General features: G+C 60.0%; 52 protein-coding genes and 5 tRNA genes (1 of these 57 running past the window's edge). 13 read left to right on the top strand and 44 right to left on the bottom strand.

From position 1 onward, the window contains the following. The 9 genes from EDD78_RS12125 to EDD78_RS12085 all read right to left on the bottom strand — a co-directional run. Positions 1–349, bottom strand: the 5' end (the start) of a protein-coding gene (locus EDD78_RS12125; RefSeq protein WP_079697986.1) for an amidohydrolase family protein. It extends 686 nt beyond the left edge of the window; the window shows 349 of its 1,035 coding nt (coding positions 1–349); the start codon lies at positions 347–349; its stop codon lies off the left edge, out of view. Between the two features lie 113 nt (positions 350–462). Next, positions 463–1,797, bottom strand: a complete 1,335-nt coding sequence (locus tag EDD78_RS12120) for a hypothetical protein (protein ID WP_132085110.1) — start codon at positions 1,795–1,797, stop codon at positions 463–465. Between the two features lie 308 nt (positions 1,798–2,105). Beyond that, complete coding sequence (locus tag EDD78_RS12115) at positions 2,106–3,308, bottom strand: MalY/PatB family protein (protein ID WP_132085109.1); 1,203 nt, start codon at positions 3,306–3,308, stop codon at positions 2,106–2,108. 14 nt (positions 3,309–3,322) lie between these two features. After that, complete coding sequence (locus tag EDD78_RS12110) at positions 3,323–4,591, bottom strand: family 4 glycosyl hydrolase (RefSeq protein WP_132085108.1); 1,269 nt, start codon at positions 4,589–4,591, stop codon at positions 3,323–3,325. Positions 4,592–4,598: 7 nt separating this feature from the next. Then, positions 4,599–6,167 carry an FGGY-family carbohydrate kinase gene (locus tag EDD78_RS12105; RefSeq protein WP_132085107.1) on the bottom strand — a complete coding sequence of 523 codons (1,569 nt, stop codon included), beginning with the start codon at positions 6,165–6,167 and terminating at the stop codon, positions 4,599–4,601. A gap of 12 nt (positions 6,168–6,179) precedes the next feature. Further along, positions 6,180–7,031, bottom strand: coding sequence for a carbohydrate ABC transporter permease (locus tag EDD78_RS12100; protein WP_242942089.1), 852 nt, complete (start codon positions 7,029–7,031; stop codon positions 6,180–6,182). Further along, positions 7,028–7,903: a carbohydrate ABC transporter permease gene (locus tag EDD78_RS12095; RefSeq protein WP_079697991.1), complete on the bottom strand. Its 876-nt coding sequence runs from the start codon at positions 7,901–7,903 to the stop codon at positions 7,028–7,030. Before EDD78_RS12095 ends, EDD78_RS12100 begins: the two co-directional genes overlap by 4 nt. 93 nt (positions 7,904–7,996) lie before the next feature. Continuing rightward, entirely contained in the window at positions 7,997–9,325 is a 1,329-nt protein-coding gene (locus EDD78_RS12090) for an extracellular solute-binding protein (protein ID WP_132085106.1), read from the bottom strand. Positions 9,326–9,362: 37 nt separating this feature from the next. Next, positions 9,363–10,691, bottom strand: coding sequence for an extracellular solute-binding protein (locus EDD78_RS12085; protein ID WP_132085105.1), 1,329 nt, complete (start codon positions 10,689–10,691; stop codon positions 9,363–9,365). A 241-nt stretch (positions 10,692–10,932) separates the two neighbouring features. Between EDD78_RS12085 and EDD78_RS12080 the strand changes: the two genes are divergently transcribed. Further along, positions 10,933–11,646, top strand: a complete 714-nt coding sequence (locus EDD78_RS12080; protein ID WP_165873217.1) for a GntR family transcriptional regulator — start codon at positions 10,933–10,935, stop codon at positions 11,644–11,646. 78 nt (positions 11,647–11,724) lie between these two features. Here EDD78_RS12080 and EDD78_RS12075 read toward each other — a convergent pair whose 3' ends face one another. From EDD78_RS12075 to EDD78_RS12040, 8 genes are all read right to left on the bottom strand, one after another. After that, positions 11,725–12,867: a Gfo/Idh/MocA family protein gene (locus EDD78_RS12075; protein WP_132085103.1), complete on the bottom strand. Its 1,143-nt coding sequence runs from the start codon at positions 12,865–12,867 to the stop codon at positions 11,725–11,727. 16 nt (positions 12,868–12,883) lie between these two features. Then, positions 12,884–13,654: an amidohydrolase family protein gene (locus EDD78_RS12070; protein WP_132085102.1), complete on the bottom strand. Its 771-nt coding sequence runs from the start codon at positions 13,652–13,654 to the stop codon at positions 12,884–12,886. Positions 13,655–13,710: 56 nt separating this feature from the next. Further along, complete coding sequence (locus tag EDD78_RS12065) at positions 13,711–14,940, bottom strand: ROK family protein (RefSeq protein ID WP_165873216.1); 1,230 nt, start codon at positions 14,938–14,940, stop codon at positions 13,711–13,713. 107 nt (positions 14,941–15,047) lie between these two features. Further along, on the bottom strand, positions 15,048–16,355 hold the full coding sequence (locus tag EDD78_RS12060; protein WP_132085100.1) for an amidohydrolase family protein: 1,308 nt from the start codon (positions 16,353–16,355) through the stop codon (positions 15,048–15,050). Positions 16,356–16,358: 3 nt separating this feature from the next. Beyond that, on the bottom strand, positions 16,359–17,243 hold the full coding sequence (locus EDD78_RS12055; protein WP_132085099.1) for an ABC transporter permease: 885 nt from the start codon (positions 17,241–17,243) through the stop codon (positions 16,359–16,361). Continuing rightward, positions 17,221–17,991 carry an ABC transporter ATP-binding protein gene (locus tag EDD78_RS12050; protein ID WP_079698000.1) on the bottom strand — a complete coding sequence of 257 codons (771 nt, stop codon included), beginning with the start codon at positions 17,989–17,991 and terminating at the stop codon, positions 17,221–17,223. Before EDD78_RS12050 ends, EDD78_RS12055 begins: the two co-directional genes overlap by 23 nt. Then, positions 17,988–18,812: an ABC transporter permease gene (locus EDD78_RS12045; protein WP_132085098.1), complete on the bottom strand. Its 825-nt coding sequence runs from the start codon at positions 18,810–18,812 to the stop codon at positions 17,988–17,990. Before EDD78_RS12045 ends, EDD78_RS12050 begins: the two co-directional genes overlap by 4 nt. Before the next feature lie 22 nt (positions 18,813–18,834). Continuing rightward, positions 18,835–20,211: a type 2 periplasmic-binding domain-containing protein gene (locus tag EDD78_RS12040; protein WP_079698002.1), complete on the bottom strand. Its 1,377-nt coding sequence runs from the start codon at positions 20,209–20,211 to the stop codon at positions 18,835–18,837. A gap of 209 nt (positions 20,212–20,420) precedes the next feature. Between EDD78_RS12040 and EDD78_RS12035 the strand changes: the two genes are divergently transcribed. Continuing rightward, positions 20,421–23,249 (top strand): ATP-binding protein, encoded by a 2,829-nt coding sequence (locus EDD78_RS12035; protein WP_132085097.1) that lies wholly within the window; start codon positions 20,421–20,423, stop codon positions 23,247–23,249. A 62-nt stretch (positions 23,250–23,311) separates the two neighbouring features. On the opposite strand, the gene EDD78_RS12030 is transcribed toward EDD78_RS12035, so the two are convergent. The 10 genes from EDD78_RS12030 to EDD78_RS11990 all read right to left on the bottom strand — a co-directional run bounded on the left by EDD78_RS12030 (position 23,312) and on the right by EDD78_RS11990 (position 31,595). Next, positions 23,312–23,827 carry a ferritin-like domain-containing protein gene (locus EDD78_RS12030; protein ID WP_132085096.1) on the bottom strand — a complete coding sequence of 172 codons (516 nt, stop codon included), beginning with the start codon at positions 23,825–23,827 and terminating at the stop codon, positions 23,312–23,314. Between the two features lie 102 nt (positions 23,828–23,929). Further along, the gene (locus EDD78_RS12025; protein ID WP_079698005.1) at positions 23,930–24,808 is read right to left on the bottom strand and encodes a hypothetical protein; all 879 of its coding nucleotides are present in this window, start codon (positions 24,806–24,808) and stop codon (positions 23,930–23,932) included. Between the two features lie 80 nt (positions 24,809–24,888). After that, positions 24,889–25,926 (bottom strand): sensor histidine kinase, encoded by a 1,038-nt coding sequence (locus EDD78_RS12020; protein ID WP_286170880.1) that lies wholly within the window; start codon positions 25,924–25,926, stop codon positions 24,889–24,891. Continuing rightward, positions 25,923–26,183, bottom strand: a complete 261-nt coding sequence (locus EDD78_RS14220; RefSeq protein WP_286170879.1) for a hypothetical protein — start codon at positions 26,181–26,183, stop codon at positions 25,923–25,925. Before EDD78_RS14220 ends, EDD78_RS12020 begins: the two co-directional genes overlap by 4 nt. Continuing rightward, complete coding sequence (locus EDD78_RS12015; protein WP_117508101.1) at positions 26,180–26,833, bottom strand: response regulator transcription factor; 654 nt, start codon at positions 26,831–26,833, stop codon at positions 26,180–26,182. The genes EDD78_RS14220 and EDD78_RS12015 overlap by 4 nt, the downstream gene beginning before the upstream one ends. A gap of 103 nt (positions 26,834–26,936) precedes the next feature. After that, the gene (locus EDD78_RS12010; protein ID WP_132085095.1) at positions 26,937–27,782 is read right to left on the bottom strand and encodes a M15 family metallopeptidase; all 846 of its coding nucleotides are present in this window, start codon (positions 27,780–27,782) and stop codon (positions 26,937–26,939) included. An 84-nt stretch (positions 27,783–27,866) separates the two neighbouring features. After that, positions 27,867–28,604: a hypothetical protein gene (locus EDD78_RS12005; protein WP_132085094.1), complete on the bottom strand. Its 738-nt coding sequence runs from the start codon at positions 28,602–28,604 to the stop codon at positions 27,867–27,869. Then, positions 28,601–29,998: a sensor histidine kinase gene (locus EDD78_RS12000; RefSeq protein WP_132085093.1), complete on the bottom strand. Its 1,398-nt coding sequence runs from the start codon at positions 29,996–29,998 to the stop codon at positions 28,601–28,603. Before EDD78_RS12000 ends, EDD78_RS12005 begins: the two co-directional genes overlap by 4 nt. Before the next feature lies 1 nt (position 29,999). Further along, a complete protein-coding gene (locus EDD78_RS11995) occupies positions 30,000–30,653 on the bottom strand; it encodes a response regulator transcription factor (protein ID WP_079698011.1) in 654 nt (217 codons plus the stop codon). Positions 30,654–30,713: 60 nt separating this feature from the next. Next, positions 30,714–31,595: a LysR family transcriptional regulator gene (locus EDD78_RS11990; protein WP_132085092.1), complete on the bottom strand. Its 882-nt coding sequence runs from the start codon at positions 31,593–31,595 to the stop codon at positions 30,714–30,716. A 170-nt stretch (positions 31,596–31,765) separates the two neighbouring features. Here EDD78_RS11990 and EDD78_RS11985 point away from each other — a divergent pair, with 170 nt between their 5' ends. The 4 genes from EDD78_RS11985 to EDD78_RS14215 are packed head-to-tail and all read left to right on the top strand — an operon-like array spanning position 31,766 to position 35,334. Then, complete coding sequence (locus EDD78_RS11985; protein ID WP_132085091.1) at positions 31,766–32,362, top strand: DapH/DapD/GlmU-related protein; 597 nt, start codon at positions 31,766–31,768, stop codon at positions 32,360–32,362. Between the two features lie 39 nt (positions 32,363–32,401). Then, positions 32,402–33,568 (top strand): iron-containing alcohol dehydrogenase, encoded by a 1,167-nt coding sequence (locus EDD78_RS11980; protein ID WP_132085090.1) that lies wholly within the window; start codon positions 32,402–32,404, stop codon positions 33,566–33,568. Positions 33,569–33,589: 21 nt separating this feature from the next. Beyond that, positions 33,590–34,129, top strand: coding sequence for a flavodoxin family protein (locus EDD78_RS11975; protein WP_132085089.1), 540 nt, complete (start codon positions 33,590–33,592; stop codon positions 34,127–34,129). A gap of 14 nt (positions 34,130–34,143) precedes the next feature. Next, a complete protein-coding gene (locus EDD78_RS14215) occupies positions 34,144–35,334 on the top strand; it encodes a cyclophilin-like fold protein (RefSeq protein ID WP_350308590.1) in 1,191 nt (396 codons plus the stop codon). Here EDD78_RS14215 and EDD78_RS11960 read toward each other — a convergent pair. Continuing rightward, positions 35,297–35,372, bottom strand: a tRNA-Ala gene (locus EDD78_RS11960). The genes EDD78_RS14215 and EDD78_RS11960 overlap by 38 nt on opposite strands. Positions 35,373–35,707: 335 nt before the next feature. On the opposite strand from EDD78_RS11960, the gene EDD78_RS11950 reads away from it, so the two are divergent. The 4 genes from EDD78_RS11950 (at position 35,708) to EDD78_RS11935 (ending at position 39,753) form a co-directional block, all read left to right on the top strand. Next, a complete protein-coding gene (locus EDD78_RS11950; RefSeq protein WP_132085087.1) occupies positions 35,708–36,562 on the top strand; it encodes a hypothetical protein in 855 nt (284 codons plus the stop codon). A 267-nt stretch (positions 36,563–36,829) separates the two neighbouring features. Continuing rightward, on the top strand, positions 36,830–37,306 hold the full coding sequence (gene greA / locus EDD78_RS11945; RefSeq protein WP_132085086.1) for a transcription elongation factor GreA: 477 nt from the start codon (positions 36,830–36,832) through the stop codon (positions 37,304–37,306). A gap of 138 nt (positions 37,307–37,444) precedes the next feature. Next, positions 37,445–38,959, top strand: a complete 1,515-nt coding sequence (lysS, locus tag EDD78_RS11940; protein WP_132085085.1) for a lysine--tRNA ligase — start codon at positions 37,445–37,447, stop codon at positions 38,957–38,959. A gap of 122 nt (positions 38,960–39,081) precedes the next feature. Beyond that, positions 39,082–39,753, top strand: a complete 672-nt coding sequence (locus EDD78_RS11935) for a hypothetical protein (protein WP_132085084.1) — start codon at positions 39,082–39,084, stop codon at positions 39,751–39,753. 53 nt (positions 39,754–39,806) lie between these two features. Here EDD78_RS11935 and EDD78_RS11930 read toward each other — a convergent pair whose 3' ends face one another. The 16 genes from EDD78_RS11930 to EDD78_RS11855 all read right to left on the bottom strand — a co-directional run bounded on the left by EDD78_RS11930 (position 39,807) and on the right by EDD78_RS11855 (position 51,431). After that, positions 39,807–40,448, bottom strand: a complete 642-nt coding sequence (locus EDD78_RS11930; RefSeq protein WP_079698023.1) for a lactate utilization protein — start codon at positions 40,446–40,448, stop codon at positions 39,807–39,809. 352 nt (positions 40,449–40,800) lie between these two features. Then, positions 40,801–40,876 (bottom strand) — tRNA-Gly (locus EDD78_RS11925). A gap of 27 nt (positions 40,877–40,903) precedes the next feature. After that, positions 40,904–40,979, bottom strand: a tRNA-Phe gene (locus EDD78_RS11920). Between the two features lie 157 nt (positions 40,980–41,136). Continuing rightward, positions 41,137–41,213: transfer RNA gene (locus EDD78_RS11915), tRNA-Asp, on the bottom strand. 52 nt (positions 41,214–41,265) lie between these two features. After that, positions 41,266–41,341, bottom strand: a tRNA-Val gene (locus EDD78_RS11910). A 112-nt stretch (positions 41,342–41,453) separates the two neighbouring features. Beyond that, positions 41,454–42,326, bottom strand: a complete 873-nt coding sequence (locus EDD78_RS11905) for a prephenate dehydrogenase (RefSeq protein ID WP_165873215.1) — start codon at positions 42,324–42,326, stop codon at positions 41,454–41,456. 94 nt (positions 42,327–42,420) lie between these two features. Next, complete coding sequence (locus EDD78_RS11900; RefSeq protein WP_132085082.1) at positions 42,421–43,083, bottom strand: DUF4867 family protein; 663 nt, start codon at positions 43,081–43,083, stop codon at positions 42,421–42,423. Between the two features lie 201 nt (positions 43,084–43,284). Continuing rightward, positions 43,285–44,181 (bottom strand): sugar phosphate isomerase/epimerase family protein, encoded by an 897-nt coding sequence (locus EDD78_RS11895; RefSeq protein WP_132085081.1) that lies wholly within the window; start codon positions 44,179–44,181, stop codon positions 43,285–43,287. A 9-nt stretch (positions 44,182–44,190) separates the two neighbouring features. Next, a complete protein-coding gene (locus EDD78_RS11890) occupies positions 44,191–45,021 on the bottom strand; it encodes a sugar phosphate isomerase/epimerase family protein (RefSeq protein WP_132085080.1) in 831 nt (276 codons plus the stop codon). A gap of 26 nt (positions 45,022–45,047) precedes the next feature. Continuing rightward, a complete protein-coding gene (gene frlD, locus EDD78_RS11885; RefSeq protein WP_132085079.1) occupies positions 45,048–45,830 on the bottom strand; it encodes a fructoselysine 6-kinase in 783 nt (260 codons plus the stop codon). 80 nt (positions 45,831–45,910) lie between these two features. After that, the gene (locus EDD78_RS11880) at positions 45,911–46,342 is read right to left on the bottom strand and encodes a secondary thiamine-phosphate synthase enzyme YjbQ (protein WP_079698029.1); all 432 of its coding nucleotides are present in this window, start codon (positions 46,340–46,342) and stop codon (positions 45,911–45,913) included. Positions 46,343–46,347: 5 nt separating this feature from the next. Next, positions 46,348–47,199 carry an amidohydrolase family protein gene (locus tag EDD78_RS11875; protein WP_132085078.1) on the bottom strand — a complete coding sequence of 284 codons (852 nt, stop codon included), beginning with the start codon at positions 47,197–47,199 and terminating at the stop codon, positions 46,348–46,350. Between the two features lie 38 nt (positions 47,200–47,237). Next, the gene (locus EDD78_RS11870) at positions 47,238–48,068 is read right to left on the bottom strand and encodes a TIM barrel protein (protein ID WP_079698031.1); all 831 of its coding nucleotides are present in this window, start codon (positions 48,066–48,068) and stop codon (positions 47,238–47,240) included. Between the two features lie 31 nt (positions 48,069–48,099). Then, entirely contained in the window at positions 48,100–48,948 is an 849-nt protein-coding gene (locus EDD78_RS11865; protein WP_079698032.1) for a carbohydrate ABC transporter permease, read from the bottom strand. A 1-nt stretch (position 48,949) separates the two neighbouring features. After that, positions 48,950–49,849: a carbohydrate ABC transporter permease gene (locus EDD78_RS11860; protein WP_286170878.1), complete on the bottom strand. Its 900-nt coding sequence runs from the start codon at positions 49,847–49,849 to the stop codon at positions 48,950–48,952. Between the two features lie 262 nt (positions 49,850–50,111). Further along, a complete protein-coding gene (locus EDD78_RS11855) occupies positions 50,112–51,431 on the bottom strand; it encodes an ABC transporter substrate-binding protein (protein ID WP_132085077.1) in 1,320 nt (439 codons plus the stop codon). Between the two features lie 378 nt (positions 51,432–51,809). Here EDD78_RS11855 and EDD78_RS11850 point away from each other — a divergent pair, with 378 nt between their 5' ends. The 3 genes from EDD78_RS11850 (at position 51,810) to EDD78_RS11840 (ending at position 57,560) form a co-directional block, all read left to right on the top strand. Continuing rightward, positions 51,810–53,777 (top strand): MATE family efflux transporter, encoded by a 1,968-nt coding sequence (locus EDD78_RS11850; RefSeq protein WP_132085076.1) that lies wholly within the window; start codon positions 51,810–51,812, stop codon positions 53,775–53,777. 263 nt (positions 53,778–54,040) lie between these two features. After that, positions 54,041–55,906: a sensor histidine kinase gene (locus EDD78_RS11845; protein WP_165873214.1), complete on the top strand. Its 1,866-nt coding sequence runs from the start codon at positions 54,041–54,043 to the stop codon at positions 55,904–55,906. A gap of 85 nt (positions 55,907–55,991) precedes the next feature. Further along, the gene (locus tag EDD78_RS11840; protein ID WP_079698036.1) at positions 55,992–57,560 is read left to right on the top strand and encodes a response regulator; all 1,569 of its coding nucleotides are present in this window, start codon (positions 55,992–55,994) and stop codon (positions 57,558–57,560) included. Positions 57,561–57,671 lie beyond the last annotated feature (111 nt).

The following is a 57,671-nucleotide window of genomic DNA, read 5'->3' as shown; positions in this document are numbered from 1 at the left end:
AAACGCCGTAGCGCAGACTGCTTTTGACATAGTCTCCGAAGTCCGGCTCGTCGAGCCGGGAGACGTCGACGTTGCCGAAATTGAGGAAAAAGTCCTCCTGGCCCGCGATCTTTCGCTTCATCTTGTCCAGCTCGTCAAAGTCGAAGCCGTCCAGATTGACCACCGCCTGGATCCCCTTTTCGCGCAGGGAAGTCACCGCCGCCGCCGTGTCATACAGCTCGGTGTAGCCGTCCCCCATCATCAGCTTCCCCCAGTGCGTGTGGCAGTCGTAGACCGGGAAGGCGGGCTTCTCCACATAGGTCTCCTTTAGGACCAGCTCACTCCTCGGTTGGTATTCCTTCAGCAACATTTTCTTCCACCCCTTTGTTTGTTATAACATTTCACCCATATATTACCCCCGCGCCATCAAAATTGCAAGCAAAAATTTAAGGTCCCCGAAGGCTTCGGGGACCTGCAAACATATCACGAATCGAGCGGGTGGTCGAAGACGCGCAGCACCGGGGCCTGGACCGTTTCGGTGCCGCCGGCGCTGGTGCGGCGGGTCACCTCGCCCATCCGCCAGACCGAATCGAAATCCCAGGCGGAGAAGGTGCCCGGCGCCGAAAAGCCGGACAGCGCCAGGTTGGTCCCGTGCACGGTCGGCCAGGTGCTCACCGAGAAGCTGGCGGCGGTGGGGACGGTATGATCATAGGCGTAGCTCCACAGGCCGTCGCGGCTGGCGGCGCTGCCCACGATACTGCCGATGTTGTAGCTGTCCGACAGGGAGGAGGTGCCGTCATGCACCTGGTCCATCAGCCCGCTGCAGCGCTTGGGGGAATACAGGCTCCCCGCAAAGAAGCAGTCCTTCATAAGGACCCGCCCGGTCACCAGCCCGACCACGCCGCCGGCATAATTGGTGTAGCCCTCCGGGACTGTGAGGGCCGCCGCGCTGTAGCAGCGCTCGATCTCAACGACGCTGTCCATCATGCCCGGGGAGCTGACCAGGGAGCCGATATACACCTCCTTGCTCACCACCGTGCAGCTCGCATCCATCCCGAGGTTATAGAGCTTCATATCCCGGCCCACGAAGAGCGAGGTGGTGTAGCCGTCGTAGTCGGGGAGGCTGTAAACCGGTCCCAGCGGCGCGCTGACGACATGCAGGTTTTTTAAGATATGCCCGCCCCCGTCATAGGTGCCGATAAACCCGCCGTACGCCACGGCATGGTTGGCGCTGAGCGCCGCGTTGGGCCAGATGGGCGCAAAATCCCCCCAGCCCGCAAAATCGAGGTCGGCGATCTGCCGGTAGCAGCGTTCGTTGTGCACCCGCACATGATTGAGCTGGTCGGGCGTGGCCACCCGGAAGGGGCTGCCCCCGCTGCCGTCCCCCGCGTAGAAGGCCCCCTTTGTCCCGACCGCGCACCCGCAGGTGGGCCGGGTGGTGAAGGTCTTGGTAAACGAAGCCTCCCGGTCCAGCCCCGTGCGCTGTTCCTCCACATGGGCGGCCACCGTCAGCGTCCAGCTGCTCGGCGCGACCGGGTCGTAGCGCAGCGGCAGGTGGACGGTGGACGTGCCCGCGGGCTCGATGGTCACGTCCGCCGTCACCTCCGGCTCCCCGTATGCCGTCTCGCCGGGATAGACGGTGAAGGTGTATTCCCGCGTGCGCGGCGAGCGGGTAAAGGGGACGTCGATCCCGTAAGCGCAGCTGTAGCCGTCCCGCACCTGCACACTCACCCCCTCCTCCTGCGCGGCCCCCGCGCCGGAAGCCAGCAGCAGGGTGAGCGCGGCGGCGAGCATGGCTATTTTCCATTTTTTCTTCATCTCGTCTCCCCCAAATAAGAAAGACCAGCAGAATAGTCTGCTTGCGGCCGCCCGCCCCGGGGGAGCAGAAAAAAAGCCGTCCCTTTTCCTTGCAAAATTCGCCAGAACAGGATATAATTAGGACAAAGGCGGGAATTTTGTTCGCAGTGCTCGAACCGCCCGCGAAAACAGAACAAAAAGACGACCGTTAGCAGACTATGCTAACGGTCTTTCTTTTCCCGGCTCCGCCCGCCGCCGGGCACATAGCCTCCCGGGAAAATGCCGCGCCCCGCCGCAGCTTTTGCTGCGGCGGGGCGCGGCACATATTGTCAGGAGGAACTTATAAGCAGCGATCCCTCATTGAGCGCCCCGGCCATCCGCTCGAGGCACCCGGCGAGGACGCAGCGCGGACAGGCGGCGTTGATCCGCTCGAAGCCGCTCCCCTCCTTTCCGAAGATGTCCCCCTCGTCGAGCACCACCCCGGCGCGGCGGACCATCAGCTCGCGCAGGCGCTTGCTGTCGGCGCAGTAGGCGCGCAGGTCGACCCAGATGAGATAAGTGCCCTGGGCTTTTACCATCACCGCTTTCGGCAGGCGCTTTTCGAGGTACTCCCGCGCAAAGCGGATGTTGTCGTCGATGTATTCGTTGACCGTGTCCAGCCAGTCCTCGCACCGGTTATAAGCGGCGGCCATCGCGGCGAACCCCAGCGGGTTGTCGGTCGAGATGGCAAAGCGCGCTTCGGCCTGCCGCCGCCAGACCTCCTGGAAGGCGGCGCCGGGGATGATGATGTTGGAAACCTGCAGCCCGGCGAGGTTGAAGGACTTGGTCGGCGCGGTGCAGACGACGATATGATCGGCATATTCGGGACAGACCTTGAGGATCGGATGGTGCCGCTCCTCGCGGCGCACCAGGTCGCAGTGGATTTCGTCGGCGAGGATCCACCTGCCGTACCGGCTGCAAAGGCGCACCACCTCCCGCAGCTCCTCCTCGCTCCAGACCCGGCCGACCGGATTGTGCGGGCTGCAGAGGATCATCCCCTTGGTGCCGGGATCGGCGAGCTTTCGCTCGAGGTCCCCGAAGTCCATTTCATAGGCCCCGCCGCGGTAGCGCAGGGGGTTGTTGACCACCCGCCGCCCGCCGCCGAGGATGATGTTGGTGAAGGGATAGTACACCGGGCGCTGGATCAAAACCCCGTCCCCGGGGGCTGTCAGCGCGTCGATGAAATAAGCCATCGCCGGGATGACGGCGGGGGAAAAGAAGATATGAGCGGGGTCGATCTCCCAGCCGAACCGGCGGCGAAACCAGCCGGTGACCGCCCCCTTACACGCCGGGGTGTCGTACTCGGTGTAACCGAATATTTTCTGCTCGATCCGCTCATGGAGCGCGTCCAGGATGGGCTGCGCGCAGGGGAAATCCATGTCCGCCACCCAGAGCGGCAGCGCGCCCTCGGGCGCATCGGGCGGAAGGTGCTCCCATTTGATACACTGGGTGCCGGAGCGGTCATACACCCGGTCGAGATCGGATTTTTTCATTTCCACGCCTCCGCTCAGTGAAACTCGGGCAGATAGGGGGCGTTGTGCGAGAGGATGTCCTCAAGCAGCGGCTGCGCGATCCGGTAGTCGCCGATCAGCGGATGGATCATCATGCAGCGCAGCAGCCGCGTGCGGCTGCGCTCCTTGGCCGCGGCGATCAGCTCGGTTTCAAACGCCTTCATCGTGCTGATCAGCGGGGCCGCCGCCGCGGGCAGCCTGCCGCAGGCGATCGGGCGCACCATATTCTTTCCGACGACGCAGGGCGCCTCGACAAAGCCCTTATAGGGCAGCTCGGGGATGGCGCCCCGGTTTTCAGTGACCAGGTAATGGGTCCGCCGGTCCCCCGTGTGCAGCGAGCGGATCGCCTCGACCACCGTGCGGGAATAGCCGTAGCCGCCCCGCCTCGTCAGCGCCTCGGGCACAAAGTCGGCCGTCTTGTATTCCGCCAGCAGCTCGCCGTTGATCTCCTTGACCAGCTGGGAACGCACTTGAGCAGCCTGCTGCTCCTTGCCGATCAGCTCGCGTTCGAGGAAATAATACTGGAAGTACTGGTTGGGCAAAAACCCGAGCTCCCGGCAAAGCTCCGCCGGGAAGGGGGTGCGGTCACTCTCATAGTCCTGCATATCGCGGAGTATCTCGGGCAGGATTTCCTTCCCGCGCAGCTGGAAGGAGTCCACCACCGTCAGGTGGTTGAGCCCCCGCCAGGTCATGAAGTAGTCGTCCTCGTCGCCGAAGTGAAACTTCTCCTTCAAAAAGCCGATCAGCCGTGTCGAGGCGTTGCACACCCCGATCACCTTTTTGACCCCGCACCCGGCGAGCGCCTGGGCCACCAGCTCGGCGGGATTGGCAAAGTTGAGCACCCAGGCCTGCGGCGCTTTGTCCACGATCAGCCTTGCCAGCTTCTCCGCCTCGTAATAGGTGCGCAGGAAGGTGGCGATCCCGCAGACCGACACCGTTTCCACAAAGGGGATCTTATATTTCTTCCCGAGCAGTTCGTCGTCTATCCGCATGTCCTCCCCCCCGATCCGAAACTGGATCAGGATGTAGTCGCACCCCTCGAGTGCCTGCTCGTAGCTGTCCACATAGGAGATGCTGATCGGGGCGCCGCTCTTTTTGGCGATCCGCTCGCAGAGCCCGCACACCACCTCCTGTCGGCCCTGGTCGACGTCCATAAAGCGGATGTTCACCCTGCCGAAGGCGCCGATGTCCTTGGCGATCAGGTCCACAAGCTCGGGGGAAAAGATGCTCCCTCCCCCGATGACCCCGAAGTTTACCGTTTTCATAACGCTGTCACCTCTCGTATCGTTGATTGATTTGCAGCCTCTTTTTGTCAAACTCGTTCATAGTCCTCTCCAGCGGGAGGTAAACCTCCCGGTAAACTTCCCCGAAATAGGCGCTGCGCCGCGGGTCCGGCAGGACCTCCTGCCGTATGGCCCCTTCGCAGGCCTGCGCCGCCTCACGGTGGCCGGCAAAAACCTTGCAGCCCACCCCGCCCAGCAGCGCCGCGCCCGTCGCCGAGGCTTCGGGCAGCGCGGGGATGATGAGCCTGCTACCCAAAATGTCCGCCTTGACCTGCAGCCAGGTGGGGTCCTTGCTGCCCCCGCCCACCATCACCACGGCGTCCTGCGCCGAAAAATCCCCCTTGAGGACATGCGCCATCTTCTTGGTCTGAAAGGCCATCCCCTCGACGGTGGCCAGCAGCAGCGCGGACGCATCGGTATCCTTGGAAAGCCCCGCGTACATCCCGAGGCTGTCGCGGTCCACCCATGGGAAATAGGTGCCGAACACCCGGGGCAGGAAGAGCTCGGTGCTGCGAAAGTCCGCGCCATAGCGCCCCGCAAGGCGGGAAAAATAGTCGTCCCAGCCGAGTGCGAAGCCGAACTGTTCGTCGGCCACGACCCTGTTTTTCAGCCACTCGGTCTGTACGGCGCCCAGCGTCTCGATCATGCTGCTGTGCTCGCCGGGCATCACATGCCGGTCACAGATGTGGCGGCACTCCTCCATCGGCTCCGGCAGCTCCCCGCGCTGAAAAAAGGCGAGCATGTCGATGGTGCCGGTGATCGAGAAGAGGTTCCCCTCCACCAGGGGGTGGCAGGCGAAGGCGGCGCACTCGTAGTCGTGCCCGCCGGTGCACACCAGCACCCCGTCGGGCAGGCAGGCTTCCTCGAGCGCCGTCTGGCAGACCGGGCCGATGGGGGTGCCGCTCTCCAGCGGCGTGCCCAGCTGCTCCTCTAGAAGGCCGGTGCGCATGAGGAAGCGGGAAAGCCACCCCCGCTCGCCCCAGTCCCACATGCCGCAGGAGAGCGCGGTGCTGTAGTTGCGGGTGATCTCCCCGCTCAGGCGGTAGGCGATGTAATCGTCCACCGAGACGACGTGCGCGATCCTGTGCCCCTGCTCCCTCTGGCAGAAGGCACTGATGTGGAAGCCGGAATTGTTCTCCTCCAGCGGGTAGCCGGTGCGCGCGCAGAACTCCTGGTTGGTAAAGCATCCGGCGTAGTAAGCGGCCTCGCGCGCGAGCTCCCCGGGGGAGACCGAAAAGTCGATCTGCTCCCCCTTCTCGTCCAGCAGCAACACGGTGCACCCGCAGCTGCTCACCGCGATGGAGCGCAGGCGGCAGCCCTGCGGCAGCTCCTTCATTGCCCGCGCGATCGTCTGCGCCGTGATGAACCAGAGCTTCTCCCCGTCGAAGCGGCGCTGGGGGCCGGTGTCCGGCGTTTTGCCGTCGGTGCCCAGATACGCGGGCAGGGTCGAGGATTTCTGTAAGCAGACCTTGCGCCCGCGCGCGTCGCAGACGAGCACCTTGACGCTGGTCCCGCCGATGTCCACCCCGGCCAGGACCTCGGTCATTGTACCGTTCATGCCATCCGCCCCCTATCCCTTGGTCGCGCCGCCGACGATCCCGGTGATCAGGAACTTGCGGAAGACGATCGCCACGATCGAAGGCGGGATCAGTGCGAGGATGCCCCCCGCGTTCATCAGCCCGTAGTCCACCGTGATCTTGGTCACGAATTCGGAGGCGACCACCGCGATCGGCTTGGTCGCATGGGAGGGCGCCAGGATCAGCGGGATCTGGAACTGGTTCCAGGTCGTCAGAAAGACGATCAGGGAGGCGGCGAAGATGATCGGGTAGGAGATGGGCAGGATGATCCGGACCATCGTCCCGAAGCGGGAGCATCCGTCGACATAGGCGGCCTCCTCCAGCTCCCGCGGCAGGGTGTCGAAGTAGCTGATCAGCAGCCAGACGGTCAGCGGCAAAAAGGAGGTGATATAGACCAGCACCAGCCCGAAGAGATTGTCCAGCAGCTGCAGCGAGACGAACAGCCGGTACAGCGGGATGATGGTCGCAAAGACCGGGATGGCCATGGTGAACAGCAGGATGTCGCGGATCAGCTTGACGCCCTTAAACTTGATCCTCGCCAGCGGATATGCGAACGAGACGGCGAAGGGAATCCCCAGCAGCAGCGACAAAAAGGCCGCCTTGATGGAATTGACGAGTCCCTTGCGGAAGAGCAGGCCCTGCTGGTCCGAGTCGGCGATCAGCTTTATGTAGTTTTGGAAGGTCGGGTTCTTGGGAAAGAAATTGGTGGAGTTGGCGAGCATCTCGGACTGGGGGGTTATACTCATGATGAACGACCAGAGGATCGGCCCCAGCGAAAAGGCGACGAAGCAGATGATCGCCAGGGTGTAGACCACCCGGAAGGCAGGCGATTTCTTACGGCTCACAGGTAACTCACCTCCCGGTAGACGTTGCGGATATAGATAAGCCCCAATATCCCGGCCAGGATCATGATGATATAGGTCAGCGCGCTGCCCACCCCGTAATCTAAGAAGCTGAAGGTGCGCAGGTAGGCGTCAATCATCAGGTTTTTGCTCATATCCCCATATCCGGACAGCGAGACGATCTCGTCAAAGACATTGATCGCGTTGATCGAGGTCGAGGTCAGCACGATCCCGAAGCTCGGCACCAGCAGCGGCAGGGTGATGTGCTTAAAGGTCTGCCAGGTGCCGCTGCCGTCGATCACGGCGGATTCGTAGATCTGCCGCGGGATGGCCTGTAATGACGAGAGCGTCACCACCGCGCAGAAGGGGATGTTCCGCCAGGCGACCACCAGCGAGGCGATCAGCATGATGGACCACCGGCTGTTGAGCCACTGCACCGGCTGTTCCACCAAATCCAGGCGCAGCAGCAACCTGTTCAGGAAGCCGAAGCTCGGGTGGAAGATCCAGCGCCACATCACGCCGTTGACGATGGGCGGCAGCGCCCAGGGGATGATGGCGATGGCGGTGAGCACGCCGTTGAGCTTGCTGTCGACGTTGAGCAGCAGCGCGATCGCCAGCCCCACCACGGCGGTGAGGACCACGACCACCACCAGGATGACCATGGAGTTTTGCAGCGAGTACCAAAACGAGGAGTCGCTCAGAATCTTCTGGTAGTTTTGCAGCCCGACGAACCGATTGTCCTGCGGAGCGGTCAGCTTCATATGCTGCAGGCTGTAGTAGAAGGTGACGATGATCGGGTAGAACACCAGCGCGATCATCAGCACCGAGCCCGGTATGAGCATGGCGTATGGTAAAACGTTTCGTTTCTTCTTCATCATAGTCCCCCTCTTCCTGTGAAAAACGCGGGCCCCGAACCGAGCCGCCGGCAGCGGCCCCGCCTGGGGCCGCTGCCGGAAGGCCGAAAATTGTTACTGGCGGAGCTCCTCCACCCGACTGGCGATGTTCTCGTAGGCCTGCTCGGGGGTCAGGGCCCCCTGCACCATCTGGTTGACGCTGTTGTAGATGGTGTTGCTCATCTCGGGATACCACTCCGGGATGCCGCCCGGGAAGGGGGCGGAAATGTAGTCCGACTGCTCGATGAGCACGTCGCCGCCCTCGATGGTGCCGTTGTCAATGAGCTGCTGGAGCGCGACGGTGCGCGTCGGGATGTTGCCCTTTTCCCCGTACATCTTGACTTGGATGTCGGGGGAGGTGTACCAGTCGATGAACTTGCGCGCGGCCTCCTTGTTCTCGCTGTACTTGGGGATGCCCACCCCTTCCGGCAGGGCGAAGGTCGCGGTCTTAATGGTTCCGTTTCCGGGCACCAGGGTCGCGGCGGCCTTGCCGACCACCTGGGATTCCTCGGGGTTGTTGATCAGCCCGATGAAGTAGGTCGGGCCCACCATGAAGCTGGCGGCTCCCGCGGTCAGCTTGCCGTAGACCTCGATGTCCTTCATGTTCTGGCTGGCCGGATCGATCAGCTTCTCCTCGTTGACCAGGGAATTTAAGAAGGTCAAAGCGCCCAGGACGTTGTCCTTGTTGACGGAGAAGTCGTCATTAAAGAAATCGCCGTACTTCGAGAGGGTCATCCACAGAAGGCTGGTCGTGGCGGCCTCGGTGGCGGAGAGGGTGAAGGAAAGCGGATACTCGCAGATCCCCGCCTCCTTGATCTTCTTACAGGCAGCGATCGTCTCGTCCCAGTTTTGCGGCGCGGCGTCCACGCCGGCCTGTGAGAAATGCTCGGTGTTGTAATAGGCCAGGCGGAAGTCGTTGGCATAGGGCAGGGCCAGCACCTCGTCACCGTAGATGAAGGACTGTACGGTGGGCATGCCATCCTTCTCCTCCTGGGGCATCTCGATCGGTTCCATCCAGCCGGTCGCGCCGAACTCGCCCACCCAGGACCAGTCCACCTCGACCACGTCGGCCGGCGCGGTCTGCCCGACCGCGGCGATGGAAATCTTGTTGCGGATGTCGTCCCAGCCGACGATGTTCATCACGACCTTGATCCCGCTCTCGGCCGTGAAGCTGTCCAGAAGCTCCTGCGAAGGCTCGGCCCACGGAGGCACCATGACGGTGATCTCGCCGCCCGCGGCACTCTCAGCCGGGGCCTCTTCCTCGGGGGCGGCCTGGCTATCGGCCGGGGCCGAGGACGGCGACGCCTGTGCGGAAGATGTGCTCTCGGCGGGCTTGCTGCCGCAACCGGCAAAGGCAGAGGCCATCACCGACAGACAGCAAATCAGACTCAATATGCGTTTCATACTCATTCCCTCCTGTCAATTGGTCATACTCGTTTTCCTATCCGCGAAGCTCGTTCACCTTATCCTCGATGCCCGCAAGGGCCTGCTCGGGAGTGATCGAGCCTTGCACCATTTGGTTGACGTTGTTGTACACGGCGTTGCTCATCTCGGAATACCACTCGGGGATGCCGCCCGGGAAGGGGGAGCTGATGTAGGTGGTCTGCTCGATCACCGTCTCGCCGTCCTTGAGCGTACCCTCCTCCATCATCTTTTCCAGCGCCACGTTGGAGGTCGGGATGTTGCCCTGCTCGCCGTAGAGCTTGATCTGGGTCTCAGGGGAAGTGTACCAGTCGATGAACTTTTTGCCCGCTTCCTTGTTGACGGCATACTTCGGGATCCCCAGCCCCTCGGGGAGCGCGAAGGTTGCGCTGCGCACCGCTTCGCTGCCGGGCACCAGGATCGGGTCGGTCTTATCCACCACCTGGGACTGCTCGGGATCGTCCAGGCGCTCGTTGTAGGCGATGGCCGCCACCATGAAGCTGGAGGAGTTCGCCATCATCTTGCCGTCCACCTCGGTGTCCTTCATGTTGAGGCTCGCCGGGTCGACCAGCTTGTCGACATTGACCAGGCCGTTGACAAAGTTTAACGTATTCAGCACGTTGTCGTGGTTCACCGACATGTCGTCGTTGAAGAAGGGCCCGTATTTCGCGTTGGTCAGCCAGAGCATGGTGTTGGTGGTCGGTTCGGTCGCCGAAAGGATAAGGGAGAGCGGGTACTCGCAGATCCCGGCCTCCTTGACCTTCTTGACGTCCTCGATCACCTCGTCCCAGGTGGCGGGGGGCTCGGTGACACCGGCGGCCTCGAAGTGCTCCTTGTTGTAGAAGGCGATCCGAAAGTCGTTCGAGTAAGGGACGGCCAGCACCTGGTCGTCATAGATAAAGGAGGAGATCGGCGGCATGGATTCCTGCACCGCGGCGTCCACGTCCAGCGGCTCCATCCAGCCCGCGGCGCCGAACTCGCCCACCCAGGACCAGTCCACCTCGACCACGTCGGCCACCGCGGCCTGCCCGACCGAGGCGATGGAAATCTTGTTGCGGATGTCGTCCCAGCCGACGACGTTGAGGATCACCTTGATCCCGCTCTCGTCGGTGAACTCCTGCAGCAGCTCGGGGCTCGGCTCGGCCCAGGGCGGCAGCATGACGGTGATCTCCCCGCCCGCGGCGGTCTCGCTCTCCGGTTCGGGCGCTTGCCCGGACGCCGCGGGAGGCGCGCTCGCAGGCTCGCTTTCGGCCGGCGCGCCCTGGCTCTGGCCGCAGCCTGAGAACGCGCCGATCGCGACCGCCAGGCAGCAAAGCGCCGCCAACGTCTTCTTCATATGCCTCTTCATGATAAACCTCCTTAATTTTTAATTTGCTCCATTGGTACATACCAATATTAACATTATACTATATTTATGTCAATTATTATTTAAAATTTATATATAATATTGAAAAAGATTCGTACCAATAATGACAAGATACGTAAAATATGGTAGAATAAAGAAACTGCATCGAACCGGGGAACGGCCTTTTCCACAGCGGCATTTTGACGCGGACGCCCCGGTAGCATTTCCCGAGAAAGGAATGGTCATGAGCATGGAGGAAAACGGTTATCGCTACAGTGAGCTGTTGAGCCGTTTGAGGGAAAAGATCCAGTCCGGCGAATGGGAGGAAGGGCGAAAGCTGCCCACCGAACGGGAGCTTTCCGAGGAATATGGGGTCAGCCGCGCCACGGTGCGCAAGGCGCTGGACATCCTTGAGCAGCGCGGCCAGGTTTACCGCAAGCAGGGCAAGGGGACCTTCGTCAAAAACAAGCCCTTCGACCACAAGCTCTCCAAGTCCTACAGCCTGCGCGAGGAGCTGAGAAGGCGGGGCATCCGCTGCACGGTGAAAATCTTGGAGTTCTCCCTGATCTATCCCGACTCGGAGGTGTGCAGCCGCCTGAACGTGACCAAGGAGCGGCGCGTCATCCGCCTGCGCCGCCTCTTCTACGCCGATATGGTCCCCTTCGCGCTGGACACCACCTATCTCCCCCACGACCTCTTTTCCGAGGCGACCCCCGAGCAGATCGATCAAAACGGGCTGTACAACACCTTTGCCAGGATGGGGTTGTCCATCTCCCGGGCGGTGGAAACCATCCGCGGGGCCCGGCTGCGCGAGGACGAGGCGAGGCTGCTGCACATCGAGCCGGACGTCACCGTCATGCAGAAGTCCCGCGTCGCCTATGACGGCGCGCGGGCGATCGAGTTCAGCGACGGCGTGGTGCGCAGCGACTTTTTCTCCTATACCGTCGAGCTGCGGTAGGGACGGGCGGCAAAAAGGCTCCCGGTCTGAAACGATCGTTTCAGACCGGGAGCCTTTTTGCCGTTTAGGCAAGCGTTATCAAGGCAGCTCGACCCATCTGTGCTCACGGGCGCTGAGCGCCGCGCTCTCGCATAGCTGCAGCAGTCTCAGCCCGTCTTCCAATCCGGCGTAGCAGCCCGCGGCGTTTGCGTCTTTGGTAAGAGATCCGTAAAAGTCCAGGAAGCCCTGCTTAAAGGTGTCCGCGAACCCTTCGGCGTGGCCGCCGGGGTAGCCGGTAACCCGGCGCGCAGGTTCCTCGAGCAGCTCCGGAGCCTTTTCGATCTCCTGATTGTAGCCGTCCCGCCGGCCCCACCAGAGCCGGTTGCCGCAATCACTGTCCCAGCAAAGGGAGCTCTCACTGCCGGCGACCGAAAGCAGGAGCTGGTTCTTGCGCCCGGCAAAGGCCTGGCTGAGCATACAGCTGCCCACCAGCCCGCTTTCAAAGCGAAACATCAGCAAGGCGCAATCCTCAGTGCCGACCGGCACCTCCTGCCATTCCCGTGCCGCCCCGTTTGCGGCGCAAAAGGTCTCCGACCCATGCAGCGGCTTTTTGCGCTGCCGGTGGAAGGTGGAAAACTCGGCCATCACCGCCGTAATTTTCTGTCCACTCACGAATTGGCAAAGGTCCATCCAGTGCGAACCGATGTCCGCCACCGCCCGTGTCTCGCCGGGAAAGTCGGTTTCCAGCCTCCAGCTGTAGTCGGTGTCGTAGAGCAGCCAGTCCTGCAAATAGGAGCCATGGACCGAAAAAAGCCGTCCCAGCTTTCCCTGCGAAATCAGTGAGCGCATCTGCATGATTTGTGGGTTATAGCGAAAACTGAGGTTCAGCCCGCAGCGCAGCCCCCGCTCTTCTGCCAGCTCACAGAGCCGGCGCGCCTGGTCGGACGACGAGCACAGCGGCTTCTCACAAAGCACATGGATCCCCTTCTCCAGCGCGAAGCGGGCGAGCTCATAGTGCGAGCGGTTGGGCGTACAGATATGCAGCACGTCCGGGCGCTCCCGCTCGATCATCTCCAGGGCGTCGTCATACCCGCGCGGAGCCCCGCATTTTTCCGCCTTTTGGGCGGCTCCGGCCGGATCGGCAACCGCGATCAGCTCGGCCGCCCCGGTGCGGTGCAGCGCCTCGGCATGCACCGCGCCGACAAACCCCATTCCCGCAATGCAGGCCTTTAATTTTTTCATTGCATCCACTCCCTTCTCACAGTCCAAAGTACCTTACGGCGTTTTGCGAGAGAATGAGCGACTTCTGCGCCATGGGCAGGTCGAGCCTCAGAATATCCTGTGGGAAGACGCCCTCCCCGGCATACATCACCCGCTCGGGGCCGAGAAAACGGACCGCGTGCTCGATCCAACCGGGCATATCGAGCGGTGGATAATGCCGCATGCAGTAGTCTGGCAGCCAGGCGGTCTCCATGATCATGCTCCCGAACCGCTCGGCCATGGTCAAAAACTCGTAGTAATAGTTCCCGCCCAGATGGGAGACGATCAGCTTGAGGGCGGGGAAGTCCTCCATCACCCTGCCGTATTGTACCGGGAAGCCGGTATGGCGGTAGCTGCCCTTGCGATGGCAGGAGGCATCCTCATCCATACAGACCCAACCCATGTGCGGCAGTACCGGGAGCCCCAATTCGACAGCAGTTTCATAGAAGGGATAGATCGCCCTATCATCCACATCGAAGTGCTCGAAGTAGGGATAGAGCTTCACCCCCTTGACAATTCCCTCCTTCACCCATGCCCGCAGCTTTGTGAGGGAATCCTTCATCCGGTTAAAATCCAGGTAGGCGATCCCAAAATAGGTGCCGGGATGCGCGCGCACCTGCCGGCACATCCCTTCATTCTCCTTCTCATTCATGCAGATCAGGGAAATCTTATCAATTCTCTGCTCCTTTAGATAAAGTTCCAGGGGTGCGTTGTTATAATAGGGCACGCCCTGCAGCGACCAATAATGGCAGTGGGTATCTACAATCATTGCGCGCTCCTCCTGCCGCCAGAGGCGGCTGTCGGCAAGCCGTGCGTCTCCCTTCTTTAGCCGCTCACCGCCAGATGGTTTCCCTCAGCCGACGGCGCATACCGCTTAAAGAAGGTCTCATACCCGCGCAAGGCCCCGCCCAAAGCCGCGGCATTGGGCACATCCTGGGCATAGCACAGCTCAAAGGAATATTTTTTTTCATACAGATAGTTTTGCACGCAGCGCTTTCGGACCATATCCAAAAAGAGGCCGCCCACTTCGGGTGCATAGACGTTCATGCGGGCCAGAAGGCCCCCCACCACATACAGCGGGATATCCAACAGGTTGATGGCGCAGGAGAGCCCATACGCCCAGAAGTCCGAAAGCTCCTCCAGGATATCCATGGCCGCCGGGTTGCCCTCCTGGGCGCGCTCGGCGAGGATGCAAATCTGCCGTTCACCGTCCTGCTCCCCCTCGCCGCCGGAAAGCAAACCTTCCTCCCGCATACGCCGCAGCAGCATGGCGGTATCGGCATATTCCTCCAGCCTATGCTCGCTGCGGCACAGCGGGCTGCCCACGCTGAGAAAGCCGAAATGCCCGGCGTTTCCCGAGGCGCCGCTGTACAACTCCCCCTTAAGGCATACCCCCGCGCCCACACCGGTGCGCAGCGCGACATAGACGAAATCGCGCACATTCTGACCGGCGAGCCGCTCGCGCTCGACGTTGGCCATGTAGAGGATGACGTTCTCGATCTCGGTCTCGCAGTCAAATTCCTGCGCGAGCCGCTCGCAGATCGGGACATTATTCCAGTTCGGGCAGTTGTGCATGGCCACCGAGAGCCCGCGCTGCTTGTCGATGCTCCCCGGGTTCCCCACGCTGATCGAGCGCAGCTTGGCAAGAGGTGCGCGTGCCTCCTCCATCGCCTGGCGGATCGCCGACACCAGCAGCTTAAGCACCTCATCCGCATGAAAGCTTTGCGGAAATTGGATGGAGCGCGAGAACACCGTCTCACGACACATATTGAGGATCAGCAGCCGCACCACGGGAGGCTCGAAATCCACCCCGACAAAATAACCGCTGTCTGAACGCAGCCGCCACAGCACCGGCTTGCGCCCGGTGACCGACTGGGCAAACCCGTCGGTCTCCACCATGCCCTCACGTTCGAGCTGGGAGACGATGGTATCCACCGTGGGGCGGCTCAACCCGGTCGACGCGGCGATCGAGGGAATACTCAGCTTCCCGCTGGTCTTGAGGGAATTTACGATCAGATATTCATTATAAAGCTTATCCAGTCTCTTCGTCTGCAAGGATGTTGCCTCCGCTCTTATGCTTTTATAAGAACAATGTAACATATACCAGAAAAGTTCACAACCACATTGTTCCAGAAAAACATCCTTATTTTTCCTGCACGCCGCTAAATATGATAAAGTTTTTTCGCATTCTCGCGCAGGATCATCCGCGCAATCTGCTCCCCCTCGCCGCGGCTGATAAATCCTTCCCCCACCTTATCGGCCAGGACCTGCGCAAGAACGCGCCGGGCCGTGAGGAAGGTGCCGTAAGTCTCCTCGACCACCGCGCAGTCCGCCCCCCAGGTAAACTTGTCCCAGGGGACGAGCTCCAGCCAGTCACCCAGCAGCCTGCGCGTACCGCTCGGTCCGGGGAAGCCGGTCAGAAGCCAGGCCAGGTCCAGATAGACATGGCTGGCGTATTTGGCGGTCATCACGAACTGCTGGTAGTAAGCCCCCCCGCAGTGGAGGACGACGATGTCCGTCCCGGGATGGGATTCGATCAGGTCGATCAGCAGCAGGGGATTGCTCTGGTCGGTCGGCGCGGGGGAGCCGGTATGGATCTGCACCGGCAGACCATACTCCCCGGCCAGAGAGAGGATCAGGTGCATGGTATAATCCTGGAAGCGGGTGATGTCCTCGCCGCTTATGCTCTTCATCGCCCAGCCGTTGTGGGAGACGCACTCGAACGCCTTTCTGGCATCGTTGCGGGTGACATTTTTGTAGTTCATAAACCGCTTGTAGGCCTGCATGTCCTTGATGGCCACCACGCCCTGCTGCTTGGCCGTTTTGACAGCGTGGCGGAGCAGCTCCTCGAAGTCTGCGAAGCTCTCAGCCCTCCTGCCGTACTGCTGCTCCAATTTTTGCAGCACGCCAGAGTCGAAGCCGGAGAGGAAATCCCCGAGATTGTGCAGCGGCAGGAAGTATTCGCGTTCAACCTGTCTCGGGTCCGCCCGCCCGACCACGAGGGTCTTTTCAATATGCGCCTTTTGGCGCAGCACATGGTCGTACCAATCCTCGCGCTGGTTCGACGCCTGCATGCGCTGCGAAAAGATGGTCCACTGCTCCTCGCTTTCGGGAATCGCAAAATCCAACCCGAACAGGTCGCGGCAGCCCTCCATGAACATACGAAAGTGGGGCGAGGCCTTTCCCCGCCAGATGACCGGCGCGAGCTTTTCCCAAAGCTGGGCGGGCGAAGCCTCGCAGCTGTCCCGGTGATTGCCCAGCGCATCCCCGAAATCGAACTGGGTAGTGCGCCACCTCTCGTCCGGCAGATAGCTCAAAAAGCCGCTGTTGTTGTTGGCGAGCAGCACATCGTAGAGGTAGGACTCCTTCTGTGCGCGGCGGCGCGCCTGTTCGGGCGCCATGGTGTGGTCGTGGGTGTTGATGATCTCGATTTCGTCGATATATTCCTCAAAATAGGTTCTTTCATCCACCGCTTATCCCTTCTTTCCATTTGTCGTCTGCGCGCTAGATTCCATCTGCGGCTGCCATCGCGTGAGGTAGGCGCACAAACGATAGAGCACCTTCAAGGTGAGCAGCGTATAGATCACATACAAAAACAAAACGATCAGGATGATCCCGGTGTCCAGGCGCTGCCTGGCCAGCACGATGATCCGCCCCAAGCCATTCTGCGAGGAGATGAACTCCGAGGCCATCGACAGCGCCCATGCCTGCCCGACGATCATCTTCATACAACCGCTCAGCTCGGGGATGATCCCCGGCAGAGCGACGCTCCAATAAAACCGAGCCTTGCCAGCGCCCAGCGTACTGGAAAACTTGTGGTAGACCGGCGGGAGGTTTTCGATGGCGTTGACCGTATTGATGTAGACCGCCACAAAAATGCCGAAGGCGATAAACAGGATATAACCCGCCTCCGAATCGCCGAACCAAGCGAGAAAGAGGGTGATCAGCGCCATTTGCGGCACGATGCTCACAATCCGCGATGGGATGCTGGTGAAGGCGTGGTAATACCGGTTCGCCTTATACAGGATCCCACAGAATATTCCCAGCGACACCCCGATCAGGAAGCCTGCCGCGATCCGCAGGAAGGTACGCGCGGTGTGGTAGGCAATTACGCTCAGCGAGACGAACGCCGAGGGGGCAACCCCGTAATTTCCCGTCCCCAACCCTCCCATCCCGTAAAAGGCCGAAAGGTTTAAAAAGGAGCGCGTCAGGACGGAATAGAGGGAGGGAAAGAGGTAGGAGCCGTTTTCATAGCTTTTGGCAAAGTGGGCCGCTAAACCCTCCCAGCAAAGGACAATCAAAAAAACGCTCATCAGCTCGAACAGCAGCTTTTCCCTATTGCGCTTTCTGGCTTTCATTCCAATAGGCCCCCTTTATGTACTCCTTGGCCTCGATAAATTTCGGGTCGGAGCGCAGTTCGTCACGGCGCGGACGCGGGAAGGGATTCTGGTATTCCAGCGCGATCTTATGCCGGTTGAGCACAATGATCCGGTCGGAGAGCAGCACCGCCTCCTCCACATCGTGGGAGATGAAGACGGTCGTCTTTTTCTCCTTGGTCCACAGGTCCATCAAATCCATTTGTAATCGGCATTTGGTTGGATAATCCAGCGCTGAAAACGGCTCGTCCATCAGCAGCACTTCAGGGTTGTTCGCGTAGACCGTGGCGATGGTCAGACGTTTTTTCATCCCGCCCGACAGCTCCTTGGGATAGGCGTCGGCAAAGTCCTGCAGCCCAACCATCTCAAGATACTTCTGCGCGATCTTTTTGCGCTCCTGGCGTGGCATTCCCCGCACCTCGAGGCCGTATTCTACATTCTTTTCCACCCTGCGCCAAGGGAAGAGCGCCGTCTCCTGAAAGACCACCCCCCGCTGAGCTGAGGGACCTTTGACCACCTCCCCGTCCATGAGGATTTCCCCTGATGTGGGCTCCTCGAAGCCGGCTATACAGGAGAGCAGCGTCGTTTTCCCACAGCCGGAGGGGCCGATGACGAGCAAAAACTCGTTGTCGCGGATGGTCAGGTTTATGTCCTCCAGCACCGGTACCGCCCTTCCCGACTCAGTTTGGAAGGTTTTAGAGAGGTTTTGCAGCACGATCTTATCCTTCATCTCTTCACCGCCTCGCTTTTCACTTTTTCCTGCCACCTGGTCGCACGCCCCCAGAACAGGCCAAGCAGCAGATCGGTGACCCCTGCCAGGATGATCACCCAGACCACCCCGATCAACACCAAATCCAGCGCATTCATCAGCTTGGTATGATAAAACACCTTACCCAGCCCGTGCTCTGAGCCCATCATCTCGATGATCACCTGATAGCCCCAGGCCCAGATGATCCCGACCCGAAAGGCGCCCAGCAGCTCGGGCAGGATGCACGGCAGGATCACGTCCCGCTGCACCCGTGTGCGGGAGGCGCCCAGCGTCAGGGCATAACGTTGGTAGATGGGCGGGACGTTTCCAATGGCGTTCATCGTGTTGACGACAATGGTCAGAAAGGAGTAGAGCACGATCACCGCCAGCTGCACCGCCACGCTTCTGCCCAGAAGCATGAACAGGATGGGCACGAAGGCGATGGGCGGCACGGTTCGCAAAACATCGATGGGCAGGTGGAGGAAATACCGCAGCCTTTTGTGCATCTTCATCAGCATCCCCGCCAGCACCCCCAGCAGGCTGCCCAGGGTGTACCCTGCCGTCACCTTTAAGAAGGTCGCCGCCACATGGGGCCAGAAGCCGTGATCGCCGGCGCCCGCCATATTGAGCTTCTCCGAGGAAAAGAGCGTGGTAAACAGGCCCTTTAACACTGTGATCTCATTGGGCAGCCGGTAGCTGCCCAGCCACAGGGACATCAGATGCCACACTGCCAGCAGGACCGGGATCGAGAGAACCTTGAGAAGATCGCACAGTTGAAAGCGGGATCTGCCCTTCGTTTTCACCTTTGACTTCCCCCTTCACCGCCTAAATCTTGGAATAGTCCGCCCACTGTATGGCCGCCTCGGAAAAATTCTTCGCATCCAGGTAATCGTAGTTTTCATGATAATACCGGGCCTTCTCCAGCAGTTCCTTCGCCGTTTCCAGCGCCTCGCTCTCGCTCCCCTGCGCGATGGCCGCATCGGCCTGCGTAAAGTTCAGTTCGGCCTCTTCTTTTAGTTCGAGCATTTTGGCGTAGACCTCGTCGGCGATACAGATGTCATCCACCGACAGTTCACCCTGCTGGATATATCCCTTCTCGACCCAGTCCTGGATATAGGCCCCGATCGAATACTCGAAGTAGAGCGGGGATTCCTTATTGTAGAACCAATCGTACTGATCCTCGAAGGAAAAATAAGGAGTCAGCACGCTGTAGGCGCTTTCCATATCCGCTTCGGTATTCTGGCTGCCGCTGATCGAGTTCATGAAGGGCAGATGGATCGCAATCGCCTCCTGGCGGCTTTCGTTGATGAAGCGCGCCTCCCTGAAGACAACGCTGGAGAAACGCAGGATGGTGTCATAGTTTTCCTCGATATAGCTGTCGTAGGTGGTCCAGCCCACCTGGAAAACCGAGCGCAACTCGGGCGAATCGACCGACGCCTTGGCAAAGGCCACGATGTCGCTCGCGCTCACCACCACGACCATCCCCTTGTTCATCAGCTCCTGTGCCGCGCTCAGTCCCATTCCGCCGCAGAAGTCCAGCTGCCCGGTGAGCATCATCGAGACGATCTCCGAGTCCCCGAAGGCCTGTAAGCTGACGTCCTGCAGGCCCAGCTCCCCCATCTGCAAGGCCGAGGTGACGAAGCTGTGGGAGGAGGCGGTGCCGTCATAGGCGAAGCTGCCGCCCTTCAGCTGCGCAACGGCCAGCTTCACGGCCTCGGCCTCACTGTGACCCTCTTTTTTAAAATCCTCCACCGTCTTGGTTCCCGGCTGTCCGAGCACCACGCTGCCGTAAAAGATGGAGTTGAAGGCAAAGGTCTTGACCGGGGGCAGGTCCTTGATTGCGCCCATGATCTGTACGGTGGGCTGGTCGATCATATCTCCCTTTCGGGAGGCGACATACTGGGTGGTGTCCTCGCCGGTGATAACGGTGCCGTAGGGCTCGGGGTCGAAGCTGATCCCCAGCTCCTTGTACCATCCCTTTTCAATCCCAATTGACGCCGCCGAACAGACATAATAGGGTTCGAGGACGATTTTAATGGCAGTCTCGGGGATGACCGGGACTGCCGGCTCCTGTCCCCCCTGGCTTACGGCCGGGGCACTGTCCGGCGCGGGCTGGTCGGTGTCCGTCCCGCCCGTGCTGCATCCAAACAGCAGGGAGGCCAGGGCGAAGGTTGCCGCAAATCGTACCATACGCTTTGTCATAGGGATTCCCTCCTCAAAATATTTTGGTACCCTCATTATACACGCCAAATTTCTATTTGTAAATATATTTTTAAAAAGTATTAATAAAAACTTATTTATTATATAAATGAATGGTGATGATTTCTTATAGTCCTTGTGTTTTGACCCCGATTATTATAAGATAAAGGGGTAGTAACCTAATACCCGATGAAATGAGTGGAAGAATGAGAATGCGAGCAATCAATCCTTCCAGATGGATAAGACGGGCGGCAAAGGCGCTGGCCGTGCTGATGGCGGCGGCCGGCATGCTCGCCGTGCAGCCCGTGGCGGCCGCGCAGGCGCAGGAGGACCGTGTTTTGCGGGTCGCCTTCCCCACCACCCCCGGGGTCAGCGAGCTCGATTCGTACGGCAACCGCAAGGGGATGCTGGTGGACCACCTCAACGAAATCGCCAAATATACCGGATGGGAATACGAATACATCGATGTTGATTCCAACGATGTGGTCAGCGACTTTATAGACGGCCGGTTCGACCTGATGGGCGGAACCTACTATTCCCCCGACTTTGAGCAGTATTTCGCCTATCCCCAGTACAGCATGGGCCACAGCAGGGCGGTCCTGCTCTGCCGCAGGGATGACGAAAGGCTCAAGGGGTATGACCTGCAAACGCTGAACGGCATGCGGATCGGCGTCTATGAGAGGGCGACGGAAAAAATCCGGCGTCTCAACGAATTTTTGACCATGAACGATCTGAACTGCGAGCTGGTCTACTACCGCTACGAGGATATGGAAAACGGGGAGGACCTGTACTCCTACCTGCTCTCCGGCGAGGTGGACCTGCTGCTGGGCAACGACCTTGAGATGTACAGCGGATTCCGCGCGGTCGCCTCGTTCGATGCGCAGCCCTATTACATCGTGACAGCCCCGGGGAACGACGAGGTGCTGCAGGGGCTCGACATGGCGCTCGGGAACATCCTGGAGTCCGACCCGGAGTTTGCCAATGAAAGCTACGCCCGGCATTTCCCCAATATGACCAAGGCCTCCCTCCTGCTCACCAAAGAGGAGCGCGCCTATGTCGCCGGGAAGAGGACGCTGCAGGTGGCGACCCTCAAAAACTGGCATCCCTTTTACTGTGTCGGCGACGAGCGGGACAGCCACGAGGGGCTGCTCGTCGAACTCTTTGACATGCTGGAGGAATACACGGGGCTGAAAGCCGAGTACGTCTTTGCCGACACCTATGAGCAGGCCATCCAGATGGTCCTGGCGGGCGAGGCGGACGTGATGGGCGGATACATCGACTCACAGGAGGACGCCTTCGAGCACGGGCTGGCTCTGACCAAGGAATACGCCGGGCTCAACAACATCGTCGCCAAGAACAAGGCGGTCAGCTTCCCCGCCGACGGGCTGGTGGGCGGCATCATCGAGGGGCGCGCCATGCCGCCTGAAATCGGGTCGGAGCAGGTGCTCTACTTCGACAGCATGCGCGCGGGGCTCGAGGCGGTGAACCGGGGCGAGCTGGACTTCTTTTACGGCTTGTCCGCCCAGATCGACCGGGAGATGCAGTCCCACCGCTACGTCAACGTGACGCCGATCACCCGGACCGGAAACAATACCAGCGTCTCCCTCGCCCTGGCGCGTCCCATCGAGCCCAAGCTGCTCACCGTCCTCAACAAGGGCATCGGAAGCCTGAGCGAGGCGGACAAAAACGCCATCCTGGACCGCAACCTGGTGTCTCTCGGCTACACCTCCATGTCCCTGCCCGACCTGATCTATGCCAATCCCATGACCTTCGCCGCCATCCTCAGCGTCTTTTTGCTGATGGTGCTCTTCGGCATCCTCTTTGCCATGCGGGTGCGGGTCAAGGGTGCGCTCATGCGCGCGCAGCTCGAACAGGCGCAGGCCAAGAGCCAGGCGAAGAGCGAGTTCCTGTCGCATATGAGCCACGAAATCCGCACCCCGATGAACGCCATCGTGGGGCTGACCGACCTTGCGAGCATGGAGCCGGGGCTGCCGCAGGGCGCTTCGCAGAAGCTGGAAAAAATCCGCAGCTCCTCCCAATATATGCTGGCACTGATCAACGACATTTTGGACATGTCCCGGATCGAAAACGGCAAGCTGCATCTGGGCCGGGAAGCCTTTTCCCTGCACACGGTGCTGCAGGAGACCGAAGCCGTCATCCGCTCCCAGGCCGAGCAGCGTCAGCTGACGTTCACAATGGACTGCCGGCTCGGCCGGGACGCCCTTGCGGGCGACCCGGTCCGGCTGCGGCAGGTGCTGGTCAACCTGCTTTCCAACGCGGTCAAGTTCACCCCCGAGGGCGGCGAGATCCGGCTGCGGGTAAGGGAAGCGTCCTGTAACGACGAGGGGTCGTCCTACACGTTCGAGGTGGAGGACAACGGCATCGGGATCCCCCGCGAGGCCCAGGAAAAAATCTTCTACGCCTTCGAGCAGCTGGGCACCAGCTCTGCGCGCAGCGAGGGGACCGGGCTGGGGCTCCCCATCAGCAGGAGCATTGTAAACGCCATGGGCGGCGAGCTGGGGCTCGAAAGCACGCCCGGCGAGGGCACCCGCTTCTTCTTTACCCTCTCCTTCCCGGCCGGACAGGAGGCCGCCCCGCCCGAGCACAAGGACGGGGAACAGGATCTGCAGGGGCTGCGGGTGCTGCTCGCGGAGGACAATGACCTCAACGCCGAGATCGCCGTCGAGCTGCTGGAAACGAAGGGGGTCCGCACCGAGCGCGTCGGCGACGGCAAGCAGGCGCTCGAACGTTTTCTCGAGAGCCCGACGGGGTATTTCCAGGTGATCCTGATGGACATCCGCATGCCGGTCATGGACGGCTTGCAGGCCACCCGGGAAATCCGCGCCTGCGCCCATGCGCAGGCGCAGAGCGTCCCTATCATCGCCATGACCGCCAACTCGTTCAAAGAGGATGAGGAGGCCGCGGCCGCGGCGGGGATGAACGGGTTTGTGCCAAAGCCGGTGGACCTGACGCGCCTGTGCCAGGCCCTGGCCGACTGCCTGCATTCTGCCGGAAACGGGGGCGCGCCCCAGGAAAAATAGCCGAAAATGAAAAGAACCGCCGCACCAAAAGGTGCGGCGGTTCTTTTCATTTTGTCGGTCACCTATGCCAGCAGAGCCAGCATGGCATGAAAGATTTCGATGTGGCGCTGCTCGTCCAGCAGGATGCGCTCGAGGATTTTCACAATGTCCTCGTCGCAGATTTCATCCGCCTGCCTGCTGTATTTTTTGATCGCGGCCTCTTCCCCCCGGATCGAATGCTCAACGACCTCCCGCACCCGGCGCGGATAGGAGTTGTAAGCGGGCGTCCAGTAGCATTTCGTCCGGTTGCGGGTGCACCACAGCCGCGGGTCCAGCCCCATCTGATGGGCGAGGGTTGCGAATATATCCAGATGGTGCATCTCCACGATGCCGATCCGGTGAAAGCACTGCGCAAAGTCCGCGTAATCCGGGTTCAGGATCACGCTGTTGTAAAAATACAGGCTGACCGCCGTCATTTCGGAATTGCCGCTCCCCACGTTGCTTAGCATGGCGTGGGCATAGTCCAGGCGGCGGCTTTTCGTTTGCACGGGGGGATAGGGCAGGTCGAGCGCTGCCTTACATTCCTGATCCAGATTCATCGCCGGGCCTCCTCCGTCAGCTTTGCGGATGGTACCGCTATCAACAACTTACGAGGGAGGCGGCGCAATTATGACGGATTCCGGTTGCCCGGCCTTTTGCCCCTATTCCTCATAGGTGGCCGCATCGGGGTTCAGTTTAAAATATGCCTCGGCCCGCTTGGCAAATTCCTCGGCATCGCGGATGGAAACGTCCATCTCCTTCATGCCCGGATCGAAGGTGACGCCCAGCAGCTCCTGATCGAAACGGGAAAACCGCAGCTGGGCGCGTTCGCCGCCCTCCCCGGTAATGTTGAAGAAGATGTCGGGGTCGTTGTTCGACGTCCCCTGGCCCGCGTAATCCACCGTTTTGACCTTCCCCTGAACCGCGCCGAGCTTCACCGCAAGCTCCCTGGCAAGGCCGCCATACTCCCCACTGCTCCGGGAGAGGCCCGCATCGAATCCGGTATTCGTCTCCTGGGACAATACCCTGCTGTGGCTCACGGCGTGCAGCTCGCCCGAAACCGCATCCACGCTGAAGCCATAGGACTGCACATAAGCCTCTGGGCCGCTCTTCCTGCCGTCGGGCCACCAGTTACCCTCCCAGGTCGCCCGGTGGCCGCCCTGGGCCGGGTTATAGGCCATCTCGATCTCCTTGCCGTCCATGTCCAGCCCGAACACCTTGTAAAGTCCCTGCACGCCGCGTTCGGCCGCCTCCTCGCGGGAGATGTCCAAGCTGGTGGGCTTTTTGTCCCGGTAATATTCCAGGTCGTTGTCCACGAGGCGGTACGTTGGCTTTTCGTTTGATACCGATTGGGATTTCTTCTGCTCTCCTGCGGCCTGCCCCGACGGATAGCTGGTCTGCACCGTCTGCGGCTTGCCGACCTGCGCCGCCAGCGCGACCTGCGTGAGCCCCCAGAACGCCGACGTGGCGGCGCCTATGGTGAGCGCGGCCGCCAGGAGGGCTTTCGCGTTCCCCTGTCCCATTTGTTTTTTCCTGTTCATATTGACCGCTCCTTTTTGTTTTGTTTGTGATCACAGTTCCAAGGATACCCGCTAGGTGTTGTAAAGTGATCATCAAGTTATCATGGAGCTGTAAAAATAACCAGCGCCGTGGTGCCGCGCCCGGGCGCGCTGCGAAAGACGAGCCTAGCATGGTGCCGCTGCGCGATCTGCAGGCAGATGGCAAGTCCGAGCCCCGCCCCGCCGTCCTTGCGGCTGCGCGCCTTATCCACGCGGTAATAGGGCTGCGTGATGCGCTCGAGCTCCTGCGGTTCCATCCCCTTCCCCCAGTCCGTGACCGCGATCACGGGGCAACCGTCCTGGCGGTAGGACGTGACGGCGACCGCCGAATTGTCTCCGCTCGCCTTGAGCGCGTTGTCGATCAGATTGAGCAGCAGGCTTTGCAGGAGGAAGTGGTCCCCGGTGACCGTCTTCACCTCCAGGGAAACCTTCAGCACGATCCCCCGCTCCCAAAGCCTCTGCGCCAGGGTGCTCCGAAGCGCCTCCACGATTTTTTCAAGGTCCTGGCGCTCCATCCCGATCTCCCCGCCGCGAAGGCCGGACAGCTCCATCAGCTGGCCGGCCATCACCTGGATGCGCCTGCTTTCCGAAAGGATCGCGTCCAGCGCGAACCGGGTCTCCTCCTCGCCGAGCGCCGCGCTGCGCAGATACTGCGCATACCCGTAGATGGCGGTCAGCGGGGTGCGCAGCTCATGGGCGAGGTTGTCGATGAAGCGCTGCCGGCTCTCGGCCGCCGCGGCCAGCTCGGTCACCTTGCCTTCGATCTGCGAGGCCATATGATTGAAGCTGCGGGCCATCATCGCGGTTTCATCCCGTCCCTGTTCCGGCAGGCGGTCCGCGTAGTCCCCGCAGGCGATCCTCCGGGAGAGCCGCGTAATCTCGGACAGCGGCCAAAACAGCCGGCCGAGCAGCAGCAGCAAAAGCACCGCCAAGGCCAGCGAGAGAAGCCCGCCGAGCAGCATCATGGCGCCGTCCCCGCGCTCCCATTCGTTTATGCGCGCGGTGATGTCGGCGCGGTACAGCACCTGGAATCCGCCGAACGGCTCGGGCAGCGCGCCCGACACGCTGCAATAATACCGGCCGCCGCTGCGTTCAATCACGGCGGTACGCGGTTACCGGCGAGGTACAGGTAGGGCTGCACCAGGCTCTCCAGCCGCGCGCCGGGCTCGAGCGCGCGGCCGGCCAAGGAGCCCATGTCGCGGTAGAGCGCCGAGGAGATGATGTACTGCTCGCTCAGGCACTGCTCTCTGGATTGCCGCACAGCGTCGTGCAGCGTGACCAGCGACAGGCCGAAGAGCCCGGCATAAATGGCGAGCACAAACAAAAGGAAGGTGGCATAAAAGGTCCTGTTTTTCATCCGTGCGCCTCCAGCCGGTAGCCCAGCTTATACACCGTTTTGATCCGCTCCTCCCAGCCGAGCTTGCGGCGCAGCTTTTGGATGTGCACGTCCACCGTCCTCGACTCCCCCTCGAAGTCATAGCCCCAGACCAGCTCGAGCAGCCGCTCCCGCGACAGCGCGATGTTGCGGTTGCTGATCAAAACCGTTAGCAGCTCGTACTCCTTTGGAGTCAGCTCCAGCAGCGCATCCCCGCGGTACACCTGGCGGCTGCCGAAATCGACCCGGGCCTGGTCCAGCTCAAATGTGCCGGCATGCTTTTGGGTGCGGCGCAGCACGGCCTCCACCCGGGCCAAAAGCTCCAGCATTTCAAAGGGCTTGACAATGTAGTCGTCCGCCCCCAGCGAAAAGCCGGTGATCCGCTCATTTAGGCCGTCGCGGGCCGTCAGGAAGATGGTCGGCAGGCCCTCTGCCTCCCCCATCACCGCAAAGCCGTCCCGCTTCGGGAGCATGACGTCCAGGATCATCAGATCGTACCGCCCGCCGGAGAGCTTCTCCAGCGCCTCGTCCCCGTCGAAGGCCGGGTCGCAGCCGTGCCCGACCAGCGAGAGGTTGCGCCGGATCAGCTCGCTGATGAGCACCTCATCCTCCACCACCAAAATATTTGCCATCACTTTCACCTCACTTCCGATTCTACTATAGGGTTGTTATCGAGTTGTAAAATCCCCGGATCAAAAGCGGGGGCCGTTGATCCGCTCAACGGCCCCCGCCTTCTCACGCCTGCAGGTACTCCTCCAGGCAGACGCCCCGCTCGTAAATCTCCTGTGCCGCCTCCCGCCCGACGTAGCGGTAGTGCCACGGCTCGTAGATGATCCCCGTCAACGCGCTCTTGCCGTTGGGATAGCGCAGGATAAAGCCGTATTTCCAGCTGTTCTCCATCAGCCAGCCCTGGACGGCGGTATCTTCCTGGCTCTCGTCCAGGTTCTGGTTGGAAAGGTCCACAATATCCACGGCCAGGCCCAGCTGATGCTCGCTGGTGCCCGGGAGCGCCACGGCCTTCCCGGCCTCGGCGCGCGCCTCCTCCTGGGAATATCCCTGCGCCAGCAGGCTGTTTCGCCGGTTTTCAAACAGCGCTTCCTGCTTTTGCTGTGAACGGTAGGAGGAGCAGATGAGCGGCGAGAGGCCCTGGTCCCGGCAGTCGTCCATCATCTCCTGCAAGTCGGGATAGCAGCGCTCATCCACGGCCTGTCCATTTTTGAGCTGGGCCAAATCCACCCCGTATCCCTCCGGGATCGCATTCCAGGGATTGACCAGGATCAGCCTCCAGTCCTCCTTTTGAGGCTGCCCGGCCTGTGTGGAAGAGCTGTCTTTGACGGCGTCCAGCTCCCCCGTCTTTTCTTCCCCAAGCGGCACCTGTCCAACATCCGCTTCCCCTTGAAAACTTTTGCCCGGCTGCGCCTCCCCGGAACCGGGGCCCGGCGCACGGCTTGCCCCGATCGCTCCGGCCAACAGCCCGCCAGCCACGATGATTGCTGTCAGGAAAATTTTCAAACCGGCCTGGCGGATGTTCCCTCTCCTCTTGCGCGCGCGGCCCCTGCGGGCCCGTCCATGTCCGGACATAAAAAACACCTTCCCATCTGTTTCTAAACAACAGGATAGCAAGGTGTTTTTTCACATTGGCAGCAAAACGGGATCAAAACGCCATCAAAAATTGAAGGAGATCCATCCGTCGCGCAGGCCCAGCGGGACGCTGCAGGTTTCTGTCCGCCCATCGCTGTCCTTGGACAGGACCAGCGAATAGCGTTCCCCGTCGACGTCCGTTTTTTCCAAAGCCAGCTGCACGTCGTCGACCGGGTAATACCGGCGGCAAAACTCCGCCACCTGCCGGGCGGCGTCTTCCGGCGTGCCCACGGCATAGGCGATCAGATATTCCGATTCGACGAAGGTCGGCTGCCTGAGATAGCCCTCATAGGCCACCATCTTCCCGCTCTCGTCGTCCAGCCAGAGGACCTCGTCCTCCCCGACCCCATCCTCCCACACACAGCGCCAGAACACGCCGGACAGAGCGGGGGCCTCCCCGCCGGTGAGCAGAACCGGCGTAACCTTGGGGTGGACGTAGACGGCCCCATCCTCCTGCAGGGCCGGCGTCAAAAACTCCGTCAGCGCCCCGGCGGCGGCGTTCTTCACCTCCTGCTCGGTCATGCGGTAGCCCTCGGACAGGAGTATCTCGGAGCGCTGGGTGCGAAAGAGCTCCAATGTGCGAAAGAGGTCGGGGGTCTGCGAGAGCAGGAGGGAAACGTACGCATCCTCCCGCTTCGTCGTCTCCCGCCACAGGCGGCGGTCGAGGAGCCGGGAGACGACCTGCGGCAGGCAGGCGCCCGCCGCCACCAGCAAAAGGGTGCACAGAACCGCGAGGATATTGGAAATTTTCATTCGTTTCATGCCGCGCCTCCCCTGAGCTTTACCGTCACCGTCGTCCCCTCGCCGGGGCGGCTGTCAAAGTGCAGGGAGCCCCCGTGCAGGTTGGCGATCTCCCGGCAGAGCGCCAGCCCGAGCCCCACGCCGCCCTGCTGGCGCGCGCGGGACCTGTCCACCCGGTAGAAGGCCTCTGTCAGGTGCTCCAAAGCCTCGGGCGGGATGCCGCGCCCGTCGTCCGCTATGATGATTTCACAGCCGTCCGGGAGCATGACGGCGCGCACCGTTATCCTGCCGCCCTTCCCCTCCAGCGCCTTTCGCGCGTTGTCGAGGAGGTTGATGAGCAGCGATTTAATGAGCTCCGGTTCCAGCAGGCACTCCCCCTCCCCGCACACGCAGCTCAGGACGATCCCCTGCCGCTCATATACCGGTCCGAGGCGGGCGGCGAGCCCCCCGATCAATGCGGCGGGGCGGGCCTTTGAAAAAGTCATCTCTGTGTTTTTGAGCACCAGCAGCTCCAACAGCTTTTGCGACAGGTTTTCCAGCCGCTTCCCCTCGCTGACGATATAGTTCGCCGCCTCGGCCTGCTCGCCGGCGCTCAGTGTCTGGCCCCGGATCAGGTCCGCGTAGCCGATGATGGAGGTCATGGGGGTTTTCATCTCATGCGCAAAGCTGCCCACAAAGCGCTCCTGGCGCTCGACCGCCTCCCGAAGCTGGGCAATCTTCTCCTCCAGCGCCCCGGCCATGGCGTTGAAATCGCGGGCGAGCAGGCCGATTTCATCCCCGGTACGGATATCCGCCCGGCTGGACAGCTCCCCTTTGGCAATGGCGCGGGACACTTTGGACAGGCGCACCAGCGGGCGGGTGAGCACCCGAGAAATGCTGTAGGAGAGCAGCGCGCACAGCGCGGCCATCAGCAAAAAGACCAGCAGATAAATCTGCTGCTGGGTATGCCGCGATGCAAAGAGCGGCGAGATGTCGCGCGCCATATCCAGGTAGAGGGTCTCCCCGCCCGCCTGGAGCGCCCCCGAGAGGGTCAGGAGGCGCGCGCCGTCCCCGCCCCGCGCGCAGCGGATCGTGCAGCTGCCGGGAAGGGCCTTCCCGCCGGACGAAACGGGCTTTGAGCCGTATTCATAGATCGGCCCGGCATCGGAATAGAGCCGCAGCGACGAAAAGGAGCCGGCGTTCTGCCGGGACAGCTGCTCCAAAGTCTGGGAAATCTCTTCGTAGTCGGACGGGCCCTGTATGCTGTTGACCACCTGCAAGGTGCCCAGCACCATCTGATAGGCATTGTAGGCCCCCTCCTTTTCACGCTCGAGCGTGACCTGAAATGAGGTCGAGATCAAAAGGCTGCCCCCGATCCCGAACAGCAGCGAGAGCAGCCCCAGCATGCAGAGGGTCAGTTTCACGCTTAGTTTCATCTTACACCTCGAGGCGGTAGCCGACCTTGTTGACCGCCTGCAACAGGTTCTCCCACCCGACCTTTTTCCTCAGCCGCTGCACATGCAGATCGACCGTCTTGCTGCCGTACTGGTATTCCTCCCCCCAGACCCGCTCGTAGATGGTCTCGCGATAGAGGGCCCGCCGCGGGTTCCGGGCGAACAGCAGAAGGAGATCGTATTCCTTTTTCGTCAGGCCGATCTCCCGGCCGTCCCGCTTCACCTGCATGGCGTAGGTGTCGATCGCCAGCCCGCCGACCCAAAGGACCATTTCGCTTTTGAGGTACCGGCGCAGCACCACGTCCACGCGCGCGAGCAGCTCCACGATCTCGAAGGGCTTGACGAGATAGTCCTCCGCCCCGGCCCGCAGCCCTTTCACCCGGTCGGCCACCGCGTTCTTCGCCGTGATGAAGATCACCGGGATCTCCATGGGGCGGATATATTCCATCAGCTCGAAGCCGTCGATCCCGGGGAGCATGACGTCCAGCAGGATCAGGTCGTACCTGTTTTGCTCCAGCAGATCGGCGGCCGCGGTCCCATCGTAGACGCAGGTGCAGCCGTAGCCCTCCTTGCTTAAACTCAGGCGGATCAGGTTGGAGATCGCCTTTTCGTCCTCGACAATCAGAATCTGAATCATTCGCTCCCTCCTCCTTGCCAGCATACATCCTTTCGGCATCAAAACGGCATAGAAGCACCGTTACTGGAATTTTTCCCGGAGCATCTGCAAAAACCGCTGTGTCGCCCGGGAAAATACCTGGTATTTTTTCCAGACGATGTAGAGCGGCGCCTCCAAATGCGGCTCGAGCGGGCGGAAGCACAGCGGGCTGCCCTCGTCCCTGGTGTTTACCAGCTTGTCCAGCGTGATCGCATACCCCAGCCCCTCCTCCACCATCAGGGAGGCGTTGAAGATCAGGTTGTAGGTGGCGGCGACGCAGAGGGAATCGTAGCCGCGCTCCAGCCAGTCGGACAGGCGGCTCTTGCCCAGCGCCTGCCGGGAAAGGAGCAGCGGCACGCCCCACAAATCCTCCGCACGGACGGTCTCCTTTTGGGCCAGGGGGCTGTCCCGTCGCATGAGCACCCCCCAGACATCGGTGACCGGCAGCTTGAGGTAATCATATTTTTTCATGTCGCTGGGCTCGATCATGATCCCGAAATCCAATAGCCCCTTCTCCAGCCGCTCCCCCACGTCGTCGGCGTTGCCGCTGAACAGATGGTACCGGATCTGCGGGCACTTGATCTGCAGCTCTCTGGCGGCCTGGGCGATCAGGCGGATGGCGTCGCTCTCGCCGCCCCCGATGTAGATGTCGCCGACGGTGACCTCCTCGGTTTCCCGGAACTCGGATTCGGTTTTCTCCACCAGCTCGACAATCTCACTGGCCCGCTTGCGCAGCAGGAGCCCGTCCTCCGTGAGGGTGACCTTCCGGTTGCCCCGGATGAAGAGCTTTTTTCCCAGCTCCTCCTCCAGATCCATCAGCTGGCGGGAGAGGGTTGGCTGCGTCAGATGCAGATAATCCGCCGCACCGGAGATGCTTTCCTCCCTCGCGACCGCCAAGAAATAGCGTAAAACGCGCAGTTCCATCGAGAAGCCTCCTTTTTCTCCACTATAGCATGCACAATTATGCCTGTCAACTATAGACAAATATGTCATATAAGTATTTGCTATCCATTATCCCCGCTGCTATACTGGACCTGAAGGCGGCGCCCTCTCCAGCGCCGGACCGGGCAGGGAAACGCAAGGGGGTTTTAAAGATGGAGCTGCAGGAATTTTTGGATCATCTGAACCGTGGGGAACGGGTGGTGAACGGATCGCGGGAGCACCGGTTTATGAGCAAAGCCGCGTTTGAAGCAATGAAGCTGACGGCCCGGCTCAATAGCGGCTATCATGATCCCGACGAAATCCGGGAGCTGTTTTCACAGATCACCGGTAAGCCGGTGGACCGCTCCTTCGCGCTGTTCCCGCCCTTCCACACCGATTTCGGCAGGAACATCACCGTGGGCGAAGGCGTCTTTATCAACTCCGGCTGCCGGTTCCAGGACCAGGGCGGCATCACCATCGGCGCGGGCAGCCTGATCGGCCATAACGTCGTGCTGGCGACCCTCAACCATGAGATGGACCCCCACCACAGGAAGGATATGCACCCCGCGCCCATCGTCATCGGCAGGAACGTCTGGATCGGTTCAAACGCCACCGTCTGCCCCGGCGTGACCATCGGAGACGGCGCAGTCGTGGCCGCCGGCGCGGTGGTGGCGAAGGACATCCCCGCCAATATGGTGGTGGGCGGCGTCCCCGCCAGGGTGATCAAAGAGATTCCCCTCCAGGCCGTGAAGACGGCCTGGAGGTCATAGAAAAACGGACCATTTTACAATATCAAGGAGGAAACATCCATGTTAGGCAATTTTATGTACTGCAACCCCACCCGCCTGTATTTCGGCGAGGATGCCCTGGACAATCTGGGCGGCGAGCTCAAAAAGTACGGCAAAAAGGTACTGCTGGCCTACGGGGGCGGCTCCATCAAGAAGTCCGGCCTGTACGGCCAGGTGACCGCTATCCTGAAGGAGAGCGGCAAGGAGGTCGTCGAGCTGCCCGGTATCCTGCCCAACCCCACCTCCGACAAGCTGTACGAGGGCTGCAAGGCGGCCAGGGAAAACGACGTGGACCTGATCCTCGCGGTGGGCGGCGGCTCGGTCTGCGACTGGGCCAAGGCCGTGTCCGTCGGCGCCTGGTGCAAGGAGGACCCTTGGGAAAAGTATTACCTGCGCATGGAGGAGGTGGATAACCGGATCATCCCCGTGGGCTGTGTGCTGACCATGGCGGGCACCGGCAGCGAGATGAACGGCGGCGCGGTCATCACCAACCACCAGCAGAAGCTGAAGATCGGCCATGTGTTCGGGGACAACGTGTTCCCCCGGTTCGCCATCCTGAACCCCCGGCTGACCTTCACACTACCCCGCTACCAGATGGTGGCCGGGTTCTACGACATCATGAACCACATCACTGAGCAATACTTCTCGGGGACCGACGACAACACCTCCGACTATGTGATGGAGGGGCTGATGAAGTCCCTCATCCACAGCAGCCTGATCGCCCTCCAAAATCCCGAGGACTACGAGGCGCGCAGCAACATCATGTGGATCGCCGCCTGGGCGCTGAACACCTTCGTGGCAAAAGGCAAAGCCACCGACTGGATGGTCCACATGATCGGCCAATCGGTCGGCGCCTATACCGACGCGACCCACGGCATGACCCTCTCCGCCGTCTCGCTGCCCTATTACCGCTATCTGCTGCCCTACGGCCTGCCCAAGTTTTGGCGCTTCGCCGTCAACGTCTGGGGAGTGGACCCCGAGGGCGGGAGTGACCGTGAGATCGCGGCGTTGGGCCTCGGGCGGATGGAAGCCTGGATGAAGGAGCTGGGCCTCGTCATGAGCCTGCGGGAGCTCGGGGTTACCGAGGAGATGCTCGAGGGTATAGCCCAAGGCACCTTCATCATGGAGGGCGGTTATAAGGTGTTGAGCCGGGAAGAGGTCCTGGGGATTTTGAAGGCCAGTTTATAGCCGGCTGAAGGAGGTACTTTGATGAGTAAGAAGATCCTGATCGTTTCCACCAGCCCCCGCAAGGGCGGCAATTCCGACGCGCTGGCCGAGGCCTTCGCGCACGGCGCCCGGGAAGCCGGCCATGAGGTGGAGAAAATCTGCCTGCATGATAAAACCATCGGCTTTTGCACCGGCTGCCTCTGCTGCCAGAAGACCCAGCGGTGCGTCATCCGCGACGACGCGGACACCATCGCCCAGAAAATGCGCACCGCCGATGTGATCGTCTTCGCCACCCCCATCTATTACTACGAGATGTGCGGTCAGATGAAAACCATGCTCGACCGCTCCAACCCCTTGTACAGCGCCGGCTACGCCTTCCGGGACATCTACCTGCTGGCCGCGGCGGCAGAGCAGGAGGAGAGCGCCATGGACGGCGCCATCAAAGGCCTCGGAGGCTGGATCGCCTGCTTTGAAAAGGCGCGGCTGGCCGGCACCGTCTTCGGTGGCGGCGCCGATGCCGTCGGCGCCATTCGGGGAAACCCCGCCCTGGAGAAAGCCTTTGAGATGGGCAGGGCGGTTTGAAGGAGGGAAGCGGTATGAAAAGGCTGTCGCGCTTCCGGAGGCACCCATATGAAAGTATTGAAGGCGAAGCCTTCAATATTTTGGGAGGGGCGCAGTTTCAATCCCCGTCCCGAAGAAATATTGGGCGCCCCTTAGCTGCGCTCCTGCTGTCCCTTTCCCTGGCGGCCTGCGGCGGGGACGTGGAGGCGCGCCCCGCGCCGCAGGCCCCACCGGATGAGAGCCCACCTTCTTCGTCCGGCTTTTTTCCGGAAAGCGAAGCTGCCGCCACCGGGCCCACCTCCTCACCGGACGAGGCGCAGGGCCCACTGATCCAGGTGCAGATGGACGGCGGCGCTGCCGTCATGTTCCGGCTCAACGGCAGCGCCGCGGCAAGTTCCCTCTACCGGCAGCTTCCTCTGTCAGTCGGGATCGAGGACTATGCGGGGAGCGAAAAAATCTTCTATCCGCCCGAGGGCCTTGATACCAGCGGCGCCCCCCTAGCGCAGGGCCCGGCGGGCACCCTTGCCTATTACGAGCCTTGGGGGGACGTGGCGCTCTTTTATGGGAATTGCGGCGGAGCCTCCGGGCTGTATGCGCTCGGGGAGGCGGTGTCCGGCGCCGAGCTGATCCCCTCCCTCGCCGGGGAGGTACAGATCGATAAGGTGGAAGAGGACGCCTCGCCGCAGGAAGCCAAAATCCCTGCCCCGGCTCCACAGGCCCCTCAACAGAAGCCCGCTTCTCCAATGGAAAGCACTGCGATGCCGCAGCTACAAATCACGGTGGGCGACAAGAGCTTCGCCGCCACCCTGAACGACAACGAAACGGCCCGCGCCTTGATGCAAATGCTGCCGCTGACCCTCCGCATGAGCGAGATGAACGGGAATGAAAAATATTATTATTTCTCCGACAGCCTGCCCGCCGATGCCGGCCGCCCATCCGAAACCCAGGCGGGGGATCTCATGCTCTACGGCTCCGACTGCCTGGTGCTTTTTTATGAGAGCTTTTCCACCTCCCACCGCTATACCACGATTGGCCGGATAGATGATCCCGCCGGACTGTCTGAGGCCCTGGTGCGGGAGAGGCAACGGTCAGCTTCCGGGTTGCAGAATAAAAAGCGCTTTCCGCCGCGGCGGAAAGCGCTTCGCGTTAAAAGGAGAAAGACCGCACAGTTTCCTGTGCGGTCTTTGCTGGTGGAGACGATCGGGATCGAACCGACTACCTCTTGAATGCCATTCAAGCGCTCTCCCAAGTGAGCTACGCCCCCGTGAGTACCTTTGATATTATACCCAATATCCGCTCCCTTGTCAAGAAGGTTTTTCATAAAATTTTGGACAACCCCGCTCCCCCCAAAAATTCCGTTTCAGGAGCAGCCATGCGGCAACCTCAGGCCCTCCAAAAAACACCCGCCCTTTCCGGGAGCACCCATATGAAAGTATTGGAAGCGCAGCTTTCAATACTTTGAGAAGGGCGCAGCGTCAACCCCCGCCCTGAAGAAAAAAGGCGCGCCCTTTCGCGACTTTTTTGAAAGGGCCGGGCATATGTATAGGGTGCGGATGAAAAGCCGGACTGTTCCGGACAAGATGGGCGGGAGGACGTACGATGTTCGTAACCTTTGATGAGCTGCCGCCGCCACAGGGCGGCGCGCTGCGGAGAATAACCCGGTCGCTGCGGGACAAAATAAAGCCGCCGAAGCCCGAGATACAAAAAATCGAGGTCTGCGGCAGCTTCTTTTTCGACGTGCGCGCCTACTGGAAGGACGGCCGCTTGCTGCAAGCGCATGAGCGCAGCCTGCTCACCGGGCGGCGGGGCGCGCTGGCGGCGCGCGGCCTCACCCTGCCGCAGGGCTTTCGCCCAGCCGTCAGCGAGGACCAGGTCGCGCGTCTGCGCGCCGAAGTCCTCTGCAACACCCTGCTGCGCGCGCTGCAGCGCAGCGCACTCCCCCTCTACTGCCGGCGGGTGGGGCTGATCGACCCCGAGTGCCTCTACCCCTTCCTGCTCGAAAAGCTGATCAAGTACTGTCCCGTCGTCCTGGTCTGCACCGACCGCCCCGAACGCTACGCCCCCTACGCCGAGCGGATGCTCGAGGAATACGGCGCGCCCATCACCTTCACGGGGGAGCTCCCGGCGCTCGGCGGCTGCGCCGCGCTGCTCGATCTCGGCGCCCTGCCCCTCCCCTCCTTTTATCCGGCGCCGGTATTTTCCATGCGCGCCGAGCCGATTGAGCACAACCTTTCCCTGGTGCTGCCGCACTACGGCCTGCCCGAGGCGGACGAGGCAATTCCGCCGGGGATCGACCGGGATGAATTTTACACCGCCCTGTGGCAGCTGTGCGGCGTCGAGGCGGTCGGAGGGCTGTGCGCCAGCTCGATGCTCTGCAAAAGCCGCCGCGTCACGGTGCCCCAGATCGCCGCTCAGCTGTCGCAAAACCAGGAACAGGTACGGATTTTGGAATAAGCTGGAATACTTTTGCGCGAAATATAAAATTTCATCGGGTATACTAGAACAAAACCGAGAAAAAGGTGAATTTTTAGATAATTTCACCGTTTACAGCTTGACAACCTCTCCCGGTTTGCATATAATACTCTTATTGTCCGCGGGAGGAGCCAAATATCCCTCCCGCCGGACCTTTTTTGCGGGATGGGCAATTGCGCTTCCCGCCCGTCCTGCTCCCGCGCTCCCGCGCGGGGGCCGAATCTGACTACGGAAGGAATGAACCGGTTCATGGCGAAAGAACTCATCATGACCAGCGCCAGTTATCAGGCTCTCGTTGACGAGCTGAAGAACCTCAAGGTCGAAAAGCGTCAGGAGATCGCGGAGAAGATCCGGGTCGCGCGCGGCTTCGGCGACCTGTCGGAAAACAGCGAGTACGACGAGGCGAAAAACGAGCAGGCGTTAGTGGAGGCCCGCATCCAAAAGCTGGAGGAACAGCTCAAGAATGCCAAGGTCATCTCCTACGAGCACCTCTCGACCGACACAGTTTCCATCGGCACCACCGTTAAAATAAAGGACATGGAATTCGGGGACATTGAGAGCTACCGCATCGTCAGCGCCGTGGAGAGCAGCGCGGACATGGACACCATCACCGACGAGTCCCCGGTGGGTGCCGCCGTGCTCGGCCACGGGGTCGGCGAGAAGGTGGACGTCAAGCTCCCCTCGGGCGACACCGTCCAGTATGAAATCCTGGAAATCTCGATCTGAGAGCGGATTTTACAAAGAAAATCCTTTGCGGGCTTTGCAAAAAGCCCGCTTTTTGTTATAATAAGGGATATTGGCAGCAGAGGTGTCTCTGCTTTAAAACGTGGGCGAGCGCCCCAAACGACAAGGATGTGTTGTGTAATGTCAGAGAACAACCAGGAGCTACAGAACCAAACCCCGGAAAGCGAGGAGCAATCCCTTTCCGAGGTGCTGCGGGTGCGCCGCGAAAAGCTGAGCGATCTGCAAGCCCAGGGGAAGGACCCCTTCCAGCAGACCTCTTATAAAACCGATGCCTACGCAAACGACATCCAGGAGCACTTCGAGGAGTATGAGGGCAAAACTGTCTCCCTGGCGGGCCGGATCATGGCCTGGCGGGACATGGGCAAGGCCAGCTTCTTCGATCTGCGGGACTCCAGCGGCCGGATCCAGCTCTACGTCAAGATCGACATGATCGGCGAGGAGTGCTTCGCCCAGCTGAAATACTGGGACATCGGTGATATCATCGGCGTTCGGGGCGAGGTGTTCCGCACCCGCCGGGGCGAGGTTTCCATCAAGGCGACGGAGGTCACCCTCCTGACCAAGTCCCTCTCCCCGCTGCCCGAAAAATTCCACGGGCTCAAGGACACCGAAATGCGCTACCGCCAGCGGTACGTCGACCTGATTATGAATCCGCAGGTCAAGGACACCTTCGTCAAGCGCTCGCGGATCATCACCGCCATCCGCTCCTTCCTCGACGGAAAGGGCTTCATCGAGGTGGAGACCCCGGTGCTGCACACCCAGGCCGGCGGCGCGGCGGCGCGGCCCTTTATCACCCACCACAACGCGCACGATATGGACATGTACCTGCGAATAGCCCTCGAGCTGCACCTCAAGAGGTTGATCGTGGGCGGCTTCGACAAGGTTTACGAGCTCGGCCGGGTCTTCCGCAACGAGGGGATTTCCATCCGCCACAACCCGGAATTCACCATGCTTGAGCTCTACCAGGCCTACACCGACTACAACGGGATCATGGACCTGGTCGAAGAACTGATCCGCACGGTCGCGCACGAGGTGCTCGGCACCGCGGTCATCCCCTACGGCGAGCTGACCATCGATCTGGAGAAGCCCTTCGAGCGGATCAGCATGAAGGAATGCGTCAAGAAGTACGCCGGGGTGGACTTTAACGGGGTTTCCACCCTCGAGCAGGCGCGCGCACTTGCCAAGGAGCACCATCTCGAATACGAGGAGCGCCACGGGATCGGCGACATCCTCAACCTCTTCTTCGAGGAGTACTGCGAGGAGAAGCTGGTCCAGCCGACCTTCCTGACCGGCCATCCGGTGGACATCTCCCCGCTGAGCAAGCGCATGAAGGACGACCCCGACTACACCGAGCGCTTCGAGCTGTTCATTACCGGGCGGGAGTACGCCAACGCCTTCTCCGAGCTCAACGATCCGATCGACCAGCGCCAGCGCTTTGAGCATCAGGCGGCGCTCAAGGCAGCGGGCGACGACGAGGCCTGCGACATCGACGAGGATTTCCTGAACGCTTTGTCCTACGGCCTGCCCCCGACAGGCGGGCTCGGAATCGGGGTCGACCGGCTGGTCATGCTGCTGACCAACAGCGCATCGATCCGCGACGTGATCTCCTTCCCGACCATGAAGCCCCGCGAAAACTGAGGTTATAGAGAGGGTACGTGTTTTCCACGCGGCAATTATTTTGATTCAAACTCATGGATTCCGCGCCCGGGCTCTCTGCGGCTGCCCGGGCGCTTCTCCCCGAGAAAGGAATGGCTATCATTATGGAAAAGTGGGAAAACGGCCCACCCAAATTCGGCACCAAGAAGTGGTTTGAGAATTACTGGTACCATTTTAAATGGCACACCATCATCGGCGTGGTGGCCGCCATCATGCTCGTCTCCTTCGCCTACGACATCCTGTCCAAGGAAAAATTCGACTCGACCATCACCATCGTGGGCAAGGCCTATATCAGCGACGAGCAGCGCGAGCGCCTCTGCGAGATCGCCGAGCAGTACGAGGTGGACCGGGACGGCGATGGGAAGGTCAACGTCGACGTAGTGGCGATTGGCTTCCCCGAGGACGATGACACCGGGATGAACGCCCAGGTCTTCATGGCAGCCCAGACCCGCTTTTCGGTGGAGATGACCGACGGCGAGTCGATGATCCTGATCATGGACGACTACGCCTACGATATGATCGGCGACCCGCTCAACTTCGTGGATCTGAGCGCCTACAGCGACAAAGCCTTCGACGACGGGCGCAAGATCCCGCTTTCGGATACCGTCTTCTGCGACGACCCGCTGACCGAAGCCTTGGGCGACAGCCTCTTTTTGACCTTCCGCGCGGCGGACACCCATGCCGCGTCGAAAAACAAGAAAGCAAAGGAGAACTACCAGTACCAAACCGAGCTGCTGGACAATATCCTCAACGAGCGCAAGGCGCTGGAAGGCTGAACACGACAAAAGCTGTCCGCTGATGAAATCAGCGGACAGCTTTTTCCTTTTCCTCAGTAGCCGAGCGGCTCTCCGACCAGGACCACCTTGATCCGCCCCGGAACCCGCTGGAAGCCCTGCACCACGTAGTCGCAGCAGATCCTCCCCGGCGTGTGGCAGTTCATGCACTCTCCGGTGCGGAAGCACGGCGTCTCGCACTCCAGCCGCTTGACGTTGGCCGGGGCCGCCATCTTGCGCAGACGGGTCAGCGCGCTCTCGATATCCGGCACGATCTTGTTGATCCCGGCGACCAGGATGACGTTCTGCGGGCCGTATATGTAGGCGGCCACCCGGTTGCCGTTGCCGTCCACATTAAAGAGCTCGCCCTCCTCGGTGATGGCGTTGGCACTGCCAAGGTAGTAGTCCGCGAAGAAGGAACGCCGGTAGATTTCGGTCACCTGCTCCTTGCTCAGCCCCGGTGCGCTACGGTCGAGGTAGTTGTATTTGCCGCTGCGCAGCTCGTCGATGATTCCGCACTCGATCAGCGTCTGGCTCCCGCCGTGGCTGACGACGGCCCCCTCTCTCAGGAGGGATATTACCGCTTCCTTCGCCTTTCCGGCGCTCGGCGCGTAGTAGGCCTCCATCCGGTTTTTCACCAGGGCCTCCATCGTGCGCTCCACGCGGCGCTCGAGGATAAATTCGACGTTTTGATCCATTTCCTTGACCCTTCCTTTCTCCATTTAATCGACTACAGTATAACACATCATAAGGAAAATAGGAAGGCTGGAAATGTAAAGGGTGCTGCTTCAAGGGGCGCCATTCTTTACGGTTTATCTTTGCGCTCCCCGTCAAGGCAAGATAAATAAAAAACGACTTGCAAAAGCAAATCGTTTTTTATTTATGCCATTGGGTTATTGTAGATGAAACATACTTGCCTTCGTTCCTTGCCCTTATTCCCGCCGAAGGCCGGAGGTGGCCCGAGGGGGAGCTTAGTTCCGCCCGCGAAGCGCTTCGCGCTTGTAACAACGTGAAAAGCGCTTGCATTTTCCGCAGAAAATACAAGCGCTTTGGAGCGGGTTACGAGGCTCGAACTCGCTACCTCCACCTTGGCAAGGTGGCGCTCTACCGGATGAGCTAAACCCGCATGTTCGCCGCTGCACAAGCAGCGGCGTGGTGCCTTCGGTCGGAATCGAACCAACGACACGAGGATTTTCAGTCCTCTGCTCTACCAACTGAGCTACAAAGGCAAGATGCGCCCGCGCGCAGGAAAAACAAAATGGCGACCCGGATGAACGGGCTCTACCCGTGGCCTAAAATCGTGCCACCGGCACGATTCCCCCGCTCTTGCGAGCGGTCGGCCTGTTCTCGCCCCATCCGGGGCAAAGACTGTGCAAAAAGGAAAATTGGCGACCCGGATGGGGCTCGAACCCACGACCTCTAGCGTGACAGGCTAGCGTTCTAACCAACTGAACTACCGGGCCAAATTTCTAACAAAGGCCGGTGCGACCGTCAGCGGCAGAAGCCTTTGTTAGCTGGTGGGAACAACAGGGCTCGAACCTGTGACCCCCTGCTTGTAAGGCAGGTGCTCTCCCAGCTGAGCTATGCTCCCGCAACCGCTGCCGATTCATACCGACAACGCTAATAATTATACGATAAAAATCCCGCCCTGTCAACACCTTGTCCGCAAAATTTTACTTCTTTTTCGCGGCCGGCGCAGAGGATCAGACCTCTTCCCACTTCGGGTCGCTGGCCCCCGCCAGCAGCCGGTTCTTGATCGCGGTCCCCTGCTCCATCAGCGCCCAGAGCGCCCGCGAATCCTCATTCTCGAGCGCCTGTCGGTACTCCCCGAGCTTCAGGGTCAGTTCATCGATCTGCTCGATGAGCATATCCCGGTTGCGCTCAAAGAGCTCGGCCCACATCTCGCCGTTCATCCGCGCCACCCGGGTCAAATCCTGAAAGCTGCCGCCGGTGAAGCCGCTAAAATCGCTGGAGAGCGGGTTCTGGATGTAGGCGCTCGAGAGGATGTGCGCGAGCTGCGAGGTGTAGGCGATGATCCGGTCGTGCCCCTCGGGGGTGCTGCGCACCAGGCGGCCGAAGCCCACTTCCCGGCACAGCTCCTGGAAGGCGGCGAGCGCCGCCGGATCGGTCTCCTCGGTCGGGGTCAGAATCAGGCTCGCGCCGCGAAAAAGGTTCGCGTCGGCCGCCGCAAAGCCGCTGATCTCCTTGCCCGCCATCGGGTGGGCGCCGAGGTAATACAGCCCCCGCGCGCGGCAGAGCGGCTCGAGCACCGCGCAGGGAAAGCGCTTGATCCCGCAGAAGTCGGCCACCACCGTGCCCGGGCGAAGCTCCGCGATATGCTCCTCGACAAAGTGCACCGCCGCGCCGGGATAGAGCGCCACCACCACAAGGTCGCACTCTCCCAGCCCCTCGTTGGCCCGGGTGATCGCGCCCGCATGCACCGCCGCTTCGAGGGTATCCCCATCTAGGTCATATCCATGGACCGCGATCCCGCCCAGGCGCTGCAGCGCCAGCGCCAGCGAGCCGCCGATCAGCCCGAGGCCCGCGATCCCCACCGTGTGAAACCGTCTCTCCATGTTGATCACCATTCCTTTCCCGTCACCCGAAAAAACCCCAAACGGGCGGATACCCGAAAGGTACCCGCCCGCGGCATAAGAGCATTGTCCCGGCTTATTTCAGGTTGATCTTGATCAGATCGCCCTTGAGCCCCGGATAGGAACCGGCCTCGATCTTCGCCGTGTTGGAGGTGTGGCAGATAAATCCTTTGTTTTTCTTGGTGAAGAGTTTGTTCGCGCTCGGATGGTTCAGCGCGGTGTTGGTACCTCTGAGCAGGATGACCAGGGTGAAGAACCCGTTATCGTCCACATGGACCGGGCAGTAGTGCAGGGTGGTGGAATACATCTCCACGACCTGGCCGCGCTTGATGTAGAAGTACTCGAGCTTGCTCCCGTCGATGTCGCCCTCGTCGGACATATCCTGCTTCTTGCCCACGATGAAGAGGGTGTCGGTGGTGGTGACGGCCACCTCGCTGCCCTGGTGGAACTCCAGCCCGCCCAGCACGTCGTTGTAGCCCGCGCAGTAGCCGGCCTCGACCTCCATCTGGCCATAGACCAGGTCCTCGATCTTCTTGACGCAATCGAATGCCTCGAGCTCGGGCACGCTCGGCACATACTTGCTGCCGGAGGCGGGAATCTCGATGTTTTTGTCGATGTACTCCACCAGGTCCTTGACGCACACGTCGCCCAGCACCCGGCCGTAGGGCTTATAAGCCTCGTCGTCGATCGAATAAATCTTCTTGTCCGGATTCAGGCGCTGCAACTCTTTGATATCCATTTTGACCACCCCGTATTCTGTATTTCAGCATAGCCTTCTGGCGGCTGATTTGTCCCTCTTAGTGTACAACATGCGCTACCCGCTGTCAACCGAAAGCGGGCCGCCATAAGGATAAAAAGACGCCCGGTTCGGGTCCGAACCGGGCAGGGCCGTCCCGGGACGGCCGGAAAATAAAATGGAGATGGTAATGAGTAAGCTTGCTTAGAGTGCCTGCTTCATCATCTCGAGCCCCTCGCGCGCATAGAACTCCGGGTCGCCGAAGCACTCCCGCGCGCAGATTTCGAGGCTGATGTAGTGGGAGTAACCCCCCTCCCCCATCTGACGCAGGTAGTCGATGATGGGGTTGTTCCCGGCCCGAAAGCCGATGTGGGTGCTCAGCGGCCGCCCGTCCGGGTACTTCTGGCGCAGCGCGTCCCCTTGCAGCGTCAAATCCAGCGAATCGCTGTAGGAGCTGGTGAGGTGCATATGCCGGATGTCGTCGCCCAAAATTTGCAGGTTATCCGCGATGGTGTCGCCGTAGATCGTCATCTGGCTGACGTCCAGCATGGCTTTGAAGGCCGGGTCGTTCACCTCGTCGAGCAGACGGCGCTGGTCGGCCGCGGTGTGCAGGATGTTGCAGTCGTGCCAGGTCTGGGTCTCGGCCACGATGGTGACCCCCTCCCGGTGCGCGGTGGGCAGCAGGCGCTGCGCGGCGTCGCACAGGAGCTTAAAGGCCTCCCCGGGGTCCTCGTTTAAGAACCCGGTCCCCGGGCAGAGCAGGAAGGTCGGGGCGCCGAGCTGCGCGCCCAGTACGATCGAGCGCTCCATAAAGGCAATGCTGCGCTCGCGCAGGGCCTTGTTGGTGCTCGAAATGTTGAAGGGATAGGTGTTCTGCTCCGGGCAGTAGCAGATGAGCCGAAGCCCCCGCGCATCGATTTCCCGTTTGATGGCCTTTACGTCCGCGCCGGTCAGGTCATCCACATAGAGGTGCGGCGCCACGCCCCAGAGCTCGATGTTTTTTACCTCCAGCCGCTGCACCGAATCGAGGAAATAGCAAAGCGGATAGCGCGGGTAATGAAAGCTCCCAATGGCGAACTGCTCAAATTTCAGCTTGTTCATATCGCCCTCCTAGCCGAGATACGGCCCTATGCGGGTGAAGCTCTTCTTCATCTCGCTCTCGGGGTCGAAGTTGTTCCCGCCGCAGACCTCGAAGGACATGGTCCCCTTGTAGCTAAGGTCGCAGAGCGTCTGCACGTCCTCGTCCAGCGGCAGCTCGCCCTCGCCCCAGGCCAGGTGCCCGGTCGGGTTGCCGTCCACCAGGTGGGTGTGCACCAGGTCGTCCCCGAAGGCCTCGATGTAGTCCTTCATCGTCTCACCAGCCAGGTGCATGGGCACCGTGTCCACAATCGCCTTGAAGGCGGGGCACTGAAGCTCGTCGAGCATCTTTTTCAGCTGCGGCAGGGTATAGATGAGGTTGCTCTCCACCTGCTGCAGGTTCTCCAGTGCCAGGATGATCCCCATCTTCCCGGCGTATTCGCCGAGGTTATGCAGCGACTCGCGCGAACGCTTCCAGGCCTCTTCGCGGTCCTCGTCCTGGTAGCCCCAGCCGCAGGTCATGAGCATCTTGGGCGCGCCCATCTCGGCGGCGGCATAGATGCACCGCCTGAAATGCTCGACGCTGTCCTCGCGGATGTCGTCTTCCCTGGCCGCGATGTTGTAGTAATACTGGATCTGCTCGGGGGTGTAGCAGATGAGATTGAGCCCCCGCTCCTCGATCATCCTGCGGATGGTTTTTACCGGCGGATAGGATTTTTCACTGATGAACTGGTGCGGATACCCGCCCCAGAACTCCACGCTCTTCATCCCCAGCCGGCAGAGGGAATCGAGGAAATATTCGGTGGTAAACAGGTGGTAGCAGATGTTCATCCCCGCCACCCGTTCGATGTTGATCTTCGGCATTGGCTTGTCCCGCCTTTCTCGTCAAATCAATAGGGGTCGAACATCTGGATGATCTTCGCGGAGGTCTCGGCGGCGGTGCGCAGGCACCCCGGCACGTCCTGTCCCCCAATCACCCCGTAGGTGTAGCCCGAAATGAAGCTGTCCCCGGCCCCCACGGTGTTCACCACCGTCACCGGCAGCGCTTCCTGCAGGTAGTACTTCTTCCCGTCATAGGCTATGCTTCCGTGCTCGCCCAGTGTCGCGATCAGCACCTTCGGCCCCTTTGCCTGCGCCTTTTTAAGATAATCGCGGATGAAGGCGTCGTCCTGCTTGTAGGAGAAGAAGCCGTAGTCCACATAGGGCAGCACCCGTTCGATCTCCGGGTCGTCAAGGTCGGTGGCGAAGTCGTAGACGACCGTCTTTCCCCACTCCTTGAAGGTGGGCATGTGGTGGTTCACCTTGCCCCAGATCACCCCGTGGATCACGTCGTAGCCCTTGATGAACTGCAAATCCTCCTCGCTCAGATCGAACCCCTCGAGCACCCCTTCGTCAAAGCTGGTGTGCAGGCGGTCATTCCCGATCAGGTCCATCAGCGCCACGGCGGTTTTGCCCTCCTTGCGGTGCATGTGGCTGGAATCCACCTTGTATTTTTTTAAAACCTCGATCATCTCGTCCCCGTAGCGGTCGGTGCCCACCACGCTGACCACGGCGCTTTCCAGGCCGTATTTCGCAATATTGATGATGAAGTCCACGCAGTTTCCGGTCGGGTAGTACCTCTCCAGCTTCTGGTAGAGGTCGATGCACGCATCGCCCACTGCTATTACTTTCATCTTATCCTCCCTTTCCCGCCGGGCCCTCCAATGCGCTGGACCCTGCTCCGGCAACCGTCTTTCATCTTAATAATGGAGGGTTATTCCCCTACCACCTGCATGTAGACCGTGCGGTCCTGGATTCCATCGAACTCGGCGAAATAGATCTCCTGCGCCCGGCCGCGCACCACCTTCCCGTCCTTGACGGGGAAGTAGGCAAAGTAGTTGCAGAGCATGCTCTTCAGATGCCCCGGGCAGTTCCCGCCCGTCGCACCGTAGCTCGGCAGGAAGTGGTTGTGCGCATACTGCGCGTCCTTCGGAACCATCTCCTCGAGCTTCTCCTCGATGTCCGTCTCGAGGCAGGGCAGGCTCTCGTTGACGATAATGCTCGTCGTCGTGTGGGCGGTCATCACATAGACCATCCCCTCTTCGATCCCGCTCTCCTCCACAAATTTGTGTACCCGCTCGGTGATGTTGATCATATCGAATTCGTTCTTGGTGCGCAGCTCAAACGAGTCCAGTTTCATTTTCATGGCCTTTAGTCCTCCATCCCTAAGAATTTCATCGCGTTGCCGCCCAGGACCTTCGCAAGCGTTCTTTCACGCAGCCCCAGCTTCTCGAGCCCGTACTTCATGTCCTCTTCCCCGAAGCGCGGCGAGTTCGAGCCGAACATCACCTTATCCGAAAACATGTTTTCAATCCACAGCGGGCTGAGGTCCACCTTGAAGATCTGGTGGAAGAAGTCCTTCGCCCGGTCGCAGTAGAGCATGGAGGTGTCGGCGTAGACGTTCGGGTACTTGAGCAGCATCATCGCGGTGTCCTGCACCCAGGGCCAGCCGAAATGCGCCAGGCCGATCCGGAGTTCCGGATACTCGATGGCCACCTCCTCGAAGCACAGGGGCTTCGAGTACTTCGCCGGGGTGTTCGGCTCCCAGGAGGTCCCGCAATGGAACAGGATGGGCTTGCCGTACTCGATGCATTTCTCGTAGACCGGCTTCATGATCGAATCGGTGGGGTAGAACTTCTGCTTCGAGGGGTTGAGCTTGAGCCCCGAGAGCCCCAGCTCCCCGAAGGCGTGGTCCAGCTCCTTCACGGCGTCCTCCCGGTAGGGGTCCACGCTGGCAAAGCCGATGAAGCGCTCCGGCGCCTCCCCGACGAGTTCCTTCATCTCATCGTTCGAGACGATGGTGCAGCCGTACTGCGTGGTCAAATCCAGCGGCAGCAGCACCCGCTTATCGATCCCCGCGTGGTCCATCTGGAACAGCGCCATCGAGATGTCGCAATATCCCAGGAACTCCCGCCCCATGATCTCCTTGCGCTGCCGGGTCACCTCGTCCCCCTTGTACATCGGCTCCATGAATTCCGCATGCGTATGTACGTCGATTACCATTTATTCTTGCTCCTCTCCTGTTGTTTGGGTTTTCTGCCTTAAATTTGACTGAGGACCTCCCGCAGCCGCTCGACGAAGAGCTCGACATAGCTCTCAGGGTCGGCGCCGTGGGTCCCCATCGGGGAAAGCTCGATGCTCGCATAATAGGGATAATCATACTTCTTGATCATCGAGAGGACCTGCTTAAAGGGGATGACCCCCTCGCCGATCATCAGATGGTCGGCCGTCTTGCCGTCCGAATCCGCCAGGTGGATATGCCCCATCTTCGGGCCGAGCTTCTTAAAGTAGTTCGAGAACGGCTCGTACATGATCGCGGGGCTGACGAAGTCCACCATGCCGAACATCATCGGCGAGGGGACCGCTTTCAGCAGCCGCACCAGGTCGTCGGCCGTATTTAAAATCAGGCTCTCCTCGGTGCTGAGCGTCTCCATGACCACCCGCACCCCCACCTTCTCGGCGTGGGCGCAGACCTCCCGCAGCCCCTCACAGAGGTGCTTCCAGTCCTCGTCCGGGTCCCCCTCGTAGCCGGGGTCGCCGGGGGTGATCTGGATCATCGGCGCGCCGATGGCGGCGGCGACGTCCAGCGCGTCCTTAAAGTACTGTACCGTCTCGGAGCGCTCCTTTTCGCTCTGGGAGCACAGGTTGTACGGGTAGACGCAGTTTTCCGGGCAGTAGGAGCAGATTTCCACCCCGTACTGCTTGGCCCAGCCCCGGATGGTGGCGGCCATCTTCTCGTCCACGTCGTAGACGTAGGCGTGCGGGCGGCCGCCCCAGACCTCGATCCCCTCGAGCCCGAGGCGCTGCGCCTCGGAGAACGCCTTCTCCAGCGAGAAGCGGGAATAGACGTTGGACAGGCAAGAAAGTTTCATCACAGTCCCTCCTTAAATTTACAGATGCACCTTAGCCCTTGACCGCGCCCGAGGCCAAGCCCTCGACGATGTAGCGCTCCATGAGCAGGAAGATCAGGACAACCGGGGCCACGGCGAGGCACCCGAAGGCCATTGCGCGGCTCCACTCGATCCCGTAGCGGCCCACCACGTTGTAGATACCGGTGGTGACTGGCCACATCCTTGAATCATTGATGAAGGTCAGGCTGAACATCATGTCCGCATAGCCGAACAGGAACGAGAAGACGAAGGAGACGACGATTCCGGTCGAGGCCATCGGCATCATGATCTTGAGGAAGGACTGGAAGTGGTTGCACCCGTCGATCAGGGCCGCGTCGTCCACCTCTTTCGGTATGCTCAAAAAGTAGGTTCGCAACATTAGAATCGAGAAGGGAATCGCCACCGTACAGTTGGCGAAGATGGGCGCCCAGTAGGTGTTGTAGATCCCGACCGACTTGAAGATGATGAAATCGGGCACCAGGGTGAAGACCTGCGGCAGCATCTGGGAGACCAGGAACAGGAAGATGATCAGGTTCTTACCCTTGATGTTGAAACGCGCCAGCCCGTAGGAGGCCATGGTGGACAGGACCACCGAGATCGCCATGGTTGCCAGTGAGATGATCATGCTATTTTTAAAGGAATTGATGATTGGGAACTGCTCCACGTTGGAAAGCTGGGTTATGTAGGCGTCCAAGTTCGGATTCGGCGGAAAGTAATAGGGCGGCCGCGCAAAGATTTCGCTCTCGGTCTTGAGTGAACAAGAAATCATCCAGTACAGCGGAAACATCATGATCAAGAAGCAGACCACGCCCACGACGATCCAGAAAACCTTAAAAAATTGCTTTCTCGTTTTCGCACTCATCCTAGGCCACCTCGTCTTTCCCGATCAGCTTGGTATAGAACAGGCCGACCGCAAACAGGATGATAAACAGGATGTTGGCGATCGCCGCGCCCTCGCTGAAGTTAAATTCCATAAACGAGCGCCGGTAGGAGTAGATAGACATCAGCTCGGTGGAGTAGACCGGGCCGCCCGTAGTCATGACGTAAATCAATTCAAAGCATTTGAAGGTATACACGAACCCGAGGACCAGGACCGTCTGGATGGAGGACTTGAGCAACGGGACCGTGATTTTGAAGAACTGCTGCGCTCCATTCGCGCCGTCGATGGTGGCGCTCTCGTAGACCTCGAGCGGGATGTTGACCAGCCCCGAAACCAAAAGAATCATGTTAAACGGGATGCCGGTCCAGGTGTTGGCGATGATGACCGACCACATCGCCATATCTGGGCGAGTGAGCCATTCGATCGGCTGGGTGATCAGCCCGAGCTGGATAAACAGCTCGTTGACGATACCGCCGTTGGTGGCAAACATGAATTTGAAGAGGATGGAACAGACCGTTCCGGGAATGATGTAGCTGATCAGCAGCAAGCCGCTGATCGGCTTGAGGGCCTTACATTTCTGGGTATAGAGCACCGCCAGCAGGAATCCGATGGAGAACTGGAAGGCGATGCATCCAATGGTAAAGACGAAGGTATTTTTCATCGAGCCCCAAAGATAGGTGCCATTCATCACGTTGGCGTAATTCTGGAAGCCGACCCATTCCTTATGGGGCGCCATCAGGGTCATCACGTCGACCTTCTGGAAGGACAGGACAAAGTTATAAATCAGCGGGTATACGATAAACAGGCTCATGAAGAGCAGCGCAGGCAGCACAAACCAGTAGCCTATCGTGTCGCTTTTGAGTTTTTGCTTGCGCTTGGGCACAGGATCACCTCATTTTCGGTATTCGTTTGTCTAAATCAAAACGGGCAAATATTGTATATTTATTCATTTTTCTCGGCTATTTTACCGAAAAAGGGCATAAAAATGGCGGAGGGTACTTTTATACCAACTCATTATGCATAAGCCGCGCATAGACCTCCTTGGACTCTCGCGGGTGCCGCATATTGCATTTTAGGGTATAAACAGGTATCCTCCGCCATCCAGCATTGCTAAACGTTCGGGATACGGTCCACCTTACTGAGTCTTAGCCGCGGGCGGCGTCGATCATCGCCTGGCCGTCCTTCACCGCTTCCTCGGGGGTCTTCTGCAGGGTCAAGGCTTCCTGCAAAGCGAGCTGGTAACCGAGAGAGACCTCGGGCCACTTCGGGTCCGCCGGACGGGGTTTGGTGTAGGGGATCAGCTCAAGGAAGGTCTTCCAATGCGGGTTGGCCGTATATTCCGGGTCGGTAAGGGATTCCTCGCGGGCCGGGAAGTGTGCCATCTTAAAGTTCCATTCTTTGTTGATGTCATAGCTCATGAACCACTTGGCCCACTCGATCGCGGCGTCCTTGTTCGGCCCGTTGATGACGGCCAAGTTCTCGCCGCCGTAGATGGTGCCGAAGGTCTTGTCTTTGATCGGGAATACGTCCCAATTGAGCTCGGGATTCTGCTCCTCATACTCGTTGATGTACCAGCAGCCCATCATCATCATGGCGATCTTGCCGGTCTTAAACTGGGTGCCGACGTCGGACTGGGACCAGGAGATGACGTCCTTGGGCATTGAGCCGTCCTTGACCAGGTCGGTCAAAAAGCTCAGCGCGCGCAGGCCGCCCTCGCTGTCTAGGGAGTACATGTCCTCGTCTCCGGCTGCGATCTTGAAGGGCAGGAACTGGGAGGTACCCTCCTCGTTGCTGACCGCGGACATACCGAAACCGTAGACACCGTCCTTGGTCAGGGCCTTGGCGGTCTCGCGGACCTCATCCCAGGTCTCGGGGACCTTCTGGATTCCGGCCGCCTCGAACATGTCCTTGTTGTAGTAGATGCCCTGGTTGTTGCTGACCGACGGAACAGAATAGAGCTTCCCGTCATAGTAGCCGGTCTTCATAATGCCCTCGTAATATTTGGCAATTTCCGCATTGTCCTTCATCGCCTCGGTCAGGTCCGCGAACATACCCATCGCGGCATAGGCAACCGCATCACAGTTGTCGATGAAGACCATGTCCGGCAGGGAGCTGGCCGCCGAACTGACCGAAAGCTGCTTCTTGAAGTCGCCGAAGGGCAGCATGGTGACGGCAACCTTTACGTTCGGATTGACCTCGCTGGTATAGCGATTGCACAGGTCCACGATGTCCTGCGCGCTGTCGCCGCTGTAATAGTGCCAAAGCTTGAGCTCGACCTGCTCGCCGCTCGCGGGCTCCGCCTCGGAGCTGGGGGCCTCAGAGCTGGGCGTCTCGGTGCTGGTTGCGGGGGTCTCGCCTGCGGGCTGCTCCGAGCTCTGGGAAGTGGAACCGCCGCCCGAAGAGCAGGCCGCCAGGGATGTTGCCAGCATAGCCACTGCCAGCAGCATAGATAATCTGCGTTTCATCTTTTTACCTCCTTAATTTTCCTGCAAACCAATCCGTCAATTGCTTAGAGGCAATTAACATCTTGTGCTTATTATAGAGGAAGCCCCCGGCCGGCGGAAACTCACAATTTTAAGAATGGTGCAAAATATTAAGGTAAATTTTTTGCCGCAGGTCCCAACGAACGAGAGCAATTTGTGCAAAAACACCTTTGAAATAATTTTAAAATGCTGGTATACTGATATGTGTAAATTAAATAAAGGCAATCAACGACACATGTGGCGCATAGCGCGTAAATCTGATCACGGTACGGATGCATGTGTTGTATTTTTTTGTCGGAGATCAGAGCGGCGCATGCGTTTTGCATGCGCCGTTTTTTTGTCTGTCAATGGGAGGATTTTATGAACGGGAACAATTATTTGGGAACAGAAAAAGTGGGGAAGCTCTTGAGGCAATTTGCCATCCCCTGTATTTTCTCTTTGCTCATTTCCAGTCTCTACAACATCGTGGATCAAATTTTTGTTGGGAACGGCATTGGGTATCTGGGCAATGCCGCGACAGGCGTCATCTTTCCGATAACGGTCGTTGGCTGGGGCCTGTCCCTGTTTTTCGGCGACGGGGCAGCCGCCGTGCTCAGCGTCTCCCTCGGCCGAAAGGAGACACAGAACATTCACAAAAGCGTCGCAAACAGCGTACTGTGCTCTTTTCTGGCCGGGCTTGCCATCCTGGTGATCGGCTACCTTGGGGGCGATCACCTGCTTCGCTTGATCGGGGCGACCGACGCGAACCTTGTGCTGGCGCGCGACTATGGCTTCATCATCTATGCCATGATTCCATTTGCCCTCGTGCAGAACACGCTGGCTTCGATCATCCGCGCAGACGGCAGCCCGCGCTATGCCATGGCGGCCATGCTGGCCGGAGCGGTGATCAACATCATCGGCGACCCGCTTGCAATTTTTGTTCTGGATATGGGGATTAAAGGCGCCGCTTATGCGACGATATTAGGACAGTTTGTCAGCTTTTTAATCTGCGTTGGCTATCTAACGAAAAGCAAGACCTTCCGCTTGTCTTTGGATAGCTTCCGGTTGGATTTTATCGAGTTAAAACATGTGATGGCGCTGGGCACCTCCAGTTTATTAACACAGTGGTCCATCGTCGTCATCACCGTAATTAACAATATTTTGCTGGTGCGGTATGGCGCTGGGTCGGTCTATGGCCCGGACATTCCGCTGGCGGCGTTTGTCGTCATCATGAAGCTGTTTCAAATCGTGCTGAATATCGGGATCGGCATTGCCGCAGGCGCACAGCCAATCGTCGGATATAACTACGGCGCGGGGCAATACGGCCGTGTACGGGAGCTGCTGAAACTCATGTTAAAATGGACGGCGATCATCTGCCTGCTCTGCACGGTGCTGTTCGAGGCCGCCCCGCAGGCGTTCATTTGCATGTTCGGTTCGGACGGCGAGCTCTATACCCAGTTCGCTACCCAGTGCCTGCGGATCTACCTCTCGCTGATCCTGTTCACCTGCGTGCAGAAGGTCTGCGCGATCTTCCTGCAATCCATCGGGCACTCCAAAGCCGCGGCGCCGCTCTCTGTCATGCGCGATGCGCTTCTCATCGTGCTTTCCCTGCTCCTGCCGTTAAAGTTGGGAGTGAACGGCATCTTTTGGGCCGCGCCGGTCGCCGATACGGCCGCATTCATTATAACCGCTTTCGTAATGGTCCGGCTTTGGCGGGAGCTCTCGCACAGTTCCGCTCATGCGCAAGCGGACGGCGCGGCCGTCCTACAGCCGTCCAAGGCGGGCTTGATCCTGACGATCTCCCGCGAGCACGGGTCGGCCGGGAAGCAGATCGGGCAGCTTGTGGCAAAAAAGCTGGGGATCCCGTGCTACTACAAGGAGATGATCGCGCTGGCCGCGAAGGAAAGCGGCTTGTCCAGGGATTTCATCTCGGGCCTGAATTCCAATGAAAATACGGCCATGCGTGAACTGTATCTGAGCACCGAGGCCGTCCAGCAGGCGATCACGGCTCAGGATATGGCGATCAAGCACATCGCAGATATGGGGGCCTGCGTTATCGTCGGCCGTGCGGCGGACCATGTGCTGCGCGACTATCAGAACGTGGTGCGAATCTTCATCTATGCCCCGACGGATTACCGCGTGCAAAACGTGATGAAAATGTATGGGGACACACGGGAGCAAGGGCAAAAAAGTATTGCCCGCTCCGACATGGCCCGACGTGCGTACTATAAGAGCATATCCGGACATGAGTGGGGCGACCCGCATGAGTATGAATTGTGCGTTGACAGTTCTATCGGTGCGCAGGCCACGGCCGGTTTGATCTGCGGATATCTCGAGCACAGGCGATAAGCAGCCGGACGGCGGGGAGCTGGCGTATGCCAGCCCCCGCCGCTTTTTGTTGCTCAGCACAGGAGAAGCGATAAATATGGCCATGCCCGGAGGGCGGCCATGAGAAATATAAAAAACTCTCTGAGCTATTTTTATCACCCAGCCATCCGGCGGCGCCACACCTGTTTTCTTTCCCATTTGCTTTACGGTTCTTTTTTTGCTACTATATTTTTATGAGCTCCTGTCGCTTTGGGGCGCATTTTGCAATAAGAGGGGGAAACCGCATGTTCCATAAGGTATTTGAGAGCTGGAGCGCCTCCACCACCCGTTCCAAGCTGATCATTTCTCTGATGATCGTCTCGATCATCCCCCTGCTGATCTCCCAGACCATCCTGTTTTACTACTATAACCACACCGTCAAGGAGAAGATCATGGCCTCGGGGGTCAACTCGGTCGAGCAGACCGCCCGGGTCCTCGACTCCTGGATGCAGGATTATCTGGACTATGTGCTCTCCATCATCTCGGACGACACCATCATCAGCGCCACCAAGGAGCTGATGATCCCGGACACCCCCAACAAGGCGATCGCGCTCAGCCAGGTCAAACGGGAATTTTCCGCCTTCAGCTCCAAGAAGCCCGAGGTGGCCATCTCCCTGCTGCTGCCGGACGGCAACAACATCGTCTTTGACAACGATTCCACCCGCTTCACGGTAAACCTCTGGGAAGGACAGGCCGGCCTGCGCAACGAAATCTACAGCACCGCCATCGGCAAGGCGGGGTGCACCATTACGAAAACCATCCCCGACCGGCAGTTCCGGGGCCAGGTCAAAAACTACTTCCACATCGCCAACAAGATCGTGGACCAGTACACCCTGCAGGAGCTCGGGGTGATCGTGGTCACCGTCAACGAGGAGGCCGTCAGCAGCCTCTTCGCCCAGTCCAATGAGGAGAGCGCCTATTCGGTGGTGGTCAGCGGCGAGGGCGACATCATCTCGGCGCAGAACAAGGAACTGATCGGGCTGAACACGGTCCAGGACTGCGGCGCCCTGCTCGACATCCTGCAAAACCCCGAAAACGGCGTGATCCTAAAAGACATCACCCGCACGGTGGTCCCGACTCTCTCCGGCAAGCGCACCCCCACCTGCACGGTCAATGAGATCGGCAAGGCGGTGGCCCTGACCGGCAGCGTGCCCGCCGCCCAGTGGTACATCGTCAACATCTTCAGCGGCTCCTACTTCTACAGCGACATCACCACCATCCGCAACACCTACTGGGTGGTGTCGCTGATCACCCTGGGAACGATCATCCTGGTGGTGATCGCTCTGTCCGGCAGCCTCACCAAGTCGGCCAAGTCGATCGTCGCGGCGATGGAGCGGGCCAAGGGGGGCGACCTCGACATCCAGGTGGACATCAAAACCAAGGACGAGATGTCCATCGTGGCGCAGACCTTCAACGAGATGATGGTGAAAATTTCCTCCCTGACCAACAACCTGCGCGAGGAGCGGGACCGCACCGCCAATGCGATCAAAAACGAGAAGGACGCCGAAATCAAGGCCCTGACCGCCCAGATCAACCCGCACTTCCTCTACAACACCCTGGACGCGATCAACTGGAGCCTGATCGAGAAGGAGGAGTACGAGATCAGCCGGATGATCACCTCGCTGAGCTCGATTTTGCGCTACAGCATCAACAACAAGATCAAGATCATCCCCCTCTCGGACGAATATGAATGGCTCAAAAAATACATCTATCTGCGCCAATGTGCAAACAATACCTTTAACGCTGTCATCGACATGGACCCGCACATCGCCGGCTGCAAAATCTACAAGCTGCTGCTTCAGCCGATCATCGAAAACTGTATAGACCACGGCTTCGAGGGGTATATCTCGGGAGGGCTGATCAAGATTGATTTTCGCAGCTACGACGAGGACGCCATCGAAATCGTGATCGAGGACAACGGCCAGGGCATGCCCGAGGAGATCGTGCGCGAGGTGATGGACGGCAGCTACTCCCACGAATCGGCGCACGGGCTGGGGCTCAAAAACGTCCTTTCCCGCCTGCACATCTACTACGGCGGCGACGCGCGCTTCAATGTGGAGAGCACCCTCGGAAAAGGCACCACCATCCGCCTGCTGCTGCCCAAGCTCTGATCCGGCGGCGACGGCCATACCAATCAAAAAAGACATCTTGCTTTCAACATCATAGATAAATTTGCTCAAAAGAAGAGGGAACACTATGATTAAAATTGCGGTCATCGACGATGAACAGACCACCCGCGCGGGGCTGATCCGGCTCATCAAAAAAATCAAGCCCTCCTATGAATGCGTGGGAGAGGCCGCCAACGGCCTGGACGGGCTGCGTCTGGTGCGCGAGACGCACCCGGACATCGTGATCACCGACATCAAGATGCCCGGCATGCACGGGATCGATATGCTCGCCCAGCTGCGGGAGGAGGGGCTGCGCTTTCAGCCGGTCATCCTCAGCGGCTATGCCGACTTTGAATACGCGCGCGACGCGATCAAGCTGGGGGTCTGCGAATACCTGCTCAAGCCCATCACGGTCGAAAGCCTGCGCGACCTGCTGGACCGGCTCGAGTTGGGGCTGGCGATGGAGTCCGAGCAGTTCTCGGACGAGGTCTACCACACCCTGCTCAAAAACATCCTGCTGGGCAACCCGCCCGGGGACACGGTGCAAGCGGAGAAAACCTTACAGCTGGTGGCGCGGTACACCGGGATTCTGGTCATCCACCTGCATGAGAGCGGGTGGGAGCATAAATTCCTTGACCGGCTCGCCCCCCTCGGCGAAGCGGTCGGGAACCCGATCAGTCTCGGAGAGGGGCTGCAAAACCTCTCGGTGAAGATCAACCAGTGCTTCAAGCGGTACGTCACCCCCTTCACCTCGGTGCTGGTGCCCGAGCGAAGGTGCCTGGTGGTGCTCTACCAGCACACGGAGATCCCCGACTGCGCCGCTTCCCAGGTCGAGGACATCCTGCAAAAAATCGCCGTTTCCGAACATGGCGGGATCCCCATCGCCGCTTGGCGGCCGCTGGGCGGAGACCTTGCGGTGGACTTCAGCCTCTGTCAAAAGCAGCTCAAATGGTCGCTGGTACTTGGCAGGGGCCGTCTGGTGGGTGAAGCGCTGATCGCCAACACCGAAACCGAGGAATTCGTCTATCCCGAACAGATCGAAAAAGAGATCATCCAGGGGCTGTGCCTGAGCGACTATCAGCGCACCGCCGAGGGGGCCGAAGCCTTTTACCAATACTGCCGCGCCAAGCTCTATAAGCCCGGGGCGATCATCGAGGGGTACGTCAGTTTGATCTCGACCATCATGAGCAAGTGTAAAGAGCTTGGGTATGGGAGTTACCGCAACATCAACCAGTCCGAGCTGCTCAACGACTTTGTGGGCTCGTATCTGATGGAGGAGCTGCGCGCCCTGGTACTCGGGGTGCTGGGTGTGCTGCTCAGCGAAGAGGAGGAGAGCTACGGACTGGTGGTGAAGAAGGCGATGAAGCTGATCAGCCAGAACTACAACAAGGGCCTGACGCTGGAGGGCGCGGCCAAATCGCTGGGAATCACGCCGGTCTATCTGAGCTCAACCTTCAGCAAGGAGACGGGGCACTCGTTCTCAAGCTACCTGACAAAGTACCGGATCGGCAAGGCCAAGGAGCTGCTGCTCGGCGGGAATTATAAAATTTATGAGATTGCCGAGATGGTCGGGTATTCCGACCCGAAATATTTCTGCAAGGTTTTTAAAAAGTGCACCGGGATGTCCACCAGCGCCTTTGTGAATCAGACGCTGTGACAATGCAGCAATATACAAAAAGACCACTAGAAAGGCTTTCTAGTGGTCTTTTTTTATGGTGTAATTCGAGGTTCGGGCAGGTCTTTCACCCGAACCGTTTCAATTTATCCT

The sequence above is a fragment of the Harryflintia acetispora genome, assembly GCA_004340125.1.
Lineage (GTDB): Bacteria > Bacillota > Clostridia > Oscillospirales > Ruminococcaceae > Harryflintia > Harryflintia acetispora.
The sequence above is the reverse complement of the archived record's forward strand: the minus strand, read 5'-3'. Positions and strand labels throughout refer to the sequence as shown.

Coding starts and splice junctions, on each gene's coding strand:
- EDD78_RS11905 (WP_165873215.1), bottom strand. CDS start 42,326: ATGGAGAGACGGTTTCACACGGTGGGGATCGCGGGCCTCGGGCTGATC.
- EDD78_RS14215 (WP_350308590.1), top strand. CDS start 34,144: ATGAAAAGGCTGTCGCGCTTCCGGAGGCACCCATATGAAAGTATTGAA.
- EDD78_RS12080 (WP_165873217.1), top strand. CDS start 10,933: ATGAGCATGGAGGAAAACGGTTATCGCTACAGTGAGCTGTTGAGCCGT.
- EDD78_RS12115 (WP_132085109.1), bottom strand. CDS start 3,308: ATGAAAAAATCCGATCTCGACCGGGTGTATGACCGCTCCGGCACCCAG.
- EDD78_RS11935 (WP_132085084.1), top strand. CDS start 39,082: ATGGAAAAGTGGGAAAACGGCCCACCCAAATTCGGCACCAAGAAGTGG.
- EDD78_RS12040 (WP_079698002.1), bottom strand. CDS start 20,211: ATGACAAAGCGTATGGTACGATTTGCGGCAACCTTCGCCCTGGCCTCC.
- EDD78_RS11950 (WP_132085087.1), top strand. CDS start 35,708: ATGTTCGTAACCTTTGATGAGCTGCCGCCGCCACAGGGCGGCGCGCTG.
- EDD78_RS12030 (WP_132085096.1), bottom strand. CDS start 23,827: ATGAATCTGGATCAGGAATGTAAGGCAGCGCTCGACCTGCCCTATCCC.
- EDD78_RS11880 (WP_079698029.1), bottom strand. CDS start 46,342: ATGAAAATGAAACTGGACTCGTTTGAGCTGCGCACCAAGAACGAATTC.
- EDD78_RS12010 (WP_132085095.1), bottom strand. CDS start 27,782: ATGTCCGGACATGGACGGGCCCGCAGGGGCCGCGCGCGCAAGAGGAGA.
- EDD78_RS12000 (WP_132085093.1), bottom strand. CDS start 29,998: ATGAAACTAAGCGTGAAACTGACCCTCTGCATGCTGGGGCTGCTCTCG.
- EDD78_RS11895 (WP_132085081.1), bottom strand. CDS start 44,181: ATGAACAAGCTGAAATTTGAGCAGTTCGCCATTGGGAGCTTTCATTAC.
- EDD78_RS11840 (WP_079698036.1), top strand. CDS start 55,992: ATGATTAAAATTGCGGTCATCGACGATGAACAGACCACCCGCGCGGGG.
- EDD78_RS11900 (WP_132085082.1), bottom strand. CDS start 43,083: ATGGATATCAAAGAGTTGCAGCGCCTGAATCCGGACAAGAAGATTTAT.
- EDD78_RS12025 (WP_079698005.1), bottom strand. CDS start 24,808: ATGAACAGGAAAAAACAAATGGGACAGGGGAACGCGAAAGCCCTCCTG.
- EDD78_RS11990 (WP_132085092.1), bottom strand. CDS start 31,595: ATGGAACTGCGCGTTTTACGCTATTTCTTGGCGGTCGCGAGGGAGGAA.
- EDD78_RS11890 (WP_132085080.1), bottom strand. CDS start 45,021: ATGCCGAAGATCAACATCGAACGGGTGGCGGGGATGAACATCTGCTAC.
- EDD78_RS11975 (WP_132085089.1), top strand. CDS start 33,590: ATGAGTAAGAAGATCCTGATCGTTTCCACCAGCCCCCGCAAGGGCGGC.
- EDD78_RS11845 (WP_165873214.1), top strand. CDS start 54,041: ATGTTCCATAAGGTATTTGAGAGCTGGAGCGCCTCCACCACCCGTTCC.
- EDD78_RS11855 (WP_132085077.1), bottom strand. CDS start 51,431: ATGAAACGCAGATTATCTATGCTGCTGGCAGTGGCTATGCTGGCAACA.
- EDD78_RS12050 (WP_079698000.1), bottom strand. CDS start 17,991: ATGAAGGATAAGATCGTGCTGCAAAACCTCTCTAAAACCTTCCAAACT.
- EDD78_RS11995 (WP_079698011.1), bottom strand. CDS start 30,653: ATGATTCAGATTCTGATTGTCGAGGACGAAAAGGCGATCTCCAACCTG.
- EDD78_RS12015 (WP_117508101.1), bottom strand. CDS start 26,833: ATGGCAAATATTTTGGTGGTGGAGGATGAGGTGCTCATCAGCGAGCTG.
- EDD78_RS12085 (WP_132085105.1), bottom strand. CDS start 10,691: ATGAAGAGGCATATGAAGAAGACGTTGGCGGCGCTTTGCTGCCTGGCG.
- EDD78_RS12110 (WP_132085108.1), bottom strand. CDS start 4,591: ATGAAAACGGTAAACTTCGGGGTCATCGGGGGAGGGAGCATCTTTTCC.
- greA (WP_132085086.1), top strand. CDS start 36,830: ATGGCGAAAGAACTCATCATGACCAGCGCCAGTTATCAGGCTCTCGTT.
- EDD78_RS11980 (WP_132085090.1), top strand. CDS start 32,402: ATGTTAGGCAATTTTATGTACTGCAACCCCACCCGCCTGTATTTCGGC.
- EDD78_RS12005 (WP_132085094.1), bottom strand. CDS start 28,604: ATGAAACGAATGAAAATTTCCAATATCCTCGCGGTTCTGTGCACCCTT.
- EDD78_RS11985 (WP_132085091.1), top strand. CDS start 31,766: ATGGAGCTGCAGGAATTTTTGGATCATCTGAACCGTGGGGAACGGGTG.
- EDD78_RS11930 (WP_079698023.1), bottom strand. CDS start 40,448: ATGGATCAAAACGTCGAATTTATCCTCGAGCGCCGCGTGGAGCGCACG.
- lysS (WP_132085085.1), top strand. CDS start 37,445: ATGTCAGAGAACAACCAGGAGCTACAGAACCAAACCCCGGAAAGCGAG.
- EDD78_RS12120 (WP_132085110.1), bottom strand. CDS start 1,797: ATGAAGAAAAAATGGAAAATAGCCATGCTCGCCGCCGCGCTCACCCTG.
- EDD78_RS11875 (WP_132085078.1), bottom strand. CDS start 47,199: ATGGTAATCGACGTACATACGCATGCGGAATTCATGGAGCCGATGTAC.
- EDD78_RS11870 (WP_079698031.1), bottom strand. CDS start 48,068: ATGAAACTTTCTTGCCTGTCCAACGTCTATTCCCGCTTCTCGCTGGAG.
- EDD78_RS12090 (WP_132085106.1), bottom strand. CDS start 9,325: ATGAAACGCATATTGAGTCTGATTTGCTGTCTGTCGGTGATGGCCTCT.
- EDD78_RS12095 (WP_079697991.1), bottom strand. CDS start 7,903: ATGAAGAAGAAACGAAACGTTTTACCATACGCCATGCTCATACCGGGC.
- EDD78_RS14220 (WP_286170879.1), bottom strand. CDS start 26,183: ATGAAAAACAGGACCTTTTATGCCACCTTCCTTTTGTTTGTGCTCGCC.
- EDD78_RS11865 (WP_079698032.1), bottom strand. CDS start 48,948: ATGAGTGCGAAAACGAGAAAGCAATTTTTTAAGGTTTTCTGGATCGTC.
- EDD78_RS12035 (WP_132085097.1), top strand. CDS start 20,421: ATGCGAGCAATCAATCCTTCCAGATGGATAAGACGGGCGGCAAAGGCG.
- EDD78_RS12105 (WP_132085107.1), bottom strand. CDS start 6,167: ATGAACGGTACAATGACCGAGGTCCTGGCCGGGGTGGACATCGGCGGG.
- EDD78_RS12055 (WP_132085099.1), bottom strand. CDS start 17,243: ATGAAAGCCAGAAAGCGCAATAGGGAAAAGCTGCTGTTCGAGCTGATG.
- frlD (WP_132085079.1), bottom strand. CDS start 45,830: ATGAAAGTAATAGCAGTGGGCGATGCGTGCATCGACCTCTACCAGAAG.
- EDD78_RS11850 (WP_132085076.1), top strand. CDS start 51,810: ATGAACGGGAACAATTATTTGGGAACAGAAAAAGTGGGGAAGCTCTTG.
- EDD78_RS12070 (WP_132085102.1), bottom strand. CDS start 13,654: ATGATTGTAGATACCCACTGCCATTATTGGTCGCTGCAGGGCGTGCCC.
- EDD78_RS12075 (WP_132085103.1), bottom strand. CDS start 12,867: ATGAAAAAATTAAAGGCCTGCATTGCGGGAATGGGGTTTGTCGGCGCG.